This is a genomic window from Burkholderia lata (genome assembly GCF_902499025.1).
Lineage (GTDB): Bacteria > Pseudomonadota > Gammaproteobacteria > Burkholderiales > Burkholderiaceae > Burkholderia > Burkholderia lata_C.
The window spans coordinates 1-55,057 of record NZ_CABVPW010000052.1 but is presented as its reverse complement, the minus strand read 5'-3'; the positions used below and the strand labels follow the sequence as shown (position 1 = coordinate 55,057).

Below are 55,057 nucleotides of genomic sequence, written 5' to 3'. Positions count from 1 at the left end.
ATCGCGAAGGCCGCGAGCGGCTGCGCGAGAAGATCAAGCTGCTCGGTGCGAAGCCCGAGTTCGCCGACTGCAAGATCGCCGACTACGGCACGCGCCGGCGCTTTTCGAAGATCTGGCACGAGGAAGTGGCGCTTACGCTGCGCGACGGCCTCGGGCCGCAGTTCGCGGGCACGAGCAACGTGCTTTATGCGATGAAGCACGGCATCACGCCGCTCGGCACGATGGCGCACGAGTACCTGCAGGCATGCCAGGCGCTCGGCCCGCGGCTGCGCGATTCGCAGATCTACGGCTTCGAGATGTGGGCGAAGGAATATCGCGGCGATCTCGGGATTGCGCTGTCGGACGTCTACGGGATGGATGCGTTCCTGAACGACTTCGACATGTACTTCTGCAAGCTGTTCGACGGCGCGCGCCACGATTCGGGCGATCCGTTCGAATGGGGCGAGCGGATGCTGCGCCATTACGAGTCGAACCGTTGCGACCCGCGAACCAAGGTGCTCGTGTTCTCGGATGCGCTCGACATCCCGAAGGTCATGCAGTTGTACGAACGGTTCCGCGGCCGCTGCAAGCTCGCGTTCGGCGTCGGCACGAACCTCACCAACGATCTCGGCTACGTGCCGCTGCAGATCGTGATCAAGATGGTCCGCTGCAACGGCCAGCCGGTCGCGAAGCTGTCGGATTCGCCGGGCAAGAGCATGTGCGACGACAAGGCGTACCTCGCGTACCTGCGCCAGGTGTTCGGCATCGCGCAGCCGGTCGAGGAAGACGCGTCGAAGTAAGCGTCGGCCGAACGGCCAAAACTGCGTTGCGGCGGGGGCGGCCGGTATAATCCGACGGTATCGCCCGCCAACGTTACGAGGACCGTTCATGGACACTTCCGCTGCCCGTCGCCAGATCCTCGCGCGCATTCGCGCGGCGCAGGGGCGTGCGGCCGAACCCGATGCGGCCGAGCGCGACGGTGTTGCCGACTACCTCGCCCGTCATCCGGAGGGCCCGCGCCCGCCGGTGCCGGCCGATCTCGTCGCTGCATTCGTCGATGAAGCGGCACGCCTGTCGACGACGGTCGACGAAGTCGCGACACTTGCCGAGGTGCCGGCTGCCGCAGCCCGCTACCTTTCCGCTCACGGCCTGCCGACGCAGGCCGTCGCGTGGCGCACGCTGGCCGATTTCGACTGGGCGGGCGCAGGCCTGTCGGTCGAATGCCGCAAGCCGCACGACGGCGATCTGGTCGGCCTCACCGGCTGTTTTTGCGCAACCGCCGAAACAGGCTCGCTGGTGCTGCTGTCCGGACCCGACACCTATGCGTCGGCCGGCCTGCTGCCGGAAACACACATCGCAATCGTTCCCGCGTCGCGGATCGTCGCCGGTCATGAAGACGCATTTGCGCTGATCCGCTCGGAGCGCGGCGAATTGCCGCGTGCGGTCAATTTCGTGTCGGGCCCGTCACGCACGGGCGACATCGAGCAGACCATCGTACTGGGCGCGCACGGCCCGTACCGCGTTCATGTGATCGTCGTACGGGGCGCATGACGCGCCCGCAGCATCCACTACCATTCGAACAAGGAAGTTCTGCATGAAACGACATGCCGCCTGGGCGGGCATGGCGTCGGGGATCGCGCTTGGCGCCGTTCCCGCGCTTGCATCGGCCGCAACGCTCGACGGTGCCACGCTGTCTGCTCTCTGGGGCATCCCGTTCGCCGGGATCCTGCTGTCCATCGCACTGTTCCCGCTCGTCGCCCCGGTGTTCTGGCATCACCACTTCGGCAAGATAGCGGCCGGGTGGGCGATCGTATTCCTGATCCCGTTCGCGTTCGCGTTCGGCGCAGGCACCGCGTTCGGCACGCTCGTGCACGCACTGCTCGAGGAATACATTCCGTTCATCGTGCTGCTCACCGCGCTCTATACGGTCGCGGGCGGCATCTGCGTGAACGGCAACCTGCACGGCACGCCGAAGCTGAACACCGCGATCCTCGCGCTCGGCACGCTGCTCGCGAGCGTGATGGGCACGACGGGCGCCGCGATGCTGCTGATCCGGCCGCTGCTGCGCGCCAACGACAACCGCAAGCATGTCGTGCACGTCGTGATCTTCTTCATCTTCCTCGTCGCGAACGCAGGCGGCTCGCTGTCGCCGCTCGGCGATCCGCCTCTGTTCCTCGGTTTCCTGAATGGCGTGAGCTTCTTCTGGACGACCACGCATCTCGCGCTGCCGATGCTGTTCATCTGCGTGGTGCTGCTGACACTGTTCTTCGCGCTCGATACGTACTTCTACCGGAAGGGCGGCGAGGAGCGGCCGGTCGTGCTCGACCCGACGCCCGACAGCGACCGGTTGTCGATCGACGGCAAGATCAATTTCGTGCTGCTCGCGGCCGTGATCGGCCTGGTGCTGATGAGCGGCATCTGGAAGCCGGGCATCACGTTCGACGTGTGGGGCACGCACGTCGCGCTGCAGAACCTCGTGCGCGACGTCGCGCTCGTGGGCGTGACGCTCGCATCGCTCGCGCTGACGCCGCGCTCCGCGCGCGAGGGCAACGCGTTCAACTGGGCGCCGATCGAAGAAGTCGCGAAGCTGTTCGCGGGGATCTTCGTGACGATCGCGCCGGTGATCGTGATCCTGCGCGCCGGTGCCGACGGTGCATTCGCGCAGATCGTCCATCTCGTCACGGGGCCGGACGGCAAGCCGATCGACGCGATGTACTTCTGGGCGACGGGCATCCTGTCGTCGTTCCTCGACAACGCACCGACCTATCTCGTGTTCTTCAACCTCGCGGGCGGCGATGCCCAGTCGTTGATGACGACCGGCGCGTCGACGCTCGCCGCGATTTCCGCAGGCGCGGTGTTCATGGGCGCGAACAGCTATATCGGCAACGCGCCCAACTTCATGGTGAAGGCGATCGCCGAATCGCGCGGCGTGAAGATGCCGAGCTTCTTCGCGTATCTCGGCTGGGCGCTGGTCGTGCTGATACCGGTATTCCTGCTCACGTCGTGGCTCTTCTTCACGGCGTAAGCTGACGATTTTCAACCTAGAGCGGGCGGTCCCGGCGGCGCACGGCGCGTTGCGATCCGCCCGCGGCATGCGGAGATGGCGATGCAGAAGATCCTGGTCGCGCGTCCGATCTTTCCGGACGTGATCGAGCGGCTCAAGCAGTATTTCGACGTCGACTGGAACAACGGCGACGCACTCGCTCCCGACGCGCTCGCTGCGCGTCTGGCCGACAAGGACGGCGCGCTGACGGCCGGCGATCCAATCGGCGCGGCGGAGCTCGCGGCGGCGCCGCGCCTGCGCGTCGTGGCGAACATGGCGGTCGGCTACAACAATTTCGACATGGCCGCGTTCAACGCGTCGAACGTGCTCGGCACCAACACGCCCGACGTGCTGAACGAATCGACCGCCGATTTCGGCTGGGCGCTGATGATGGCCGCGGCACGCCGGATCGCCGAATCCGAGCACTGGCTGCGCGCCGGCCACTGGCAGAAGTGGGCATACGACGGTTTCCTCGGCAGCGACATTTACGGCTCGACGCTCGGCGTCATCGGGATGGGGCGTATCGGCCAGGCGCTGGCGCGCCGCGCGCGCGGGTTCGGGATGCAGGTGATCTATCACAACCGGTCGCGGGTCGCACCCGAGATCGAGGCCGAGCTGAATGCCGAATACGTGTCGAAGGATGCGCTGCTCGCGCGTGCCGATCACGTCGTGCTTGTGCTGCCGTACACGAAGGAGAACCATCACACGATCGGCGCGGCCGAGCTCGCGAAGATGAAGCCCACCGCGACGCTGACCAACATCGCGCGAGGCGGGATCGTCGACGACGCGGCGCTGGCCGCCGCGCTGCGCGACGGGACGATCGCCGCAGCGGGCCTCGACGTATACGAAGGCGAGCCGACGGTAAATCCGGCGCTGCTCGAGGTGCCGAACGTCGTGCTGACGCCGCATATCGCAAGCGCGACCGAAAAGACGCGCCGCGCGATGGCGAACCTCGCCGCCGACAACCTGATCGCCGCGCTGGGCGAAGGGCCGCGCGCAGGGCAGCCGCCGAATCCGATCAACCCTGACGTGATCGGGAAGTCGCGCGCATGACAATGACGTTGTTGCTTGCGGCGATCGTCGTGCTGGCTGTCGCGCTGGCGGTGGCGATCGTCGCGCTCGTGCGTGGCGGTGGCCGCCACGACGATGCGGCGGTACTGGGCGACCAGATCGAGGACGCCGCGCATGCGCAGGCGCGCGCGGTGGAGCGGCTCGAACGCGAATTGCGCGGCGAGATCGTCGAGAACGCGCGTGGCTCGCGCACCGAGCTGGCCGGCAGCTTCGCGCAGCTTCAGCAGACGCTCGCCGCGCAACTGACGAGCGTGGCGACCGTGCAGAACAACCAGATCGAGGGTTTCGCACAGCAGCTCGGCAAGCTCGTTGCCGGCAATGCGCAGCAGTTCGACGCGATGCGCGAGAGCGTGCAGCGTCAGGCGCAGCAGGCGCGCGAGGAGCAGACGGGCGCACTCAGGCTGTTCGGCGACACGTTGAACCGGCAGCTCACGCAGCTGACCGAGGCGAACGACCGCCGGATCGGCGAGGTACGCGCGACGCTCGAACATCGGCTGAAGGAAATCGAGACCAACAACGCGGCAAAGCTCGAGGAGATGCGCCGTACCGTCGACGAGAAGCTGCATGCGACGCTCGAGCAGCGGCTCGGCGAATCGTTCAAGCTCGTGTCGGACCGGCTCGAGCAGGTGCATCGCGGGCTTGGCGAGATGCAGACGCTCGCGGCGGGCGTCGGCGACCTGAAGAAGGTGCTGACCAACGTGAAGACACGCGGCACCTGGGGCGAAGTGCAGCTCGAGGCGCTCCTCGAGCAGATGCTGACGCCCGAGCAGTACGCGAAGAACGTCGCGACGGTGCCGAAGAGCAGCGAGCGCGTCGAGTTCGCGATCCGGCTGCCGGGGCGCGAGGCCGGCACACGCGACGCGCCGCCCGTGTGGCTGCCGATCGATGCGAAATTCCCGCGCGAAGACTACGAGCGGCTGATCGATGCGCAGGAGCGCGCCGATGCGGTGGCGGTGGAGGAGGCGGCCCGCGCGCTCGAGGCGCGCGTGCGGCTGGAGGCGCGCACGATCGCCGAGAAGTACGTCGCGCCGCCGCACACGACCGATTTCGCGCTGCTGTTCCTGCCGACCGAAGGGCTCTATGCGGAGATCCTGCGTCGCCCGGGGCTGACCGACCTGTTGCAGCGCGACTATCGCGTGACGGTTGCCGGCCCGACGACGCTTACCGCACTGTTGAACAGCCTGCAGATGGGCTTCCGCACGCTCGCGATCGAGCAACGGTCGAGCGAGGTGTGGCAGGTGCTCGGCGCGGTGAAGACGGAGTTCGGCAAGTTCGGCGATGTGCTAGCGCGCACGAAGTCGCAGCTCGAAACGGTCACCCGCTCGATCGAGGCCGCAGAGCAGCGCACGCGCGTGATGAACCGCAAGCTGAAGCAGGTCGAGGCATTGCCGGGCGACACGGCGGCCGGGCTGCTCGGTGCGGAAGGATCCGATGGTGCCGATGGTGCCGATGCGGACGACGCATGACGTACACGGTCGACATCGGCCGGAAAGTAAAAACGGGCGCCGCGGCGCCCGTTTTCTTTTGAAGCGATGGCCGGCGTGGCCGGCCCGCGATCAATGCCCGGCGAGCGTATCCAGTGCGTCGCCCGTGACGCGGACGATGCGCCAGTCGGGCAGCACGGTTGCGCCCATCTTTTCGTAGAAATCGATCGCTGGCTGGTTCCAGTCGAGAACCGACCATTCGAAGCGAGCGCAACGGCGCTCGACGGCCAATGCCGCGAGGTGACGCAGCATCGCGGTGCCGAGGCCCGTACCGCGCTGCGACGGCTGCACGTACAGATCCTCGAGATAGAGGCCGCGACGGCCGAGGAACGTCGAGTAATTGTGGAAGAACAGTGCATACGCGACGATCGCGCCGCCGTGTTCGGCCACTCGCGCCTCGGCGGCAGGCTGCGCGCCGAACAGCGCGTCGGCGAGATCGGCCTCGGTCGCGACGAACAGGTGCGCGAGCTTCTCGAACTCGGCCAGCTCGCGCATCAGCGCGAGGATCGCGCCGACGTCGCGCGCCTGGGCCGCGCGGATCAGCGGTGTGCCGCTCACGCTTCCTCCGGCGGATCGGACAGCACGATCTCGATGCCGCCGAAGCGCGATGCGACCCAGTTGTACGCGTGGCACGCGATCCACAGCAGCACGAAGCCGAGGATGGCGTTCAGCAGCAGCGCGCTCAGGATCGTGCTCAGTTCGACCATCCCGTAGCGGATGTATGCGACGAGAATGCCGAGCAGCACGATCGGCACGCTGAACGTCAGGTAGACGAGGATCAGCGCCTTTGCGGTTTGCCCCGCGGCGATCGACGAAATTTGTTTCTTCATGTGCGGATTGCCCCCGTAGAGATATACCGATAGTGGAATTCAGATCAGGCCGTCGAACGGCAGGATGTCGACCGGGGTGCCCGCGTCGACTGCCGCGGTATCGTGGCCCAGGACGATGAAACAGTTGGCGGCCGAGAGGCCGCTCAGCGACGCGGAACTCTGCGAGCCGGCCGGTGCGACGTGCCAATGACCGTCGGCGGCGCGTGTTGCGATGCCGCGCAGGTAGTCGGTGCGGCCCGGACGCGTTTTCAGCACCTGCGTGCTGAGTGCCGTATGCATTGCCGGCGGCTGGGCCTGCGCGCCGGCCAGCGTCAGCAGCGCGGGGCGCACGATCGCGTAGAACGTCACGGCAGACGCGACCGGGTTACCGGGCAGCCCGAAGAACAGCGTGTGGCCGGCGCCTTCGGCTGCGCGTGCGAGCGTGCCGCACGCGAGCGGCCGGCCGGGACGCAGCGCGAGGCTCGCGAACGTCACGTCGCCAAGCCGGGCCATGACGTCGCGCGTGAAGTCGGCTTCGCCGACCGATACGCCGCCCGACGTGATCACCGCGTCGGCCTGCGCGGCGATGGCGTCGCGCAGTGCGGCTTCGAGCGCGGCCGGGTCGTCGCGGACGATCCCGAGATCGACCGCGTCGACGCGCAGCCTTTCGAGCATCGCGATCAGCATCCCGCGATTGCTGTCGTACAGTGCGCCGGGCCCGAGCGGCTCGCCGGGCTCGCGCAGTTCGTCGCCGGTGGAGAACACGGCGACGCGCACGTGCCGGCGCACCGCAACTTCGGTGATGCCGAACGACGCAAGCAGGCCGAGATCGGACGGCCGCAGGATGCGGCCGGCGGCGAGCGCGCAAGCGCCGCGCGCGAGATCCTCGCCGGCCTTGCGGCAGTTCGCGCCACGCGCGATATCGTGCGCGGCGAAGTGGATCGTGTCGCCGTCGACGCGCACGCGTTCCTGCGGAATCACCGTGTCGCAGCCGGCCGGCATCGGCGCGCCCGTCATGATGCGCACGCACGATCCGGCCGCGACGGCGCCGTCGAACGGATGGCCTGCGAGCGCCGTGCCGGCGACCGTCAGCGCGACGTCGGCTTGCGGCGATGCGTGCGTGCCCGTGCTGCCGTCGAACGCATAGCCGTCCATCGCCGAGTTGTCGTACGCGGGAATGTCGAACGGCGCGTTCACGTCGGCCGCGAGCACGCGGTCGAGCGCATCGCGCAGCGTCACCGTGTCACACGCGTCGACGGGCACCGCGAAGCGGCACGCGAGCGCCTGCGCGTCGGCGAGCGACAGCGGGGCATCGGAATCGGGTGCGGTTCGAGGGGCGGGCGAGGATTGCGTGATCATCAGTCGGACTGCGCCGCAAGGCGTATCGGGTTCGTGGCCGGTGGCGCGAGGAGGGTGCCTGGGCGCGGGTTTCGCGTGTGGCGGGCGCCGGGCGGGAACCGTACGGGCGCCGTCAGCGGCGGGCCAGCGCGGCGAGTTCCTGCCAGGAGTTGGCATTGTAAAACGCACGCTCGTCGCGAAACTCGACTTCGACCGTCTTGTGGCGTGCGTACCACGCACGCACCTTGCGGTCGCCGGCCGCGAGCCGCGCGGCGAGATCGTCGGCCAGCGACGTGCGCAGCAGCGCGAACGTCGGCTGTGGCGAGCGCACTTGCTGTGCGTCGACGGTCACTGCCATGGCGATGTCGGCCTGCTGCGCGTCGAGCGCCGCCTGCAGCCGTGCAACGAGGTCGGCGGGCAGATAGGGCGTGTCACACGGCGAGCACGCGACGAGCGGTGCGCATGCCGCCCGCATGCCGGCGAGCAGGCCCGCGAGCGGGCCGGGAAAGTCAGGAGTTTCGTCCGCGACGATGCGCGCGTCGAACGGCGCACCGAGTTCGGCATAGCGATCGGCATGGCGATTCGCGCTGATCAGCGTCTCGTCGACCTGCGGCGAGAGCCGGCGCAGCACGTGCAGCGCGAGCGGCGTGCCGTCGAGCAACTGCAGGCCCTTGTCGACGCCGTCCATGCGCGTGGCGCGCCCGCCTGCTAGCAGCAGGCCGGCGATCGAGGGAGAGGCGGAAGCGGGCATCGTGAGAAGGTGGGAAGGGCAGCGTGCGTCAGCCGCCGATATACGACATCTCGACCCGCTTGCCGGCGCCGTCGGGCCGGGCCTCGGCGGACGCGCTGCCGCGCAGTTGCGAATAGCGGTCGGTGCGGGCCTGCCAGATGCGGGCGATCGCGGTCGCGATCTCGGCGTCGCTCGCGCCGCCGCGCACGAGCGCGCGCAGGTCGTGGCCCGTCGATGCGAACAGGCACAGGTACAGCTTGCCTTCGGTCGACAGCCGCGCACGCGTACAGTCGCCGCAGAAGGCCTGCGTGACGCTCGAAATCACGCCGATCTCGCCGCTGCCGTCCGCATAGCCCCAGCGTTGCGCGGTTTCCGCCGCCGTGTGCGGCTCGAGCGGTACGAGCGGGAAGTGTTCGGCGAGCCGTGCGATGACGTCCGCCGACGGCAGCACCTCGGTCATGTTCCAGCCGTTCGACGTGCCGACGTCCATGTATTCGATGAAGCGCAGGATCACGCCGGTGCCGCGGAAACGCTCGGCCATCGGCAGGATCTCGCTGTCGTTGGTGCCGCGTTTCACGACCATGTTGACCTTGACCGGCGCGAGGCCCACGGCCTGGGCGGCGAAGATGCCGTCGAGCACGTCGGCGCTCGCGAACTCGGCATCGTTCATGCGCTTGAACAACGTATCGTCGAGTGCGTCGAGGCTGACCGTCACGCGCGTGAGCCCGGCGTCCTTCAGCGCACGCGCCTTGCGCGCAAGCAGCGAACCGTTGGTCGTGAGCGTCAGGTCGAGCGGGCGGCCGTCATGCGTCGTCAGGCGGGCGAGGCGCTCGATCAGGAATTCGAGATTCTTGCGCAGCAGCGGTTCGCCACCGGTGATGCGGATCTTTTCGACGCCGTGTGCGACAAAGAGTCGCGCCACGCGTTCGATTTCCTCGTGCGTGAGCAGCGCGCTATGCGGCAGGAACGGGTAGTCCTTGTCGAAGACGGCGCGCGGCATGCAGTACACGCAGCGGAAGTTGCAGCGATCCGTCACCGAAATGCGCAGGTCGCGCAGCGGCCTGGCGAACGTGTCGGCCAGCGTGCCGTCCGGGGCATGCGCGACGCCGGAGACGTCCGGCATCCCGCTGACGTCGGCTAGAGGAATGATGCGTCGGGACATGTTGAAAGAAGTGCGAACCAGACCTCTATTTTAGCCGCAAGCGGCGGGTCGGTCCGGTGGGCGGAAACCCGCAGCGCGGACGTGAAAAAGCCCGCCGGAGGCGGGCTTTTCCTGGTCGGACGATGCGTCGATCAGTGATGCGTCGTTTCGACCTGCTGCATCGGGGCCGTATCGGCCGGCGGCAGCGCCTTGCGTTCGCGCGGCACGCGAGCCGGGCGCGGGAGGTGCGACGCGGCTTCCTGTGCAGCGGCGAACTTGCCGGCGTCCGTGTTCACCCAGACGAGACCGGCCTGCTCCAGCACGACATCCAGGCTCGCCGAAGCGGGCGCGGCTGCCGGTTGGGCGGGAGCCGGAGCCGGTGCCGGCGCGGCGACGGCCTCGACCGGCGCTGCTTCGACATGGGCCGGCTCGGCAGCCACCGTAGCGGCTTCCGTCGTCACGGCCGGTGCGGCTTGCTCGACGGGTGCCGGCTGCGGTGCCTCGACAGCGACAGGCGCGGCCGGCACTTCGAACGCGTCCGTCGGCGAAACGGCGACCGGAGCCGGACCGGCTTCGGTATCGACGGCCGGTGCGACCGGTGCCGGTTCTGCTGCCTGGGCGACAACGGCTGCTTCGACCGGCGCTGCTTCGACGTGTACCGGTGCCGGCTGCGGCTCGACAGCGGCCGGTGCTACCGGTTCGGCATGATGCTCGACCACGGCTTCGGCGACGACGGCGCTTGCCGCGGCGGCTGCCACGACGACTGCCGGTGCGGCCGTGTGGGCCGGTTCGGCAGCAGCCGGTGCTTCCGGCGTCACCGCTTGCACGGTGGCTTCGCCCTCTGCGCCTTGCTCGGCGTGGTCGACGACTGCGCCGTCTTCCTCGCGCTCGCGACGACCGCCACGGCGGCCGCGACGGCGACGGCGGCGTTCCTCGCCATCACGCGCGACGGCTTCCGCGTCGGCTGCCAGCTCGGCGCCGGGCAGTGCTTCTGCGAGGGCCTCGTCGGTTTCCGGTTCCGGATGCGTTTCGCCACGGGTGACGGTTTCGAGCGTAGCCGCATGCTGGGTCGGCTTGCGGCGCTCGCCGCGCTCGCGACGTTCGCCGCGTTCCTGGCGCTCGCCACGACCGGCTGCGTCGACGCCTTCCGGCTGCTCGGCACGCTCGCGCGGTTCGCGGTTTTCACGCGGTTCACGCGGCTCACGGCTTTCACGCGGCTCGCGACCTTCGCGCGGGGCACGGCCCTCGCGACCCTCACGGCCTTCGCGGTTCTCGCGACCTTCACGCGGTTCACGAGCCTCGCGCGGTTCGCGGCCTTCACGCGGCTCACGTGCTTCACGCGGTTCGCGTGCTTCCTTGCCTTCGCGTTCCTGGCGTTGCGGCTGGCCACGGCCTGCTGCAGCCTGGTCGCGGCCGCCTTGCGCCTGCTGGGCGCCGCCGCGACGGTTGCGGTTGCGATCGCCGCCGCGTTCGCCGCGTTGCTCGGACTTCTCGGTGCGTTCGCCGCGAGCCGGACGGGCTGCCTGCTCCTTCGCCGGTGCCGGAGCAACCGGTGCGGGCGCCGGAGCCGGCGACACGCCGAACAGGCCCTTCAGCCAGCCGATGAAGCCGCCGCTTGCCGCGGCGACAGGCGCGGGTGCCGGAACGGGCTCGACCGGACGCTGCGGCGCCGGGGTCGGGGCCGGACGCTCGGGCGTGATGCCCTTGACCGCGGCTTCCTGCTTCGGCTTCACTTCTGCCGTGCGCTTGCTGTAGCCGGTTTCCGACTCGAGTTCGCGTGCTGCTTCCTCGGCCATCTTCCAGGACGCGCGCGGATCGTCGAGACGTGCGTCGTCGTGACGCAGGCGCTCGAGCTTGTAGTGCGGCGTATCGAGGTGCTTGTTCGGGATCAGCACGATGCCGACCTTGAAGCGCGACTCGATCTTGTTGATTTCCTGACGCTTTTCGTTGAGCAGGAAGGCGGTCACCTCGACCGGCACCTGGCAGTGGATCGCCGCGGTGTTTTCCTTCATCGCTTCTTCCTGAATGATCCGCAGGACCTGCAGTGCGGACGATTCGGTGTCGCGGATGTGGCCGGTGCCGTTACAGCGCGGGCAGGTCACGTGGCTGCCTTCCGACAGGGCCGGACGCAGGCGCTGGCGCGACAGTTCCATCAGGCCGAAGCGGGAGATCTTGCCCATCTGGACGCGCGCACGGTCGTGCTTGAGCGCGTCTTTCAGGCGCTGCTCGACTTCGCGCTGGCTCTTCGCCGATTCCATGTCGATGAAATCGATCACGATCAGGCCGCCGAGGTCGCGCAGGCGCAGCTGGCGGGCGACTTCGTCGGCCGCTTCGAGGTTCGTGCGGGTTGCCGTTTCCTCGATGTCCGCGCCCTTGGTGGCACGCGCCGAGTTCACGTCGATCGCGACGAGCGCTTCGGTGTGGTCGATCACGATCGCGCCGCCCGACGGCAGCGGAACCGTGCGCGAGTACGCGGTCTCGATCTGGTGCTCGATCTGGAAGCGGGAGAACAGCGGCACGTCGTCGTGGTAGCGCTTCACCTTCGCGACGTTGTCCGGCATCACGATGTCCATGAATGCGCGGGCCTGATCGTGGATCTCGTTCGTATCGATCAGGATTTCGCCGATGTCGGGCTGGAAATAGTCCCGGATCGCGCGGATCACGAGGCTCGATTCCAGGTAGATCAGCATCGGCTGGCCGGCGTTGCCGCTTTGCGACGCCGCTTCGATCGCGCGCCACAGTTGCAGCAGGTAGTTCAGGTCCCACTGCAGTTCCTCGGCGCTGCGGCCGATGCCCGCGGTACGGGCGATCATGCTCATGCCGTCCGGGATCTGCAGTTGTGCCATCGTCTCGCGCAGTTCCTGACGCTCGTCGCCTTCGATCCGGCGCGACACGCCGCCGCCGCGCGGGTTGTTCGGCATCAGCACCAGATAACGGCCGGCGAGCGAGATGAACGTGGTGAGGGCAGCGCCCTTGTTGCCGCGCTCTTCCTTCTCGACCTGGACGATGAGCTCCTGGCCTTCACGCAGGGCATCCTGAATGCGCGCGGAGCGCATGTCGATGCCTTCCTTGAAGTACTGGCGGGCGACTTCCTTGAACGGCAGGAAGCCGTGGCGGTCTTCGCCGTAATTGACGAAGCACGCTTCGAGCGACGGCTCGATACGGGTGATGACACCTTTGTAGATATTGCCTTTGCGCTGTTCGCGCCCGGCTGTCTCGATGTCGATGTCGATGAGCTTTTGCCCGTCGACGATGGCGACGCGCAGCTCCTCCTGCTGCGTCGCATTGAACAGCATGCGTTTCATGAACGGCTCCAGGCGGCTCTGCTGGCGGCGCCTCGCGGTTGTCAGTCGCGAAGGCGGGAACGACGGCAGGCCGCGCCTTGTTGTGTTGTCACAAGCACGCTGGAGCGGGAACGATGGCGGGGAGAATTGCCTGAAGAGGCGCTTGGGCCCGAAAGACGGGGCCGGCGGCCGTAGGGCACCTGCGAATACGGTTTCAAAGCACGGCGTTCACACACCGCACGCTGCAGAAGCGCGCTAAGCCTGAGTCCGGGCATTGCCACGGGCGCGCGCAATGCGTCGCGCGCGCCGACGGGCGGCAGATGCTGCGGCTTGGGCCGCAGCGGGGAGTATCGAATCCAGCCCGACTTTCCCGCTTGGGGTGTACTTCCCTGGTTTGACGTCGCCAAGCCCCGCACGCTTCGCGGGACCAAATCGGGCGCAACGCCGTAATTTTCGCAACCGGCAGCTTGCGGACGCACTTCGCGCCGTCGGGCTGCCGATCAAATTCTTTTCAACCAACTTTCCGTTACCGCGGCGCCTTGCCGACCGAATCCGCCTGTGGGCGCGATCCTTGCCGACGGGCGGCGCCGTGCGTGCAACTTGCTGCTTCTCTTTGATTAGGGGTGAGCAGCAGACCCCCGGCGCAAGTAAAATAACGGTTTGCGCTTGCGCCTTGCCCGGTTAGTCCGGGCCGGCCGGTGAGGCCGCCCGCAACGTCAGGCTGGGCAAAATTATATTCAGTATGAACGAGTTAGGCAAAATATCCCAGAATTCGGTCGCAAGCGGCCAGGTATCGATGCTCGAGATCGACGAAAGCTCGGTCGGTCAGCGTATCGACAACTTCCTGTTGCGCGTCTGTAAAGGCGTGCCGAAAAGCCATATTTACCGGATCCTGCGCAGCGGCGAGGTGCGCGTGAATAAGGGTCGGGTCGATGCGCAGTACCGGCTCGCGTTCGGCGACATCGTCCGCGTGCCGCCCGTGCGCGTGGCCGCAGCCGACCTCGCGCGTGCCGAAGCCACGATCGTGCCGCCCGCGCACTTCGACGTGCTGTTCGAGGACGACGCGATGCTCGTCATCAACAAGCCGGCCGGGGTCGCGGTCCACGGCGGCAGCGGCGTCGCGTTCGGCGTGATCGAGCAGATGCGCCAGGCGCGCCCGCGCGCGAAATTCCTCGAGCTCGTGCACCGGCTCGACCGCGAGACGTCCGGGATCCTGATGCTCGCGAAGAAGCGCACGGCGCTGGTGGGCCTGCACGAACAGATTCGCGAGAACAAGATGGACAAGCGCTACTTCGCGTGCGTCCACGGCGAATGGCAGCCCGACTGGGGCCGCCGCCGCACGGTGAAGGCACCGCTGTTCAAGTATTCGACCCCGGAAGGGGAGCGCCGCGTGCGCGTGCAGGACGACGGGCTGCCGTCGCACACGGTGTTCAACCTCGTCGACCTTTGGCCCGAGTACGCGCTTCTCGAAGCGGAACTCAAAACGGGTCGGACCCATCAGATCCGTGTGCACCTCGCGCATCTTGGCCTGCCGATCGCCGGCGACGCCAAGTATGGCGATTTCGCACTGAACAAGGCGCTGGCGCGCGCGAATGCGCAGCCGTCGTTGAAACGGATGTTCCTGCATGCGTACCGGCTGCGGCTCGCCCACCCGCTGACCGGCGAGGCGCTGCAGTTCGATGCGCCGCTGCCGGACGAATGCCGGCGCTTTCTCGACCAACTCAGCGCACTGCGCGATACCGCCTGAACCGCATGGCTCGACAGCAATTTGACCTGATCGTCTTCGACTGGGACGGCACGCTGATGGATTCGACTGCGCACATCGCGCACAGCATCCAGGCCGCATGCCGCGATCTCGGCCTGCCCACGCCGTCCGACGAGGCGTCGCGCTACGTGATCGGCCTCGGCCTGCGCGATGCGCTGCAGATTACAGCTCCGACCCTCGATCCGTCCGACTATTCGCGGCTCGCCGAACGCTACCGCTATCACTATCTGCTCGACGACCAGCGCATCGAGCTGTTCGCCGGCGTGCGCGAACTGCTTGCCGAGCTGCGCGATACGGGCTATCTGCTCGCCGTCGCAACCGGCAAGGGTCGGGTCGGGTTGAACCGCGTGCTCGACCAGTCGAAGCTGACGAGCCTGTTCGATGCGACGCGCTGCGCGGACGAGACCTTCTCGAAACCGCATCCGGCGATGCTGCAGGAACTGTCCCGGGAACTGGGGCAGGATTTGTCGCGTACGGTGATGATCGGCGACACGACGCACGACCTGCAGATGGCCGCGAGTGCCGGAGCGGCCGGCGTCGGCGTCGCGTACGGCGCGCACACGGCCGATGCGCTGGCTGCGCTCGCGCCGTGCTTCGTCGCGCCGGACGTCGGCGCGCTGGCCGCGTGGCTGCGGGAGCACGCATGAGCACGGTGTCGGACGCCGTGCGCGTGTGCGCATCGGATGCGCTGGCCGACGGCGGCGCCGGCGTGCGCGTCGATGCGACGCTGCGCGGCGAGCAGGCCGTCGTGTTTTTCGTGCGCTACGAGGGCCAGGCCTATGGTTACCTGAATCGCTGCGCGCATGTGCCGATGGAGCTCGATTGGGCCGAAGGGCAGTTCTTCGAATCGTCCGGCCTTTATTTGATGTGCGCGACGCATGGCGCGATCTACGAGCCGAACACCGGCAAGTGCGTCGGCGGCCCGTGCCGCGGCGGCCGCCTGCGGCCGGTCGAGGTCGACGAGCGCGACACGTCCGACGGGCGTGCGGTATTCTGGGTGCCCGACGCCGACCTGCGTCCTGCCGTTCCCGCCACGACCGACTAACGACAACACTGCATGGCCGACCAACCGAATTCTCCGGATTCCTCCTCCCGTCCCGACAGCCGCGAACCGAACTGGGAGCGTGCCGCGCTCGAGCGGATCGCGCTCGCGGCCGTCAAGGAGCAGCGCGCGGCGCGACGCTGGAAGATCTTCTTCCGCTTCGCGTTTCTCGCCGTGTTCGTGCTGTTCGCGTTCGCGCTGATCGATTTTTCGAGCGATTCGAAGTTCTCGTCGAGCGGGCGGCATACGGCGCTCGTGACGATCGACGGTGAGATCGCGGCCGGCGTGAATGCAAACGCCGACGACATCAATACGGCGCTCGACGCCGCGTTCGACGATGACGGCACGGTCGGCGTCGTGCTGCGGATCAACAGCCCGGGCGGCAGCCCGGTGCAGGCGGGGATGGTCTACGACGAGATCCGTCGGCTGCGCGCGAAGTATCCGGACAAGCCGCTCTACGTCGTCGTGACCGACATGTGCGCATCGGGCGGCTATTACATCGCGTCTGCGGCCGACAAGATCTTCGTCGACAAGGCGAGCATCGTCGGGTCGATCGGCGTGCTGATGGACGGGTTCGGCTTTACCGGCCTGATGGGCAAGCTCGGCGTCGAGCGGCGCCTGCATACGTCAGGCGAAAACAAGGGCTTCTACGATCCGTTCTCGCCGGAAACGCCGAAGATGGACGCGCATGCGCAGGCGCTGCTCGACCAGGTGCACGCGCAGTTCATCAAGGCCGTGAAGGATAGCCGCGGCAAGCGGCTGCACGAGACGCCCGACATGTTCTCGGGCCTGTTCTGGACCGGCGAGAAGAGCGTCGAGCTCGGGCTCGCCGACGGCTACGGCACGACCGACACGGTCGCGCGTGACGTGCTGAAGGCGCCGGATCTCGTCGACTATACGGTGAAGGAAAGCCTGACGAACCGTGTCGCGCGCAAGTTCGGCGCGGCCGTCGGCGGCGCCGCGATGAAGGCGCTGACGGCCGGCGGCGCGTCGGTCAGCTTGCGCTGACCGGATACGAGCGGGCCGCAATGGCCCGCCGTTCAGTGGGCGGATAGCCTGCTGCGGCTTCAGTTCGCCAGCAGCAGGAAGATCGCCGGGCGCTTGTGCAGATTCGGCGCAGGCGCCTTTTTCCAGTCCGCTACGGTACGGCTCGCGATCGTCTCGGTCGCGAGGGTCAGGTCGGCCGCGACGCAGATCTGCGTCGACGGCGCGCAGGTCGCGACCAGCGTGTCGAGCATCGCGTGATTCCGGTACGGCGTTTCGATGAAGATCTGCGTCTGGCGCGCTTTGCGCGACAGTTGCTCGAGTTCGCGCAGGCGTTTCGCGCGTGCGGCCGCGTCGACCGGCAGGTAGCCGTTGAACGCAAAGCTCTGGCCGTTCAGCCCCGATGCCATCAGCGCGAGCAGGATCGAACTCGGCCCGACGAGCGGCACGACCTTCACGCCGCGCTCGTGCGCACGACGCACCAGCAATGCACCGGGGTCGGCGACGGCCGGGCAGCCTGCTTCGGACACGAGGCCGGCGTCCGCGCCGGCCAGTATGGGTGCGAGCAGCCGGTCGATAGCGCCGGCCGGCGTATTGACGTTCAGTTCGCTTATCTCGATTTCCTGGATCGGGCGCGTCGTGCCGATCTTCTTCAGAAACGCGCGCGTGGTCTTCGCGTTCTCGCCGATGTAATAGCCGAGCGTGCCGGCGCGGGCCTGAACGGCCGCGGGCAGCACGGCCGCGAGCATCGATTCGTCGCCTTCGCCGAGCGTGTTCGGGACGAGATAAAGCGTGCCGGCGGTCATGCGCGGTCTCCACGGGCTGTTGCAAACAACGGATATTCGACGGCGCGCAGCATGCGCGTGAGCGCGATCAGCGGCAGGCCGACGAGCGCGGTCGGGTCGTTCGAGTCGATCGCGTCGAGCAGCGCGATGCCGAGCCCTTCGGATTTCGCGCTGCCGGCGACGTCGTACGGCGTTTCCGCGCGCAGGTACGCGTCGAGTTCGGCCTCGGGCAGCGAGCGGAAGCGCACGTGCGTGACGATGTCCTCGACCTGCGCTTCGCCCGTCCGGCTGTCGTACAGGCAGAGCGCACTGTGGAATTCGACTTCGCGGCCCTGCATCGACAAGAGTTGCGCGAGCGCGCGCTCATGCGTGCCGGGCTTGCCGATCTGGAGCCCGTCGAAGGTCGCGACCTGGTCCGACCCGATTACGAGCACGCCGTCCGGCGCGTCGATCGTCGCGGCGACGGCGCGCGCTTTCGCACCGGCGAGGCGCAGGGCCGTCGCGGCCGGCGTTTCGCCGTCGTGCGGGGTTTCGTCGAGGTCGGGCGACACGACGTCGAAGGGGATGCCGAGGCGCTCGAGGAGCGCGCGGCGGTAGCGTGAACTGGAGGCAAGAATCAGCCGCGGCGGGCGGCAAACGGTATCCGGCATGGTCGGTTGGGTCGGTGAGTCGTCGGGTGTTGTGCGGTGTTGCGCGGACGCAAGCTTAAGTGATTGACCGCAAAAGGTAAAACAGGTATGCTTTCCCGCTTTTCGTCGGCAGGCTTCCGTTGTGGTGGCGCCTGCCGGGTCTTCGGAAGTAAAGTACGTCATCCGCGGATGAGCCGTACGCGAGCGGTACCAAGCCGGATTCGCAAGTCAGCCTGTAGGCAGGAGCGCACATGAACACTTCTTCTGGCAAACCTGCTGCGGCGCTTGATCCGCATGCGATCGACCTGTTCGAATTCGCCCGCAGCGGGCGGCAGGCAGCAGGTGCGGTACGCCTCTCGCAACTGCCGCGCATGTTAAACGAAGTGCCCGCGGACGCGCCAGATCGCGACACGGTCTTCACATGGCAGGCGGAAGGGTTCACCCAGAAGGAGTTGCAGGACGACGGCGCCGATGGGCAGCAGCCGTATCTGCGCTTAGCGGTGCACGGCCATGCGTGGCTCACGTGCCAGCGCTGCATGACCCCGTACGACCAGACGTTCGGCGTCGACATGACGTACCGGGTCGTCGCGACCGAAGAAGAAGCTGAAGAATTTCCGCTCGACGACGATGAAGCCGATGTGATCGTGGGCTCACGCCAGTTCGATCTCGTCGACTTGATCGAAGAGGAATTGCTGCTTTCGTTGCCGCTCGTGCCCAAGCACGAGGTTTGCCCGGCAGTTCACGAAAGCCTCGTGTCGGGTGCGAGCGGTCCCGCGGAAGAGACGGACGAGGAGTCCGACGAAGCCGGGGACGAAGGCAAACGGCCGAATCCGTTCGCAGCGCTGGAAGCGTTGAAGAAGGACGGTGACGGCACCAAGAAACACTAAGCAGTTGTGGCGCGGGAAGGCGTAAAGGCTTTGGGCCAGGGTAGTTAAGCGTCGGATCGGGCTGTGTTAGAATCCGGAAAATTATTTAGGAGTTAGTCATGGCAGTCCAGCAAAACAAGAAGTCGCCGTCGAAGCGCGGCATGCATCGTTCGCACGATTTCCTGACGGCAGCGCCGCTGGCAGTCGAGCCGAGCACGGGTGAAGTGCACCTGCGTCACCACGTCAGCCCGAACGGCTACTATCGCGGCAAGAAAGTCGTCAAGACGAAGAACGACTAAGCGTCAAGTCACGCGTTGCGCGCTACGCTTGCCGTTCGCGTGACAACTGGTTCGCTTGACACTTTCCTGGCTCAGCAAAAAGGCGGCATTCAACTGCCGCTTTTTTGTGCCTGAAATTCGTCGCATTCCATGACCGTAAAGCTCACAATCGATTGCATGGGAGGCGACCACGGCCCGTCCGTGACCGTTCCCGCGGCAGTCAAGTTCGTCCGCGCGCATCCCGATGCGCACCTGATGCTCGTCGGCATCGAAAGCGCGATCCGCGCTCAGCTGAAGAAGCTGAAAGCCCTCGACGATCCCGCGCTGACCATCGTTCCCGCCACCGAAGTCGTGGCGATGGACGACCCTGTCGAAGTGGCGCTGCGCAAGAAGAAGGATTCTTCGATGCGCGTCGCGCTCAACCGCGTCAAGGAAGGCGAGGCGCAGGCCTGTATCTCCGCCGGCAATACCGGCGCGCTGATGGCCGTTTCCCGTTACGTACTCAAGACGCTGCCCGGCATCGAGCGGCCCGCGATCGCGTTCGCGCTGCCGAACCCGACCGGCTATACGATGATGCTGGACCTCGGCGCGAACGTCGACTGCGAACCGCAGCACCTGCTGCAGTTCGCGGAGATGGGGCACGCGCTCGTGGCCGCGCTCGAAGGCAAGGAACGCCCGACGATCGGCCTGCTGAACATCGGCGAAGAGGTGATCAAGGGCAACGAGACGATCAAGCGCGCAGGTGAACTGCTGCGCGCCAGTACGCTCAATTTCCGCGGCAACGTGGAAGGCAACGACATCTACAAGGGCACGGTCGACGTGATCGTGTGCGACGGCTTCGTCGGCAACGTCGCGCTGAAGACGTCCGAAGGGCTCGCGCAGATGCTGGCAGACATCATCCGCGAGGAGTTCGGCCGATCGCTGATGTCGAAGCTGATGGCGCTGCTCGCGGCGCCCGTCCTGATACGCTTCAAGAGGCGCGTCGACCACCGCCAGTACAACGGCGCGGCGCTGCTGGGGCTGAAAAGCCTCGTGATCAAAAGCCACGGTTCGGCCGATGCCTACGCGTTTGAGTGGGCGATCAAACGGGGGTATGATGCCGTCAAAAACGGCGTGCTGGAGCGCCTCGCGCGCGCGATGGCGGATAATTCAGTATCGCTCGGCGAAGGCGAACACGACGCGGGCGGCGCGGGCCATGCAAGCCCCGCCGCAGGCCATCACGCCGAACCTTCCGCTGCGCAATCCTCTAAAGCATAAATGGCCCAATCGACTCTCTATTCCCGCGTGCTCGGCACGGGCAGCTACCTGCCGCCTGACCGCGTCACGAACCAGCAGTTGACCGATCGTCTTGCGAAGGAAGGCATCGAGACGAGCGATGAATGGATCGTTGCGCGCACGGGTATCCATGCGCGCCATTTCGCCGCACCGGACGTCACGACCAGCGACCTCGCGCTCGAGGCATCGCGTCGCGCGATCGAAGCCGCCGGCATCGATCCGCAGTCGATCGACCTGATCATCGTCGCGACTTCGACCCCCGATTTCGTGTTCCCGAGCACCGCGTGCCTGCTGCAGAACAAGCTCGGCATCAAGAACGGCGGCGCGGCATTCGACGTGCAGGCCGTGTGTTCGGGCTTCGCGTACGCGATGGCGACCGCCGACAGCTTCATCCGCAGCGGCCAGCACCGCACCGCGCTCGTCGTCGGTGCGGAGACGTTCTCGCGCATTCTCGACTTCAAGGACCGCACGACCTGCGTGCTGTTCGGCGACGGCGCGGGCGCGGTGATCCTGTCCGCGTCGGAAGAGCCGGGCGTGCTCGGCAGCGCGCTGCACGCGGACGGCAGCTATTCGCACATCCTCTGCACGCCGGGCAACGTCAATCGCGGCGTGATCGAAGGCAGCGCGTTCCTGTACATGGACGGGCAGGCCGTGTTCAAGCTCGCGGTCAACGTGCTCGAGAAGGTTGCGATCGAGGCGCTCGCGAAGGCGAATCTGGCGCCCGAGCAGATCGACTGGCTGATTCCGCACCAGGCCAACATCCGCATCATGACCAGCACCTGCCGCAAGCTCGGCCTGCCGCAGGAGCGCATGGTCGTGACGGTCGACCAGCACGGCAACACGTCGGCCGCGTCGATCCCGCTGGCGTTCGACACCGCGGTGCGCGACGGTCGCATCCAGCGTGGTCAGCACGTGCTGATCGAAGGCGTCGGCGGCGGCTTCACCTGGGGCGCGTCGGTCTTCCGCTTCTGATCCGCTGCGCGCGATTGCTGCGCGCGGATCCCATCGGCGCGCCATTCGTGCGCGCCGTCTGAATCGATTCAATTGGGGACGATATGAAATTTGCATTCGTATTTCCGGGGCAGGGCTCGCAGGCGGTCGGCATGCTCAACGCATTCGCCGATCTGGCCGTCGTGCGCGAGACGCTCCAGGAAGCGTCCGATGCACTCAATCAGGATCTCGGCAAGCTGATCGCCGAAGGCCCGGCCGAAGAGCTGAATCTCACCACCAACACGCAGCCCGTGATGCTGACTGCTGCCTATGCGTGCTATCGCGCATGGCAGCAGGCAGGCGGCCCGACGCCGTCGATCGTCGCCGGTCACAGCCTCGGCGAATACACGGCACTCGTCGCTGCCGGCGCGCTCGCGTTCAAGGACGCAGTGCCGCTCGTGCGTTTCCGCGCGCAGGCGATGCAGACGGCCGTGCCGGTTGGCCAGGGCGGCATGGCCGCGATCCTGGGTCTCGATGACGATACGGTGCGTGCGGTCTGCGCCGAAGCCGCGGAAGCGGGCGTCGTCGAAGCCGTGAACTTCAATGCGCCCGCACAGGTCGTTATCGCAGGCAACAAGGCCGCGGTCGAAAAGGCCTGCGAGATCGCGAAGGCGAAGGGTGCGAAGCGCGCGCTGCCGCTGCCGGTGTCGGCGCCGTTCCATTCGTCGCTGCTCAAGCCGGCGTCGGATCAGCTGCGTGACTATCTCGCGAACGTCGACGTCAAGGCGCCGCAGATTCCGGTCGTCAACAACATCGACGTTGCCGTGGTCAGCGATCCGGCTGCGATCAAGGATGCGCTGGTGCGCCAGGCCGCGGGCCCGGTGCGCTGGGTCGAGTGTGTGCAGCACATTGCCGGCACGGGCGTCACGCACGTGATCGAATGCGGTCCGGGCAAGGTGCTCGCCGGCCTGACGAAGCGCATCGACGGCAACCTGACGGGTGCGTCGGTGTTCGATCCGGCTTCGCTCGACGAAGCGCTCAAGCTGGTGACCGCCTGACGCGGCGCCTTTTCTCACGAGACGGATATTCGATTCATGGACAAGACTCTCGATAAACAGGTTGCGATCGTTACCGGCGCGTCGCGCGGCATCGGCCGTTCGATCGCGCTCGAACTCGCGCGCCTGGGTGCGACGGTGATCGGCACGGCGACGAGCGAATCGGGCGCCGCTGCGATCACCGCGGCGTTCGCGGAAGCGGGCGTCACGGGCCGCGGTGCGGTGCTGAACGTCAACGACGCGGCAGCCGCCGAGGCGCTGATCGACGCGACCGTGAAGGAATTCGGCGCGCTGAACGTGCTCGTCAACAACGCGGGCATCACGCAGGACCAGCTCGCGATGCGCATGAAGGACGAAGACTGGGACGCGGTGATCGACACCAACCTGAAGTCGGTGTTCCGCCTGTCGCGCGCCGTGTTGCGCCCGATGATGAAGGCGCGTGGCGGCCGCATCATCAACATCACGTCGGTGGTCGGCTCGGCCGGCAACCCGGGCCAGGTCAACTACGCGGCTGCAAAGGCCGGCGTAGCGGGCATGACGCGTGCGCTCGCGCGCGAAATCGGCAGCCGCGGCATCACCGTGAACTGCGTGGCGCCGGGCTTCATCGATACCGACATGACGAAGACGCTGCCGGAAGAACAGCAGGCCGCGCTCAAGACCCAGATTCCGCTCGGCCGCCTCGGCAGCCCGGAAGACATCGCCCATGCCGTCGCGTTCCTCGCATCGCCGCAGGCCGGTTACATCACCGGTACGACGCTGCACGTGAACGGCGGCATGTACATGTCGTAACGATTTTCGTTTACCATCCGCGCCGTATCCCGTTTTTCAGGCGGATAGGCGCTTGATAGACCGTCAAGCCAACGCGCGTTTGGCGTCAGCAAACCTGATAAAATGCGCGCACTTGTAAATCTGAACTTTCCCTCGGAGGGGTAATGGACAACATCGAACAACGTGTCAAGAAGATCGTCGCAGAACAACTGGGCGTCGCGGAAGCCGAGATCAAGAACGAAGCTTCGTTCGTGAACGACCTGGGTGCCGACTCGCTCGACACGGTCGAACTGGTGATGGCTCTGGAAGACGAGTTCGGCATGGAAATCCCGGACGAAGAAGCAGAGAAGATCACGACCGTTCAGCAAGCGATCGACTACGCTCGCGCAAACGTCAAGGCGTAACAGGCGCCTTTCGCGCTTGTCCGCCACGTCGCCGCGATCTTCGCGATTGACGCGCCATCCTGCCGGCTTCGCGCCGGATGGACTAACAGCCACAGGGCTTGCAGGGCTGGTTCCTGTGGCCACTGTGGCTTTTGTTTTTGTCATCCAATAATGGAAAAGAGGTTACCGTGAGCCGCCGTCGTGTTGTTGTTACAGGCCTTGGGCTGATTTCGCCTGTTGGCAATAATGTTGCCGACGGCTGGGCCAATCTCGTCGCCGGCAAGTCCGGTATTGCCACCGTCACGAAGTTCGATCCGTCGAACCTCGCCGTCCACTTCGCGGGCGAAGTGAAGGGTTTCAGCGCCGAGGAGTACATCCCGGCGAAGGAAGCCCGGAGCATGGATACGTTCATCCATTACGGCATCGCCGCCGGCATCCAGGCCGTCAAGGACAGCGGGCTGGAAGTGAACGAAGCCAATGCGGAACGCATTGGCGTGATGGTCGGTTCCGGCATCGGCGGCCTGCCGATGATCGAAGATACGCACCAGACCTACGTCGATCGTGGCCCACGCCGGATTTCGCCGTTCTTCGTGCCGGGTTCGATCATCAACATGATCTCGGGTCACCTGAGCATCATGTTCGGCCTGAAGGGCCCAAATCTCGCGGCCGTCACGGCCTGCACGACCGGCCTGCACAGCATCGGCCTCGCAGCGCGCCTCATCCAGGCCGGCGATGCCGACGTGATGGTTGCAGGCGGCGCCGAATCGACGGTGTCGCCGCTCGGCATCGGCGGCTTCGCGGCAGCGCGTGCGCTGTCGACCCGCAACGATGATCCGGCCAGCGCGTCCCGTCCGTGGGACAAGGACCGCGACGGCTTCGTGCTGGGCGAGGGTGCCGGCGTGATGGTGCTCGAGGAGTACGAAGCGGCGAAGGCCCGCGGTGCGAAGATCTACGCGGAAGTCTCGGGCTTCGGCATGACGGGCGATGCGTACCACATGACCGCGCCGAACATGGACGGCCCGCGCCGCTGCATGGTCGCGGCGCTGCGCGACGCCGGCTTGAACGCCGACGAGGTCCAGTACCTGAACGCGCACGGCACGTCGACGCCGCTGGGCGACAAGAACGAGTCCGACGCGGTGAAGGCGGCCTTCGGCGAGCATGCGTACAAGATCGTCGTGAACTCGACGAAGTCGATGACGGGCCACCTGCTGGGCGGCGCGGGCGGCCTCGAATCGGTGTTCACGGTGCTGGCGCTGCACAACAACGTGTCGCCGCCGACCATCAACATCTTCAACCAGGACCCGGAGTGCGATCTCGATTACTGCGCGAACACCGCGCGTGACATGAAGATCGACGTCGCCGTGAAGAACAACTTCGGCTTCGGCGGTACCAACGGCACGCTGGTGTTCAAGCGCGTCTGACGCAGCAATCGCTTGACGAGTCCATTCGATGCTCCGGCCGGGCGTCCGCAGCGCTTTGCGCTGCGGGCCTCGGCCGTGTCGTATCTCGTGCTGGCCGTGTTCGTCGCGTCGGCTACCGCGTCGGCCTACCTGTTCTGGGCGCCGCGCGCGGGCGCTGCCGTCGGCGCGTGCGTGTCGGCCGTGACCGCCGCGCTGCTGGCCGTGTGTGCTGCGCGGGCCTGTGCCCGCCGGCTGCCGGCCGAGCTGCAGATCGACGCATTCGGGGAAGTCGCGGCGTTTGGCCGCACCGGGCGCCTGCTGGCCCGCGGCCGCGTGACGGGGCATGCGCACTGGAGCAGCCTGCTGCTGGTGCTGTCGGTCGGGCAGGGTGCCCGGCGGGCCCGGCCGCTGCTGATTCCGGCCGATGCGCTCGACGCCGCATCGTTCAGCGCGCTTTCCGTGCTGGCGAGAACGGCGGGCGCGGCGGGGCGGGCATGACGGCGGCGCAGTTACCGACCGTAACCAGCGGCCGGCGTGGGAAGGCTACAATAACGCTCCGCGTTGCATCCCTAGTTAACGGATTTGTCAGGTGAGTGAAAAAGAAATCGATCAGGCTCTGGTCGAGCGCGTACAGAAGGGCGACAAGGCAGCGTTCGAACTCCTGGTCTCCAAATACCACCGCAAGATCATTCGGCTGATCTCGCGCCTCGTGCGGGATCCCGCCGAGGTCGAGGATGTGGCCCAGGACGCGTTCATCAAGGCGTATCGTGCGCTGCCGCAATTCCGCGGCGAATCGGCGTTCTATACGTGGTTGTACCGAATTGCCGTCAACACGGCGAAGAACTACCTTGCGACGCAAGGCCGCCGGGCGCCGACCTCGACCGAGGCCGATGCGGAGGAAGCGGAAACTTTCTCCGACGCAGACCAACTAAGGGATATCAACACGCCTGAGTCGATGTTGATGAGCAAGCAGATTGCCGAGACGGTCAACGCTGCAATGGCTCTGCTGCCCGAAGAACTGCGCCAGGCAATTACGCTGCGCGAGATCGAGGGCCTGAGCTACGAAGAGATCGCGGAAATGATGGGCTGTCCGATCGGGACGGTCCGGTCGCGAATCTTCCGCGCACGCGAGGCAATCGCTGCCAAATTGCGTCCGCTGCTCGATACGCCCGAAGGCAAGCGCTGGTAAGCGCGACAGGCGGAGCGACGCGGGTCGGGGTCTAGTTACGGATAGAGTCGTGAAGTCACGACGGGGTGTGCAAGATGGGGAGCATCATGGGGTCGGTCAATACGCAGTCGCAGGCGTGCTCGCGCGGCGAGCGCCTTTCCGCGCTGGTCGACGGCGAAATGTTCGATGGCCCGGACAACGGGCAGTTTCTGGCTGAGCTCAACCGCGCGGATCGCGCTGCGTGGGCCCATTACCACCTGATCGGCGATGCGCTGCGCTCGGATGAGCTCGCGTTGTCGCCCGCGCTGAGCGTCGCGTTCACCGCGCGCATGTCGGCTGCGCTGGAAAGCGAGCCGCACCTGCTCGCGCCTGCGGCCGCGCCGGTCGCGCGCAAGCTGCTGGCGCTGCGCCGGCGTGTCGTGCCCGCGTTCGCGGTCGCCGCCGCGGCGGCCACGCTGACGTGGATCGTCGTCCCGCAAATGCAGACGGCCGGTGCCCCGGGCGCCGTCCAGGTCGCATCGGCCGGTGCGCCGCAAGGCGGCAACCTGCAGCGCGTGACGGTTGCGCAGGCATCGGCCCAGCCGGGGCTGCAGGACGTCAACATCATCCGCGACGCCAGCCTCGACCAATACCTTGAAGCGCACCAGCAATTCGCGCAGCAACCCGTCGTCACGGGTTCGATGCCGCTGATCCGCGCTGCCGTGACCACCACGCCAGGCCAATAAACCCGATGCGGACATTGCAGTTGAATCACGCCATCTCTGGATGGAAGCGGCTGCCGGCCCTCCTGCTTTGCGCAGCCGCCCTGTTGTCCGTTCAATCCCTTCCTGCCAGCGCCCAGCAACCGGACGATCCCGTCGCGACCCGCAAGGGTGCCGCCGACTGGCTCGACCGCGTCCAGCAAGCGGCGCAGCAGCAGAGCTACGAAGGCACGTTCGTCTACCAGCGCGGCGGGTATGTGCAGTCGTCGCGCATCGCGCACGTCGCGTCCCGTGACGGCGAGTTCGAGCGCATCGAGACGCTCGACGGCAAGCCGCGCAAGCTGCTGCGCCATAACGACGAGCTGTACACGTTCGTGCCCGAGCGCAAGCTGTGCGTGGTCGAGCGCCGTCAGACGCGCGACTCGTTCCCCGCGCTGCTCGGTGCGACCGGCGAGCACGTGATGTCCGTCTACGACGCGAAATCGCTTGGCAAGGACCGCGTCGCCGGGATCGACGCGCAGGTCGTCGAGCTCGTGCCGAAGGATGCATACCGCTTCACGTACAAGCTGTGGGCCGACGCGCGCACCGGGCTGCTGCTGCGTTCGCAGACGCTCGATGCGAACGATCACGTACTCGAGCAGATTGCGTTCTCGCAATTGCAGGCGGGCGGCGCAAGCGGCGACAAGGCCGCGATCGCGGCCGGCATGCGCAACCTGAGCGGCTGGACGGTCGTGCGTCCGCCGGTGGCGACGGTCGACATGGAAGCGCAGGGCTGGCAGCTCGCACCGAGCGTGGCCGGTTTCCAGAAGATTCGTGAAGTGCGCCGGCCGATGGCTGCGCGCGACGCGGGCGAGCCGCCGATTCCGGTCGATCAGGCCGTTTTCACCGACGGTCTCGCGACGATCTCGGTTTTCATCGAGCCGGCCGAAAAGAATACGCGCAAGGAAGGCGCGGGCAGCACCGGTGCAACGAACGTTCTCGTGAAGCGCCGCGGCGACTACTGGATCACCGTGCTCGGCGAAGTACCGCCGGCTACGTTGCAGCAGTTCGCGTCTGCCATAGAATACAAGGCTTCCAAGTAACGCTACGGCTTCCGACATGATGAAACTCACGCTGCGCAAATGGCTCGCGGTGGCGGCGCTGTCTGCCAGCCTGCCGCTCATGCCGCATACCGCGTTCGCGGTGACGGCTCCCGCTGCCAGCCTGCCCGACTTCGCCGACCTGGTCGAAAAGGTCGGGCCGGCCGTCGTGAACATCCGGACCACCGCCAACGTGCCGACGAGCGGCCCGCGCGGGATGCTCCCGCCGGGCTTCGACAACGGCGACATGTCGGAATTCTTCCGGCGCTTCTTCGGCATTCCGTTGCCGCAGGCGCCCGGCAACGGTAGCGGCAATGGCAATGGCGGCGGCAACCCGAAGAACGCGCCCGCGCCGGACAATCCGCCCGACACCGAACAGAATCGCGGCGTCGGCTCGGGCTTCATCGTATCGGCCGACGGTTACGTGATGACCAATGCGCACGTCGTCGACGATGCGGACACCATCTACGTGACGCTGACCGACAAGCGTGAATTCAAGGCGAAGCTGATCGGCGTCGACGATCGCACGGACGTCGCGGTCGTCAAGATCCAGGCGTCGAACCTGCCGGTCGTCGCGATCGGCGATTCGAACAAGGTGCGCGTCGGCGAGTGGGTCGTCGCGATCGGTTCGCCGTTCGGGCTCGACAACACAGTGACCGCCGGCATCGTCAGCTCGAAGAGCCGCAACACGGGCGACTACCTGCCGTTCATCCAGACCGACGTCGCCGTGAACCCCGGTAACTCGGGCGGCCCGCTGATCAACATGCAGGGCGAGGTGATCGGCATCAACTCGCAGATCTACAGCCGTACCGGCGGCTTCATGGGTATCTCGTTCGCGATTCCGATCGACGAGGCGATGCGCGTGGCCGACCAGCTGAAGGCGACGGGCAAGGTCACGCGCGGCCGGATCGCGGTGGCGATCGGCGAGGTGACGAAGGATGTGGCCGACTCGATCGGGCTGCCGAAGGCCGAAGGCGCGCTCGTCAGCAGCGTCGAGCCGGGCGGTCCGGCCGACAAGGCGGGCATCCAGCCGGGCGACATCATCCTGAAGTTCAATGGCCGTTCGGTCGATACCGCGTCGGACCTGCCGCGCATGGTCGGCGACACCAAGCCCGGCACGAAGGCGACGGTCAGCGTGTGGCGCAAGGGTCAGGCACGTGATTTGCCGATCACGATCGCGGAGACACCGGCCGAATCGACGGCGAAGGCCGAGCAGCGCAAGAACGCGCCGCAGAAGCCGCGCCAGGCCAATTCGCTCGGTCTGACGGTCAGCGACCTGACGGCGGAGCAGATGAAGACGCTGAAGCTGAAGAACGGCGTGCAGATCGACGGCGTCGACGGCCCGGCCGCCCGTGCAGGCCTGCAGCGCGGCGACATCGTGCTGCGCGTCGGCGACACCGACATCACGAACGCGAAGCAGTTCGCCGACGTGACCGCGCAGCTCGATCCGCAGAAGGCGGTCGCGGTGCTCGTGCGGCGCGGCGACAACACGCAGTTCGTGCCCGTGCGGCCGCGCCAGAAGTAACGCGCCGATGTTCACGCTCTACGGCCGCGGCTGGTGCCACCTGTGCGACGACATGCGCGACGCACTGGCGCCGGTGGCGGCCGAATTCGGTGTCGCGGTCGATTATGTCGACATCGATACCGATGCGGCACTCGTCGCCCGCTACGACGAGGACGTGCCGGTGCTGCTGCTGGACGGTACGGAAGTGTGCCGTCACCGGTTCGACGAGGCGCGGGTGCGCGACGTGCTCGCGGCCCGGCCGTGAGCAGTTTGGCATGTCGCCAGCCGGCGTTGCTTCGCGCGGGACTTTCCCGTAAGGGCACCCGCGGCCGGGCACTGCGGAGCACGGCTCCCCGAAATACCGCCCGGCAAAGGCCTTTTCGGCTAAAATAAGCTGTTTTTTCACCGACTTACACAAGGCGTGCTCTGCAGTCGTCGAGCGCGCCTTTTTCGCTTGATCGGCACTGAATGGATCATATTCGCAATTTCTCGATCATCGCGCACATCGACCATGGCAAGTCGACGCTCGCGGATCGCATCATCCAGGTATGCGGCGGCCTCGCCGACCGTGAAATGGAGGCGCAAGTACTCGACTCGATGGATATCGAGCGCGAGCGCGGCATCACGATCAAGGCGCAGACGGCCGCGCTGTCCTATCGCGCACGCGACGGCAAGGTCTACAACCTGAACCTGATCGACACGCCGGGGCACGTCGACTTCTCGTACGAAGTCAGTCGCTCGTTGTCCGCGTGCGAAGGCGCGCTGCTGGTCGTCGATGCGAGCCAGGGCGTCGAGGCGCAGACGGTCGCGAACTGCTACACGGCGATCGAGCTCGGCGTCGAGGTCGTTCCCGTGCTGAACAAGATCGACCTGCCCGCCGCGAACCCCGAAAACGCGATCGAGGAGATCGAGGACGTGATCGGCATCGATGCGGCCGACGCGACGCGTTGCAGCGCGAAGACGGGTCTGGGCGTCGAGGACGTGCTCGAATCGCTGATCGCGAAGGTGCCGCCGCCGAAGGGCGATCCGGCCGCGCCGCTGCAGGCGCTCATCATCGATTCGTGGTTCGACAACTACGTCGGCGTCGTGATGCTCGTACGCATCGTTAACGGCACGCTGCGCCCGAAGGACAAGATCAAGCTGATGGCGACCGGCGCGCAGTATCCGGTCGAGCACATCGGCGTGTTCACGCCGAAGTCGCGCAATCTCGAAACGCTGTCGGCCGGGCAGGTGGGTTTCATCATCGCCGGCATCAAGGAACTGACGGCAGCGAAGGTCGGCGACACCGTCACGCACGTGACCAAGGCGGCCGTCGAGCCGCTGCCGGGCTTCAAGGAAGTGAAGCCGCAGGTGTTCGCGGGGCTGTATCCGGTCGAAGCTAACCAGTACGACGCACTGCGCGAATCGCTCGAAAAGCTGAAGCTGAACGACGCGTCGCTGCAGTACGAGCCGGAAGTGTCGCAGGCGCTCGGCTTCGGTTTCCGCTGCGGCTTCCTTGGCCTGCTGCACATGGAAATCGTGCAGGAGCGGCTCGAGCGCGAGTTCGACATGGACCTCATCACGACCGCGCCGACGGTTGTCTACGAGGTCATGATGAGCGACGGCGCGATCGTCAAGGTCGAGAATCCGGCGAAGATGCCGGAGCCGCCGAGGATCGAGGAGATTCGCGAGCCGATCGTCACGGTGAACCTGTACATGCCGCAGGACTACGTCGGCTCCGTGATCACGCTGTGCGAGCAGAAGCGCGGATCGCAGATCAACATGCAATATCACGGCCGTCAGGTGCAACTGACCTACGAGATCCCGATGGCCGAGATCGTGCTCGATTTCTTCGATCGCCTGAAGTCGGTGTCGCGCGGCTACGCGTCGATGGACTACGAGTTCAAGGAATACCGCGCGGCCGACGTCGTGAAGGTCGACATGCTGATCAACGGTGACAAGGTCGATGCGTTGTCGGTTATCGTCCACCGTTCGCAGTCGCAGTACCGCGGCCGCGAAGTGGCCGCGAAGATGCGCGAGATCATTCCACGCCAGATGTACGACGTGGCGATCCAGGCTACGATCGGCGCGCACATCATTGCCCGCGAGAACATCAAGGCGCTGCGCAAGAACGTGCTCGCGAAGTGCTATGGCGGCGACATCTCGCGAAAGAAGAAACTGCTCGAAAAGCAGAAAGCGGGTAAGAAACGAATGAAGCAGGTGGGTTCGGTCGAGATCCCGCAGGAAGCGTTCCTTGCGATCTTGCGCGTCGAAGACAAATAACAGGACTGATCCTTTTATGAATTTTGCGCTGATTCTTTTTGTGCTCGTCGTCTTGACGGGCGTAGCGTGGGTGCTGGACAAACTGGTGTTCCTGCCGCAGCGACGCAAGGCGGCCGACTCGGCGATCGAGGAATTCGATCGCCAGCAGTCGCGCATCGACAAGCGTTTCGCGGACGAAAACGCGGTGCAGACGCGTTCGAAGCTGCGTGACGAGAAGCTGCGCCAGCCGTGGTGGCTCGAGTACACGGCGAGCTTCTTCCCGGTGATCCTGGCGGTGTTCGTCGTGCGTTCGTTCGTCGTCGAGCCGTTCAAGATTCCGTCGGGCTCGATGGTGCCGACGCTGCTCGTCGGCGATTTCATCCTCGTCAACAAGTTCGAATACGGGCTGCGCCTGCCGGTCACGAACACGAAGATCACGCAGGGCAGCCCGCTGTCGCGCGGCGACGTCGTCGTGTTCCGCTATCCGAAGGACGAGTCGGTCGACTACATCAAGCGCGTGATCGGCCTGCCGGGCGATACCGTTGCGTACCAGGACAAGCAGCTCACGATCAACGGCCAGCCGGTGCCTGAAACGCCGCTGCCCGATTTCTTCGACGACGAGCGCCAGAACTACGCGAAGCAGTTCGAGGAAACGATCGGCAACAAGAAGAACGCGATCCTCAACAACCCGGCCGTGCCGCCGTTCGTGATGGGCGCATACGACTATCCGTATCGCGACAACTGCACGTACAACAGCCGCGGCGTGATCTGCAAGGTGCCGCCCGGTCACTACTTCATGATGGGCGACAACCGCGACAACAGTGCGGACAGCCGCTACTGGGGTTTCGTGCCGGACCAGAACATCGTCGGCCGCGCGTTCTTCATCTGGATGAACTTCAGCGACCTGAAGCGCATCGGTTCCTTCAACTGATCGCATTCGATTCACTCGCAATACGCGATGCACGGGCCGCGTCGCGTATTGCCGAACTACTTTAAGAACCGGCGGTAACACCGCCTCGTCACGCCTTTTCGCGTCCGGCCGTGCCGTTTCGGCCCGACCGGCGCCCGCGTTATACTCCTGCACATGCCCCTATCCCAGTTGGAAAGCCGGCTGCGCTACGAATTTCGCAATGCGGAATTGCTGCGCCAGGCTTTGACCCATCGTAGTCACAGTGCCACGCACAACGAACGGCTCGAGTTTCTCGGCGATTCCGTTCTGAATTGCGCGGTGGCTGCCCTTTTGTTCCAGCGTTTCAGCAAGCTGGACGAAGGCGATCTGTCGCGCGTACGCGCCAACCTCGTCAAGCAGCAGTCGCTGTACGAAATTGCTCAGGCCCTGAATATTTCGGACGGACTGCGGCTCGGCGAAGGCGAGTTGCGCAGCGGCGGGTTCCGCCGCCCGTCGATCCTCGCGGACGCGTTCGAAGCCATCATCGGGGCCGTGTTCCTCGATGGCGGCTTCGAAGCCGCCCAAGGGGTCATCAAGCGCCTCTATATCCCGATTCTCGACCACATCGATCCGCGCACGCTCGGCAAGGACGCGAAGACGCTGCTGCAGGAATACCTGCAGGGGCACAAGATCGCGCTGCCGACCTACACGGTGGTCGCGACGCATGGTGCGGCGCACAATCAGCAATTCGAAGTCGAATGCACGGTGCCGAAGCTCGACGTGAAGGTGTCGGGTTCCGGTGCGAGCCGGCGCGCGGCCGAGCAGGCCGCGGCGAAGAAGGCGCTCGATGAAGTGATGGCGGCCGCCCCGATGCTGGCCACGAAGCCGAAGCGCTCGAAAAACGCGCGCGGGTCGAAGCATGTCGAACCCGAAATCGTGCCGGGCGTGAAGGGCGTGCAGGAAGCGCTCGACCTGCGCTCGCCGGAGCGGAAGGAACGCGCGGCGGCGCGCGAGGCGAGGGCGGCCGGTGCGGCGCCCGCTGCGACCGGTACCGAGCCGGCCGCGGCGCCGATGGCCGCGATTCGCGCGGCGCATGTCGACGCGGCCGCGGAAAAGGGCGAACGTGCGGCGAAGCCGGTGGCCGACAAGGTTGCCGACAAGCCGGCCGAGCGAGCCGACAAGACCGCGGAGAAGCCCGTGGAAGCGGTGCCCGCTGCGCGTGCGGCCGACAAGCCGGCTGGCCAGGCCGCCGATCCGGCAGCGTCGTCCGCCGACAAGTCTTCCGCCGGTACCGACCCCGCTTCGCGTGCGGCTGCGCGCACACGTGACGCCGCGGCACCGGATTCCGAGACGCCGACGGGCGGCGCGAGCCTTGCTGCCGCGCAGGCGCGCGTGGCCGATGCCGACCACTGAATTGCCCATCGATCGTGCCGCGCGTCGCGCGGCCGTTTCCGAACCTGTCTCCCAAACGATATGAACACTCCCGCTCCTACCGGTTTCCGTTGCGGCATGATCGCGATCGTGGGCCGTCCGAACGTCGGCAAGTCGACGTTGATGAACGCACTTGTCGGCCAGAAGATCAGCATCACGTCGCGCAAGGCACAGACGACCCGCCACCGTATCACCGGCATCAATACGTTCGACGACGCGCAATTCGTGTTCGTCGACACGCCGGGCTTCCAGACCCGCCACAGCACCGCGCTGAACCGTTCGCTGAACCGCGCGGTCACGTCGACGCTCACGTCGGTCGACGTGATCCTGTTCGTGATCGAGGCCGGCCGCTTCGGGCCCGACGACCAGAAGGTGCTCGACCTGATTCCGCCCGGCATGCCGACGCTGCTGATCGCGAACAAGATCGACCGCGTGAACGACAAGGCGACGCTGTTCCCGTTCATGCAGCAGATGAGCGGGCTGCGCGAATTCACCGAGCTCGTGCCGTTGTCGGCGCAGCGCCCGGAAGACATCAAGCGCCTGCTGGACACGATCAAGCCGTACCTGCCGGAAGGCGAGCCGATCTACGGCGAGGACGAGCTGACCGACCGCAGCTCGCGCTTCCTCGCAGCTGAAATCCTGCGCGAGAAGGTGTTCCGCTGGACCGGCGACGAACTGCCGTACACGAGCACCGTGCTGATCGACAAGTTCGAGGAGGAAGGGCGCCTGAAGCGCATCTTCGCGACGATCCTCGTCGAGCGCGACTCGCACAAGGCGATGGTGATCGGCAAGAAGGGCGAGAAGCTCAAGCAGATCAGCACCGAGGCGCGGATGGACATGGAGAAGCTGTTCGATGGCCCCGTGTACCTCGAGACCTTCGTGAAGGTGAAGAGCGGCTGGGCCGACAACGAGGCGGGGCTGCGCGCCTATGGGTACGAATGACGCGCTGACGTCGACCGAAGACGCGGTGACGGCCGGCGCAAACGACGCGCCGCTGCCGGCACCGCCCGAACCGCCGCGCAAGGCGCGGCGCGCGACGTCTCGCACGTCCGATTTCCGCGTCGCCGAGCAACCGGCGTACGTGCTGCACAGTTACCCGTATCGGGAAACGAGCCTGATCATCGACGTGCTGACGCGTGATCACGGCCGGCTCGCGCTCGTCGCAAAGGGTGCGAAGCGCCCGCACTCCGCGCTGCGCGGTGTATTGCAGACCTTCCAGCCGCTGCTGCTGTCCTGGTCGGGCAAATCCGAAGTGCGCACGCTGACGGGCGCCGAGTGGGTCGGCGGGATGCTGCCGCTCGGCGGCGACGGGCTGCTGTGCGGCTTCTACGCGAACGAGCTGCTCGTGAAATTCTGTGCGCGCGAAGATCCGCAGCCGCCGCTCTTCAATCATTACGTGCTGACCCTCACGCGCCTCGCGCACGGCGAGCCCGCGGTGCAGGTGCTGCGCTCGTTCGAGCGCGTGCTGCTGCGCGAGACCGGCTACGCGATGGCATTGAACCGCACGGTCGCGCGCCGCGCGGTCGAGCCCGACCGCCGCTATGTGTTCGACCCCGAGCGCGGCGTGCGCAATGCAGACGACGAAGTCCCGTCGCACTGGCCGGTCATTTCCGGACAGACGTTGCTCGATATGGAGCAGGACGATTACCATCGAGCCCAGACGGTTGCGCAAAGCAAGACGCTGATGCGCTTCCTGCTGAACACCTATCTCGGCGGTACGCCGCTTGCCACGCGTCAGATCCTGATCGACCTGCAAAACCTATGAGCTTCTTCCTGACAACGCCCACCGCCATCGACCTCGGCGTGAACATCGACCACGTCGCGACGTTGCGCAATGCGCGCGGCACGACCTATCCCGATCCGATCCGCGCGGCGCTGGCCGCCGAAGAAGCCGGTGCGGATGCGATCACGCTGCACCTGCGCGAGGATCGCCGCCACATCGTCGATTCGGATGTGCGCAAGCTGCGCCCGCTGCTGAAGACGCGCATGAACCTCGAATGCGCGGTGACGGCCGAGATGCTCGATATCGCATGCGAAGTGCGCCCGCACGACGCGTGCCTCGTGCCCGAGAAGCGCGAGGAACTGACGACCGAAGGCGGTCTCGATGTCGCCGGCCACTTCGAGGCCGTGCGTGCGGCATGCAAGCAGCTTGCCGACGTGGGCGTGCGCGTGTCGCTGTTCATCGACCCGGACGAGACGCAGATCCGTGCCGCGCACGAAGCGGGCGCGCCGGTGATCGAGCTGCACACGGGCCGTTATGCCGAAGCGCACGACGAAGCCGAACAGCAACGCGAATACGAGCGCATCGTCGCGGGCGTTCAGGCCGGCGCGCAGCTCGGCCTGAAGGTCAATGCCGGTCACGGGCTGCATTACACGAACGTGCAGCAGATCGCCGCGATCGACGGCATCGTCGAGCTGAACATCGGCCACGCGATCGTCGCGCACGCGATCTTCGCGGGCTGGGACAACGCGGTGCGCGAAATGAAGGCGATCATGGTTGCCGCACGCGTTGCCGCGCTGCATGGCGGCGCGCGCTGAAGATGACGTTGCATCGCGCCGCGCGCATCCATCGCAACCCGGCCCGACCGGGTCGCGCCGGAGCGTACTGACATGGCGATCTACGGCATCGGTACCGACATCGTCCAGGTAAGCCGCATCGCGGCCGTGCTCGAACGCACGGGCGGCCGGTTTGCCGAGAAGGTGTTGGGCCCCGACGAGCTGCGCGTGTTCCATGCGCGCCGCGCCCGCTCCGAGGTGCGCGGCATCGCGTTTCTCGCGACGCGTTTTTCCGCGAAGGAAGCGTTCTCGAAGGCGATCGGGCTCGGCATGCACTGGCCGATGACGTGGCGTGCGCTGCAGACCCTCAACCACCCGAGCGGCGAGCCGTACGTGGTCGCGTCGGGCGAGCTGGCCGACTGGCTTGCCGCCCGTGGCATCACGGCGCGCGTGACGGTCAGCGACGAACGCGACTACGCGGTGTCGTTCGTGGTCGCAGAGACGGACGCCGCGCCTGCACCTGTTTTCCGAACCACTCCCTGACGGAATTCCCGATTCCATGAAAACGACTCCCGGCCCGGTCATGCTCGACGTCGTCGGCACGGCCCTGTCGCGCGACGATGCGCGGCGCCTCGCGCATCCGAATACCGGCGGCGTGATCCTGTTCGCGCGGCACTTCCAGAACCGTGCGCAACTGACCGCGCTGACCGACTCGATCCGCGCGGTGCGCGAAGACATCCTGATCGCCGTCGATCACGAAGGCGGGCGCGTGCAGCGTTTTCGCACCGACGGCTTCACGGTGCTGCCCGCGATGCGCCGCCTCGGCGAGCTGTGGGATCGCGACGTGCTGCTCGCGACGAAGGTCGCCACGGCCGTCGGCTACATCCTCGCCGCCGAGCTGCGCGCGTGCGGGATCGACATGAGCTTCACGCCCGTGCTCGACCTCGACTACGGGCACTCGAAAGTGATCGGCGATCGCGCGTTCCATCGCGATCCGCGCGTCGTCACGCTGCTCGCGAAGAGCCTGAACCACGGGCTGTCGCTCGCCGGGATGGCGAACTGCGGCAAGCATTTCCCGGGGCACGGCTTCGCGGAGGCCGACTCGCACGTCGCGCTGCCGACCGACGACCGCACGCTCGACGCGATCCTCAAGCAGGACGTCGCACCGTACGACTGGCTCGGCCTGTCGTTGTCCGCGGTGATTCCCGCGCACGTGATCTATACGCAGGTCGACAAGCGGCCGGCCGGTTTCTCGCGCGTGTGGCTGCAGGACATCCTGCGCGGGCGGCTCGGTTTCACGGGGGCGATCTTCAGCGACGACCTGTCGATGGAGGCCGCGCGCGAAGGCGGCACGCTCACGCAGGCGGCCGATGCTGCGCTCGCGGCCGGTTGCGACATGGTGCTCGTCTGCAACCAGCCGGATGCGGCCGAGGTCGTGCTGAACGGGTTGAAAGCGCGAGCAACGGACGAGTCGGTGCGACGCATCAAGCGGATGCGCGCGCGCGGCAAGGCGCTCAAGTGGGACAAGCTGATCGCGCAGCCCGAGTATCTGCAGGCGCAGGCGCTGTTGAGCAGCGCACTCGCCTGAGCGGGGAGGGGATGGCGCGGTGTGCGCCATTCCGGAACCGAAACAAAAAGCCGCGCAATTGCGCGGCTTTTTTTATGGATGACTGCCGGTGCGAACCGGGCAACCGCAGGCATCAAGCAGATCGACGAGGGCGATTGTACGCAACTAACGGTCAAGCCCTACCAGTGCCTGCGAGCATCGCTGCCCGCTCAGTTCACCTTCATCCGCTGCAACTTGTTGTACAGCGTCTTCGGGCTGATGCCGAGCAGCGTTGCCGCGCGGTGGCGCGTGCCGCCGACTGCGTCGAGCGTCGCGCGGATCAGCAGATCCTCGACGTCGGACAGCGGCGTGCCGACCTTGATCTGCACGCTGCTGCCGTTCAGCGCGGCGCCGGCCGAGAAGCTCGGCTCGCCCGCGCGCAGCGTCTCGATGAAATCACCCGATGCGTCGTACGCGAAGCGCACGCGCTCCTGCAGTTCGCGCACGTTGCCCGGCCATTCGTAGGACAGGCATTCGCGCACGAAGCCCGGCGCCGCGCGCTTGTCGGTCGTGCTGCGGCCGGTTGCGCGCGCTTCGCGGTTCAGCTCGTCGATCAGCGCGTCCGCGATCGCGAGTGCGTCGCCGTCGCGCTCGCGCAGCGGCGGCATCGTGATCGACGCCGCATCGAGGCGCAACCACAGATCCTCGCGCAGCGTGCCGTTCGCGACCGCTTCGCGCGCCGGCCGGCGCGTGGTCGCGATCAGCCGGAAATCGCTCGTGATCGAACTCGTGCCGCCGATCCGCATGAAGTTTTGCGAATCCAGCGCATGCAGCAGGGCTTCCTGCAGCACGAGCGGCAGCGCGGTGATTTCGTCGAGGAACAGCGTGCCGCCGCCGGCCTGCTCGAACAGGCCCGATTCGCGGCGCTCGGCGCCGTCGAACGCGCCGCGCTCATGGCCGAACAGCACGCTGTCGAGCGATGCGCCGTGCCGGCCGGCCTGCGCGATCGTCCGGCAGTCGAGCGATACGAACGGCCCCTTGCGGCGCCGGCTCAGGTCGTGGAGCGTGCGCGCGGCCAGCTTCTTGCCGGTACCGGCTTCGCCCGAGAACAGCACGGCCGTTTCGGTGCGGGCGTTGTGCTCGATCATGTCGTACACGTGTTGCATCGCGTCGCTGCGGCCGACCAGTGCGCCGAAGCGACCGAGATGGCGCAGCGAGGCACGCAACGACTGCACTTCGTCGATCAGCTCGTACGGGCGGGGGATCCGCGCGAGCAGGCTGCGCAGGCGCGGAATATTGATCGGCTTCAGCAGGTAGTCCCAGATGCCGTGACGCAGGCCTTCGATGGCGCTCTCGACCGTCGCATTGCCGGTCAGCACGATGACGGGCAGCGAGCCATTCGGCTGTTGCTGCGGCAGGTGCTGGAGCAGGTCGAACCCGCTGCCGTCCGGCAGGTTCAGGTCGACGAGAACGACGTCGGGAATCGAGCGGCCGAGCGCCGTGCGCGCTTCGGCGAGCGACGTGGCCGTGTCGACCGAGAAGCCGTCCGCGGCGAGCAGCGCGGTGAGGCCGGACAGACTGTTGGGATCGTCTTCGACAATCAGGGCGTGTGGCATGGTGGACGCGAGTCGAGTCAAGAGAGGCGGGCTGTCGGCCATCGGAGCCGCAGCCGCATGTCAGATTAAAAACTGATTTTATGCCCCGCTGAACGCGTAACGAGCATTATTTCTCCGGCGCTATAAAACAGTTACCGATGATACAAATTGAATATCTTTACCGGTGGATTTTGTGCTTTATATGAGCCTGACCCCGGCCCGGTTGTTGGCGCCGGACAAACAAAAAGCGCCCCGAAGGGCGCTTTGTTCGATGCGGGTATCGCTGGCGATTACGCGCGGCTGCGGTATTCGTTCGTACGCGTATCGATTTCGATCTTGTCGCCGGTGTTGCAGAACAGCGGCACTTGCAGTTCGAAGCCCGTTGCGAGCTTCGCGTTCTTCAGCACCTTGCCCGACGACGTGTCGCCCTTGACTGCCGGTTCCGTGTAGGTGATCTCGCGAACCAGGACCGTCGGCAGTTCGACCGAGATCGCCTTCTCGTTGTAGAACACGACTTCGCAAGCCATGCCGTCTTCGAGGTAGTTCAGCGCTTCGCCCATCATTTCCGCTTCGACTTCGAACTGGTTGTAGTCGGCGTCCATGAACACGTACATCGGATCGGCGAAGTACGAGTACGTCACTTCCTTGCGGTCGAGCACGACGACGTCGAACTTGTCGTCAGCCTTGTAAACCGATTCCTGGCCTGCGTTCGTCAGCAGGTTCTTCATCTTCATCTTGACGACGGCGGAGTTACGGCCCGACTTGTTGTATTCGGCCTTGGCGATGACCCATGCGTCGCTGCCGATCTGCACGACGTTGCCTACGCGGAGTTCCTGTGCGGTTTTCATAAAAAACTGTCCTGATCAAATCAAATAAATAGGTGCCTGAGCGTTGCGCAACGGCTGACGGCGCAAGCGTGCGTTCCGGTGGACGCCAAAAGCGAGCGCTTGCCTGGTCAGCCGTCGGATAACCGCTTATTTTAACTGAGATTTTGCGAATTCCGCCAGCTTTCCGGCGAGATCGCCGACGGCCGCGAGCGCATCGGCCCAGCGGGCGGCATTGGCGTCCAGTGCGGCGCGGTGTTGCCAGAAATCGGCCCAGTCGGGCGTGCCGACGCCGTTCCATGCGTGCCAGAACCGCTCGAGCGCGATGCGCGGCGCGGCGGCGAGGCCGGCCGACAGGTGCGCGAGTGCGGCGTCGAGCTTCGGCAGATGCACGTCGTCGGCCTGCGGGTAGATGTGCCACACGAACGGCTTGCGGGCCCACTGCGCGCGGACGAACGAATCCTCGCCGCGCACGAAATTGATGTCGGCCGCCCACAGCAATGGGTCGTAGTCGGCCTGGGGGACGAACGCGAGCCCATGCGCAGTCAGGTTGCCGCTGCTCGCATGCGTGCCCGCGCCGAACGACTCGACCCCGAAAAAACGTGCGACGGCCGGCGACACGCGGCCGGCCGGCACGAGTGCAACGACCGGCGTCGGGCCGTCGCGCCACTGCGCGAGCAGTGCGTCGACGGCCGGATTCTCGTACGCGAACAGGCTGACGACCGTCGTGCCGGGGGGCGGCGGCGCGCCGCCGGTCGCGCGCCGCCACCAGGCGTCGTGCGCCGCCGCGTCGGTTTCGAAGGCCGTGCGGCGCGCATCGAGGTCGTGTTCCTTCAGGACGCCGCCGGTGCCGGCCGACAGGCCTGGGAAGTAAAACGTCTTCAGCAGCGGGTAGCGCGGATGCGGCGACGGCCGCAGGTGGAAATCGGCAACCCAGTCCTCGGCGCTCAGGTATTCGAGGTTGATCCACACGGGGCGCCGTGCGCGGCGCGCCATCGCCGCGAGATATGCGCCGGGCAGCTCGCACGCGAACGCTTCGATCACGACATCGGCGATCTCCAGCGCGTCGCCGACTTCCGCGTGCCAGTGCTCGATCACGATCGCGTCGACCGTCTGCCGCCCCGCGTCGGGATCGACCCCGGGCACCAGGCGCGCGAACGTGCGCAGATCGTCGACGAACAGGCGAACCTGCCAGCCATGCTCGTGCGCGAGCTGGCGCGCGACGCGCCAGCAGACGCCGATGTCGCCGAAATTGTCGACCACCGTGCAGAAGAGGTCGCAGGCGATCGGTTCGCCCGGCGCGAGCGGCGCGGCGGGCAGGGGGGCAGCGGTGGTGCGGGGCATCGAAGCGGGCCGGTGAATGCTCTAAACTGGCGATTCTAATAGACCCGTTCCGCGTTACAAGGCGCCCGGATCACGCATGACATCCCCTGAAGCTTCCGATACCCCGTTCGAACCGAAGAAGGTCCTTGCGCAGTTGCCGCACATGCCGGGCGTCTATCGCTATTACGACACGGCAGGCGCCGTGCTTTATGTCGGCAAGGCGCGCGACCTGAAGAAGCGCGTATCGAGCTATTTCACGAAGACGCAGCTGTCGCCGCGCATCGCGATGATGGTCACGCGCATCGCGCGCATCGAGACGACCGTCACGCGTTCGGAGGCCGAGGCGCTGCTGCTCGAGAACAACCTGATCAAGGCGCTCGCGCCGCGCTACAACATCCTGTTTCGCGACGACAAGTCGTATCCGTACCTGAAGCTCACCGCGCACCGTTTTCCGCGGATGGCTTACTACCGCGGCTCGGTCGACAAGCAGAACCAGTATTTCGGGCCGTTCCCGAGCGCCTGGGCCGTGCGCGAGAGCATCCAGATCCTGCAGCGCGTGTTCCAGTTGCGCACCTGCGAGGATTCGGTCTTCAACAACCGCACGCGGCCGTGCCTGCTGCACCAGATCGGGCGCTGCACGGCGCCGTGCGTCGGCGCGATCTCCGACGAGGATTACGCGATCGACGTGTCGAACGCCGCGCGCTTCCTGCTCGGCCGGCAGTCGGAAGTGATGAAGGAACTCGAGCAGAAGATGCACGCGTTCGCGGCGGAGCTGAAATTCGAGCAGGCGGCAGCCGTGCGCAACCAGATGAGCTCGCTCGCGACCGTGCTGCACCAGCAGGCGATCGAGGTCGGCAGCGACAGCGATGTCGACATCCTGGCTGTCGTCGCGCAGGGCGGGCGCGTGTGCGTGAACCTCGCGATGGTGCGTGGCGGCCGGCATCTCGGCGACAAGGCGTATTTCCCGACGCACGTCGAAAGCGCGCTGACGCTCGCCGAGGGCGGTATCGGCGACGAGTCCGAGCTGGCGGAGGCGGCCGATGCGGCAGCTGACGTATTGCCCGACCTGCCCGCGGAAGAAGCCGGCCGCACGCGTGGCGACGCGGCGGCGTCGGTCGAGGCCGAGGTGCTCGACGCGTTCATCGCGCAGCACTATCTCGGCAATCGCGTGCCGCCGGTGCTCGTCGTGAGCCATGCGCCCGCGAGCCGCGACCTGCTCGAGCTGCTGTCCGAGCAGGCCGGCCACAAGGTGTCGCTGGTGCGGCAGCCGCAAGGGCAGCGGCGCGCGTGGCTGTCGATGGCCGAACAGAATGCGCAGATCGCGCTTATGCGGCTGCTGTCCGAGCAGGGTTCGCAGCAGGCGCGCACGCGCGCGCTCGCGGAGACGCTCAGCTACGAATGCGACGATCTCGCGATGCTGCGGATCGAATGCTTCGACATCAGTCATACGATGGGCGAGGCGACGCAGGCGTCGTGCGTGGTCTACCACCATCACAAGATGCAGTCGGGCGAGTACCGCCGCTACAACATCACCGGGATCACGCCGGGCGACGACTACGCGGCGATGCGGCAGGTGCTCACGCGGCGCTACGAGAAGATGGTCGAGCAGGCTGCGCAGGCGGCTGCCGTGGACGATGCGGCCGGCATCGACGGCGAGTCGACGCGCAAGGCCGAGGCATCGAGCCTGCTGCCGAACATCGTGCTGATCGACGGCGGCAAGGGTCAGGTCGAAATCGCGCGCCAGGTATTCACCGAGCTCGGTCTCGACACGTCGATGCTGGTTGGCGTCGCGAAAGGCGAGGGGCGCAAGGTCGGCCTCGAGACGCTCGTGTTCGCGGACGGCCGCACGCCGCTCGAACTCGGCAAGGAAAGTGCCGCGCTGATGCTCGTCGCGCAGATCCGCGACGAGGCGCACCGCTTTGCAATCACCGGCATGCGCGCAAAACGCGCGAAGGCGCGCCAGACGTCGCGGCTCGAGGAGCTCGAGGGGGTCGGCGCGAAGCGCCGGCAGCGGCTGCTCGCGCGGTTCGGCGGGCTGCGCGGCGTCGTTGCCGCGAGCGTCGAGGAACTCGCGAGCGTCGAGGGCATCTCGCACGCGCTCGCCGAGCAGATCTACAAGCAGCTTCATTGACGCGGCCGTGCGGCCGGCTGCCTTGCCAGCGTTCTTGTGGCAGGCCGGTCGACACGGCACAATTGCGAATCCTTTACTGTCCCGCATGCCATGCCGTTCAATTTCCCGATTTTCCTGACGTGGGTACGGATCGTGCTGATTCCGCTCGTCGTCGGCGTGTTCTATCTGCCGGACACGGTGATGGGCGGCGCGCACCGCAATCTCGCGGCGGCGGCGATCTTCATACTCGCGGCGCTGACCGACTGGTTCGACGGCTATCTCGCACGCAAGTGGAACCAGACGTCGTCGTTCGGCGCATTTCTCGATCCGGTGGCGGACAAGCTGATGGTGACGGCCGCGCTGCTGATTCTCGTGCAGATTTCGCGGGTCGACGCGGCGATTGCGCTCGTGATCGTCGGCCGCGAAATCGCGATTTCGGCGCTGCGCGAGTGGATGGCACAGATCGGCGCGTCGAAGAGCGTCGCGGTGAACCAGCTCGGCAAGTTCAAGACCGCCTGCCAGATGGTCGCGATTCCGATGCTGCTGTTCTACGGGCCGCTGCCGCTCGGTGTCGTGACGATCGACACGCGCGTGTGGGGCGAATGGCTGATGTATCTCGCGGCGGTGCTGACGATCTGGTCGATGCTGTACTACATGAAGCTCGCATGGCCGCAGATTCGCGAGCGCGGCGGCGCGTGATACGTCCGGTCGAGCAGGTTTTTGGAAAAAGGGCTGGAAAAGCCCTTGACACACGAATGTGCCTTAGACATAATCTCGCTTCTCCGCTGCACGACGAAGTAAGTGTGTGACGGGGAAGCAGTAGCGCAGCAATACGCGGGAGTAGCTCAGTTGGTAGAGCGCAACCTTGCCAAGGTTGAGGTCGCGAGTTCGAGACTCGTCTCCCGCTCCAGATTTTTCTGGCAGCGTGTTGTACGGCAAAGCGCTGCAGATGCAGGACACATGCGGGAGTAGCTCAGTTGGTAGAGCGCAACCTTGCCAAGGTTGAGGTCGCGAGTTCGAGACTCGTCTCCCGCTCCAAGTAATGGGGAAGCCACGCTTCCCTTTTTATTTGATGGACTGTCGGTCCTCGAATAAAAAATCTGTCGCTTGCCTCACGGCATTCGCACAGTCCGCTTTTGGCGCGATAGCAAAGCGGTTATGCAGCGGCCTGCAAAGCCGTTTAGGCCGGTTCGACTCCGGCTCGCGCCTCCAAGTAGAAAGAGAAAAAGCCCCGCTTCGGCGGGGCTTTTCTTTTTTCTGCTTCGATTTCTCACTTTCGTTCCGCCAGGAAAGTCGCCCAAGCGGATCGCTTGCGCGCGACGCGAAAATCAGTGATGTCCGGATGAGCGCGTCGCGTGCAATCGACCGGACGGCGATGCGGAAAAAAATTTTGCGCGTGTGGTACATTCGGCGGCGGCGTATCACCACGCCTCCACTCTGCGGAAAGGGTTCACACCCAGGTCGAGCATTTCACCGCATGTTCATGCGACTCCCAGCCGATAAGCGGATACGGCTGCCTCTGGAGATCGTATGCATCAAGATCCTCGCGCCAAGGCGCAAAACGGTTACATCGACCTTGTCCGGCAGCGCAAGCGTGCCAAGCAACTTCTCAAGCAACTCCAGGCGGGAATTCCGGTTGGCGGGCAGAGCGAGAATCTGCGACGTGCAGCTTCCCCCGTGCTTGCTGACGCCCAATGGCTGATCGCACGCGAATTGGGATTCGCCAGCTGGCCGAAACTCAAGTCGCATGCGGATGCAGTCGAATTCGCCGCACGGCATCCGCAATTTGCCGCCAATGACACGTCCGATACCCAGCACTGGCGTTGTGGAAACGACATCGCGCATAGCCTGGGCGTAGCCGGCTTTCGCGGGGAATTCCACGTGTTCGCCGATCCGTACTGCATGGGCCCCGTTCCCAGGCTGTCGCTGGAGGTGTTCATCGACACGCGCTGCGCGTTCATCAGCCAGTGCTTCGGCATCCCGTTGCCGACGGTTCGACAGCGTGCGCTGACCGAGTATGGCGCGTTGTCGAAGCTGTCCCGGGCCAGGCATGCCGTACTGTGGTGTGAAGCGGATGCGTACGATCAGCTTTTCCTGATCGCGGTTCTTGCCAACATGACGGGGCGGCCGGAATCGTTGGAACTGGTCGAGATCGACAGCGTGCCGGGCGTCGATCGATTCGTCGGCATGGGGCAACTGGCGCCACAGGTGCTTGTATGGCTTTGGCCGCGCCGCCGTGAGCTGACCGACGACGCGTTCTCGCTTGCACGCGAGGCCTGGGACGCCTATCGCGATGCGACTCCGCTTGCCTGGGCGGCGCTTTGCAAGGAGGCGAGTCCCAGTCTTCCGCTGCTGGCCCCGGCACTGAAACGCCAGTTGCAGGAGTTGCCGTCGGTACGTGATGGCCTCGGCCTGACGGAAAGGCTCGCCCTGGAGATCATTCGTGACGGTGACGGGCTTGCTTTGTCGCAGGTGTTTGCCGAGTTGAACCTGCGTCGCGATCCGCTGCCGTTCCTGGGTGACGCGATGTTCCATGCGACGATGCGCCCGCTGATCGAAGGCAGTTTTCCGCTGATCGAGATGCATGATGAACTTCCCGGGCGCGAAAGGTGTATCGCTGGCCTGACCCCGCTTGGCGAGCAGGTGCTGCAAGCAAAGGCGAATTGGCAGGATCACTGCGACGTACCGCGCTGGGTAGGTGGTACGCAGATACTGCCGCGCAGCACCCACTGGGCCCTGGACGACAACTTCACACCAGTACAGCGCCGTCGTTTCGACTGATTGCCGTTCGCGATAACCATGTCCGACCGCCGGCAATCACCGCATCGCGGATGCGGAAGTTTTTGTCCGGGTGAGTGGGTGTGGCGTTGATCGGGTCGAGTCGGTTGCATGTGTTCGGCGCCACGAGCCATGGCGTGGCGTTCGGGGCAGGGCGACTCTGGCTCGTGCTTCCAGAAAAAAAGCCCCGCTTCGGCGGGGCTTTTCTTTTTTCGGCGGATGAGGCGGGACTCTCGAACACGCTCGGACCATGCGATGTCGCTCGTCCGTCGCGATATCCGCTCAACCATCCACCGGCTGCGCCGGTGTTTCGAGCGTCAACTGATAGAACGCCGCGTCGAGCCACCGGCCGAACTTGAATCCCGCCTGCGTGATCGTGCCCGAGTGCACGAATCCCAGTTTCGTATGCAGTGCGATGCTTCCCGCATTGGTCGCATCGATGCAGCCGACCACCACGTGCACCTGCGCTACCTGCGCGCGCCGGACCACTTCGCGCAGCAGCACCTCGCCAAGCCCGCGGCCGCGCTGGTCGCGATGCACGTACACGCTGTGTTCGACCGTGTACTTGTAGGCGGGAAACGCACGGAACGTGCCCCAGCTTGCGAAGCCCAGCAGTGTGCCCGACGCGTCGACCGCGCCGATGACCGGGAAGCCGCCCGCGCGCTTCGCCGCGAACCACGCGACCATCGCTTCCGGCGGACGCGGCTTGTAGTCGTACAGCGCGGTCGAGTTCGCGATCGCATCGTTGAGGATTTCGAGGATGGCCGTTGCATGCTCGGCCTCGCTGCAATCGATCAGGCGCACGTCGTCGCGCTGTTTCGGGGAATTCATACCGGCTCCTGTGGGCAGTAAGTGGGGCGCGCGCACGGCTGCTGCGACGACGCGTTCATCAGAGGTTCCGCACGCCGGCGGCGGACGCATCGCAGATCGCGACGACATAGCGCGCGGCATGCTGCGACGGATTGCTGAAAATCAGCGGCTGGTCGAGCCGCATGGCCAGGCAGTCGCCTTCGTGAAGTTCGTGAAGCGCGTCGCCGAACGTGACGTCGACGCGGCCGCTGATGACCCACACCTGCTGATGCAGCGCGCTTTCGCGCCCGCCGCTGTCGTACGCGACGCGTGCACCGGGCGGGAAATCCACCTCGACGAGCTGGATCGGCGACGGCCAGCCAGCCGGGGAGAGGTTGCGGCGCACATAGCCGGACGCCGGGTCTCGCCACTCGGCCTGCTGCGCGCGGCGTGCCAGCGGCTGCGTGGGTGTGTCGTCCTGATCGCCGCCGAACAGCCCGGCCAGCGATACGCCGAGCCCCGCCGCGAGCTTGTCGAGCACGACGGCCGTCGGGCTGGCCGATGCGCGTTCGATGAGCGAGATCATCGAGCGGCTGACGCCGGAGCGCGCGGCCAGCGCATCGAGCGTGTAGCCTCGCACGGTGCGCAGGTCGCGCACGCGTCGGGCAATGCGTTCGTTGATGCCGGTGTCGTCGGCAATGGCGGCGGTTGATTCTTTCATGATGGATTTATTTTCCAGCAAACTGGAATTCGATGTCAACGAAATTGGCGGCCGACGGCTCGACGGAATCCGAATGGCTTGCCCGGCAGTCGTGCGCAGCGTAATATACGAATCGACTACGTTTCGCTTAATTGGGGATATATGGGCATCATCAAGATTTCCGAGCACATGCACGAGCGGCTGCGCTCGACCAGCACGGCGCTGAGCCGCTCGATCAACGCGCAGGCCGAACACTGGCTGCGCGTCGGGATGCTGGCGGAACTCAATCCGGCGCTGTCGTACGGCGACATCTGCAGGATGCTGATCGAGGCCGAAGCACGGGGCGGTGAAGCGGGGCCGGCGGAACCGGTCGAGCACGGCATCGAGCAGGTGGCGTAATGGCGAAGCGAGAAATCCCGATCCGCGGTGCCGCGGAAATCGCCAAGTCGCGCGAAGCCGCGAAGCTCGCGTCGCAGGTGCTGACGATGATTACCGAACACGTGAAGCCGGGCGTCACCACCGACGAGCTGGACGTGCTCTGCCGCAACTACATCGTCGACGTGCTCGGCGCGATCCCGGCCAATATCGGCTATCACGGCTACCCGAAAACCGTGTGCGCGTCGGTCAATCACGTCGTGTGCCACGGCATTCCGACGTCGCGGCCGCTGCGCGACGGCGACATCGTGAACCTCGACATCGCGGTGATCAAGGACGGCTGGTTCGGCGATACGAGCCGCATGTATTTCGTCGGCGAACCGAACGAGCTCGCGCGTCGGCTTGTCGCGACGACCTATGAGGCGATGCACGCAGGCATCCGCGCGGTGCGCCCGGGCGCAACGCTCGGCGACGTCGGCTACGCGATCCAGCAGGTCGCGCATCGCGAGGGATTCAGCGTGGTTCGCGAGTACTGCGGGCACGGCATCGGCGATGTCTATCACGACGAGCCGCAGGTGCTTCACTATGGCCGCCCAGGCACCGGCGTGCCGCTCCGGCCGGGGATGATCTTCACGATCGAGCCGATGCTCAACGCGGGCAAGCGCGATACGCGCATGCTGGCGGACGGCTGGACCGTCGTCACGAAGGACCATTCGCTGTCGGCGCAATGGGAGCACATGGTTGTGGTGACGGAGACGGGCTTCGAGGTGCTGACCGAGGATGCGAAGCCGCAGGCGTTCCCGGTGCTGTCCGGCACGCACGCCGCGTGACACCTGTAATGCGCCGCGAAGGGCGGTTGCGGCGGCACAGTGAAACGGGCCCCTTTGCGGGGCCCGTTTTGTTTTCGTTCGAGGTCGCGCGACGCGATTTACGCGCGAACGCGGCGGCCGGCTGCTCGGTGGCGGAACGCGGCCTGTCCGCCGCTCAACCGCGCGCCTTCTGCCATGCGGATTCGACGAACACGCGGCACAGCGCTTCCATCCCCTTGCGGTCTTCGTCGTCGAAGCGTGCGGCGACCGGGCTGTCGACGTCCCACACGCCGATCAGCGTGCCGTCGGCGGCCACCAGCGGCACGACGATTTCCGATTCCGACGCCGCGTCGCACGCGATATGGCCGGGGAAATCATGCACGTCGCGCACGACCTGCGTTTCGCGCGTCTGCGCGGCCGTGCCGCACACGCCCTTGCCGAGCGCGATCCGCACGCAGGCGGGCTTGCCCTGGAACGGCCCGACCACGAGTTCCGTCCCGTCGAAGAAGTAGAAGCCGGCCCAGTTGAGATGGTCGAGCGAGTGGTAGACCAGTGCGGCGAAGTTGGCCGCGTTCGCGGTCAGGTCGCGTTCGGACTCGACGAGCGCGCGCGCCTGCTCGACGAGCGTCGCGTATTGATCGGCCTTGGAGGCGTTGGGGTCGTTGGACAGCGTGAACATGGCGGGAAAGCGATCAGGGTTGGGGAATGCGCGATGCGCGTACCGCAGTCTACGGCACGCGCGCATGGTTTGCAGTGCCCGGTTGCGGGTGACGCGGCGCGCTCAATCGGGTTCGAGTTCGGCAAACCGCTCCGCCAGGAAATCGAGCAGCGCGCGCACCGCGGGCAGTAATCCCCGGCGCGACGCGAACACCGCATGCACGATCTCGCGGCGCGGCGCCCAGTCGGGCAGCACGGTCACCAGCTCGCCGCGTGCGACCTCGTCGCGCACCATCATCGTCGGCAACTGCACGATACCGACACCTGCGACGGCCGCCGCGCGCAGCGCGAGCATGCCGCCCGTCACGAAGCGCGGCTGGTGGTGGATTTCCGCGTGAGCGCCGTCGGGCCCGCGCAGCCGCCACACGTGCGCGGACTGCGGGGCGCCGTGATCGAGGCTTGGCAGGCGCGCGAGATCGGCGGGAACGGTCGGTGCGCCATGCTCGCGCAGCAGCGCGGGGCTCGCGACGAGACATTGGCCGCGCTCGGCCAGCACGCGCAGCGCGAGATCGCTGTCTTCGAGCGGCGGCGGGCGCACGCGGATCGCGACGTCGATCCCTTCGCCGACCACATCGACGCGCCGGTTGGTCGCTTCCAGATGAATCTCGACGCGCGGGCACGCGACCATGAACGCGGCGGTCATCGTGCCGACCAGCGAATCGAGCAGCACGATCGGGCAACTGACGCGCACGATGCCGCGCGGCTCCTCGTGCAGCAGCGCGATCGCTTCGTCGGCCGCATCGGCCTCGACGAGCATCGCGCGACAATGCGCGTAATAGGTCTGGCCGACGTCGGTGACCGTGAAGCGGCGCGTCGAGCGCTGGATCAGCCGCATCCCGAGCCGCGCCTCGAGCAGCGCGATGCGGCGGCTCAGCTTCGATTTCGGCATGTCCAGCGCCCGCCCGGCCGGTGCGAAGCCGCCGTGTTCGACGACCTGCACGAAGTAATAGAGATCGTTCAGATCTCGCGCTTTATCGTTCATGAAATGGAACGCTGAGTGCGATTTTGGCAGTCTACCGGATCGATCGTTCCACCACTATATTTCTACCCAGGATGCGAAACACGTGTTTCGCCGCAATTCGGAGAAGGCAATGAAGAAGATCCAGGGTGTGTACAGTGCGCCGCGCGGCCATTGGGTCGGCGACGGTTTCCCGGTGCGTTCGATGTTCAGCTACCAGTCTCACGGCGCGCACCTGAGCCCGTTCCTGCTGCTCGATTACGCCGGCCCGACCACGTTCGAGCCGGGCTCGGCCTCGGCACCGCGCGGGGTCGGCCAGCACCCGCACCGCGGGTTCGAGACGGTGACGATCGTCTATGACGGCGAGGTCGCGCACCGCGACTCGACCGGCGCAGGCGGCGTGATCGGCCCGGGCGACGTGCAGTGGATGACGGCCGCGAGCGGGATCCTGCATGAGGAATTCCACTCGGAAGGGTTCACGCAGCGTGGCGGCCCGCTCGAAATGGTGCAGCTGTGGGTGAACCTGCCCGCCGCGGACAAGATGGGTGCGCCCGGCTACCAGACGCTGCTGAACGCCGACATCCCCGTGGTCGAGCTGCCGGACGGCGCGGGCCGTGCGCGGATCATCGCGGGTGAGCTCGACGGGCGGCGCGGCCCGGCCCGCACGCATACGCCGATCGACGTGTGGGATGTGCGGCTCGTGGCCGGCGGCCATGCGCGGTTCCCGGTCACCGAAGGGCGCACGCTCGCGGTGGTCGTGCTGAGCGGTACCGTGCAGGTGAATGGCGAGACGGTCGCCCGCGAAGCGCAGTTCGTGCAGCTCGGCCGCGACGGCAGCGACGTCGAGATCGAAGCGAACGGCGACGCGAAGCTGCTGATCCTGAGCGGCGAACCGATCGACGAACCTGTCGTCGGTTACGGGCCGTTCGTGATGAACTCGCAAGCGGAGATCCGTACCGCGATCGAGGACTTCAACAGCGGTCGCTTCGGTCAGATGCCGGCATGATGGACAGGCCCCGCGCAATGCGGGGCTTTTTTTGCGTGCGGGCAGCCGATCGCGCGGCGAGTGCGCTTCGAGGCATAATCGACGGTTGTCCCGCGCGCCGGCCGGCGCGCCTGAATCATCAGGACCGACCATGAACGCATCCGCCGCATCCCCGAGCGCCGCCGATCTCGACTGGCGCTGGAAATCCTTCGACGCACTGACGGCGCGCGAAGTCTATTCGATCCTCGAAGCACGCAGCGCGGTGTTCGTCGTCGAGCAGAACTGCGTGTATCGCGACATCGACGACGCGGACCAGACCGCCTGGCACCTGGCGGCATTCGATCCGGCCGGTCGCGTGGCCGGCTATCTGCGCGTGCTGCTGCCCGATGCGCAGAACACCGACGTGCGCATCGGCCGTGTACTGACGACCGCCGCGTTTCGCGGCGCGGGCCTCGGCAACGGGCTGCTGTCGCGCGCGCTCGAGCATATCCGCGCGCAGTGGCCGGATACGCCGGTGAGCCTGCATGCGCAGGCCCACTTGCAGCGCTTTTACGGGGCATTCGGCTTCACGCCGAGTTCGGACGTGCACGACGAGGACGGCATCCCGCACGTGTGGATGAGCAGCGCACGCGCGTAATGCGCGATGCGCCGTGCAGCAGTCAGTGCGCGGCGTGTGCTACCGGCGGCCGGGCTGCGCGCTGCGCCGCGGCCCGTTCATCGATCAGGCGGCCACGGGCGGACAGCCGCAGCCAGTGCCGCAGTGCGATCAGCGCGCCGATCACGCTCATCATCGAGCCGGGAATCCACAGCAGCAGGCCGCCGATCTGCTGGTCGCGCAGCGGGCTCAGCCACGTGAACGCACGGCCGCAGATCGAGTAGATCGGATACAGCTCGTGCGGTGTGAAGAAGATCAGCGCGCCGAGCGCGATCTGCGGCGGGATCGCCGCGACGACGATCAGGATCCGGCGGCCCGGCGACAACCGCGCGGGCGGCGCGGGACGCGGATCGACGACGAGCCACCAGAACAGCAGCCCGTCGATCACCATGCTCCAGTTCATCACGCGATAGAGACGCCAGTCGAGCATCGCGATGAAGTGGATCGGCGACAGTAGCCAGAAATAGATCAGCCCGACGAACAGCACGACCGCGACGACGGGATGGAACACCACGTCGAGCGTCGCGCGCACGGGCGCCCACGCGAGCGCGGGGCGCACGAAACGTTGCCGCCAGCGGAACGGGATGCCCGCGCGAATCGCCGCGCCCGGATAGGACAGTGCGATGAAGAACGGCCCGAGGTGGTGCAGCACGAGGTGCTGTGCGCGATGCAGGAAGAACTCGTGCTCGAAGAAATAGTCGAGCCGCGTATGCAGCGCGATGTAGAGCGCCGTCAGCCCGAACCAGAACGAGAACTGCCGCAGCGGCGACACCTTCGCCTTCTTCACGCCGCGCGCGAACAGCACGGCAGCGGTCAGCACCGCGATCACCACGGTGGGCGACGGTTCCCACGGATCGAGCCAGTACAGGACGTTCATCGCGCGCGCATCACTTTGTCTGGGCCGGCGACTTCACGGCGAACGGCGCATCGACCGTTTCACCGTCGGAGAATTTCAGGCGCAGGTGCACGGTGTCGCCCGGCTTGATCGCGTGCTTCGGTTCCTCGAGCATGAAGTGGTAGCCGCCCGGCGCGATGTCGACCTTGCCGCGCGCGGGGATCGTCAGCTTGTCGACCATTTCCATCTTTTGCGTCGAGCCGTTCGAGACGGTCTGGTGCAGCATCGCCATCCCGTAGTCGGGGCTGTCGACGTCGACGAGATCGACCGGCTTGTCGCTCGTGTTCACGAGCGTCACGTAGCCGCCGGCCGGCAGCTTGTTCGGCAGCCAGCGCACCCACGCGTTCTGCGCGGTGATCGCGCCGGCGGCATACGCGTGAGCGCCTGCGCACAGCGCGGCGAGGAGGGCGAGCGTCTTGAGGGTCGTCTTCGTTTTCATGTCGGGATGAATTCAGGTCGTGGAGGCGGTGTCGATGATCCGGCGCACATCGGCGGCGATGGCGTCGGGCGAGTCGCGATCGGTCGCAAGCAGGCGCGCGCGGCCGCTCGCATCGAAGATGTAGACAGCCGAGCTGTGCGTGACTTCGTAGCCGCCCGACGGATCGCGCTGTTCCATCTGGTATGCGACGCGATAGCGCTTCGCGAGCGATTCGATCTGGCGGTCGGTGCCGGTCAGGCCGCGCGCATGCGCGGCGTCGAACGCGGCGACATACGATTGCATCGCCTGCGGCGTGTCGCGCGCAGGGTCGACCGAGACGAACAGGATGCGCACGTTGTTTGCCTGCGGGCCGAGCTTCGCCAGCACTTCCATCAGCCGCGCCATCGTTTCGGGGCAGACATCGGGGCAGTGCGTGTAGCCGAAGTAGACGAGCGCGACCTGGCCGTGGAACGCATCGGCGTCGACGGGATGGCCGTCGCCGCCCGTCAGCGTGAACGACAGGTCGGGCAGGTGGCCGGTAACGTTGGTCAGGTTCCAGCGCGGCTCGTCGTGCGTGCACGCGGCGAGCGCCACGGCGGCGGCGAGGGCCGCGGCCGTGCGGATGAGGCGGGAGAAGCGCCAGTGCGGCGCGGGACGGGCAGACGACATCTTAGGGACTGTTTCCATATGGAACGCGCATGCGTTGCCACGAGAACGGCCGCTCGCGAGGCGCGCGACGCTGCGAATACTGACGTATTCGCAAGGAGCGCAACGCGGCGAGCGGCCGTTCTCGTGGCAACCCCAAATTAAAAAAAATCATGTCACGGGAATGCCCGAAATCGCCCGTATGACGGCGTCGCTCGTCGCTTGTTTGGCTCGGCCAAACGGCGCTCCTTACTCCTTGCCCTACGAGCGATTTCGGGCATTCGCATGTGCGTTCCATATGGAAACAGTCCCTAACAGGCTGTTGAATTTGGGAACGGTGTAAACGGGCTTTGCGAGCGGTGCGTTAGAGATATCGTGTTCATGACC

At 66.2% G+C, this 55,057-nt stretch carries 56 protein-coding genes and 3 tRNA genes (1 of these 59 cut by a window edge); 41 read left to right on the top strand and 18 right to left on the bottom strand.

The genetic code is table 11. The features are described from left to right. The 5 genes from pncB to rmuC all read left to right on the top strand — a co-directional run. Window positions 1–779: the 3' portion of a nicotinate phosphoribosyltransferase gene (gene pncB, locus BDI24065_RS36190; protein ID WP_175035204.1), read on the top strand. Its footprint begins 421 nt before the window's first position; 779 of the gene's 1,200 nt are visible here — the last part of the coding sequence; its start codon lies off the left edge, out of view; its stop codon occupies window positions 777–779. An 88-nt stretch (window positions 780–867) separates the two neighbouring features. Continuing rightward, the gene (locus tag BDI24065_RS36185; protein ID WP_175035203.1) at window positions 868–1,530 is read left to right on the top strand and encodes a LutC/YkgG family protein; all 663 of its coding nucleotides are present in this window, start codon (window positions 868–870) and stop codon (window positions 1,528–1,530) included. 43 nt (window positions 1,531–1,573) lie between these two features. Further along, window positions 1,574–3,004: a sodium:proton antiporter gene (locus BDI24065_RS36180; RefSeq protein WP_175035202.1), complete on the top strand. Its 1,431-nt coding sequence runs from the start codon at window positions 1,574–1,576 to the stop codon at window positions 3,002–3,004. 81 nt (window positions 3,005–3,085) lie between these two features. Then, window positions 3,086–4,075 carry a 2-hydroxyacid dehydrogenase gene (locus BDI24065_RS36175; protein ID WP_175035201.1) on the top strand — a complete coding sequence of 330 codons (990 nt, stop codon included), beginning with the start codon at window positions 3,086–3,088 and terminating at the stop codon, window positions 4,073–4,075. Further along, entirely contained in the window at window positions 4,072–5,559 is a 1,488-nt protein-coding gene (gene rmuC, locus BDI24065_RS36170; protein ID WP_175035200.1) for a DNA recombination protein RmuC, read from the top strand. Before BDI24065_RS36175 ends, rmuC begins: the two co-directional genes overlap by 4 nt. A 90-nt stretch (window positions 5,560–5,649) precedes the next feature. Here the strand turns inward: rmuC and BDI24065_RS36165 are convergent, their stop codons facing one another. From BDI24065_RS36165 to BDI24065_RS36140, 6 genes are all read right to left on the bottom strand, one after another. Then, on the bottom strand, window positions 5,650–6,135 hold the full coding sequence (locus BDI24065_RS36165; protein ID WP_175035199.1) for a GNAT family N-acetyltransferase: 486 nt from the start codon (window positions 6,133–6,135) through the stop codon (window positions 5,650–5,652). Beyond that, window positions 6,132–6,407, bottom strand: a complete 276-nt coding sequence (locus BDI24065_RS36160; RefSeq protein ID WP_006476519.1) for a hypothetical protein — start codon at window positions 6,405–6,407, stop codon at window positions 6,132–6,134. Before BDI24065_RS36160 ends, BDI24065_RS36165 begins: the two co-directional genes overlap by 4 nt. 39 nt (window positions 6,408–6,446) lie before the next feature. Next, a complete protein-coding gene (gene moeA, locus BDI24065_RS36155; protein WP_175035198.1) occupies window positions 6,447–7,745 on the bottom strand; it encodes a molybdopterin molybdotransferase MoeA in 1,299 nt (432 codons plus the stop codon). 112 nt (window positions 7,746–7,857) lie between these two features. Further along, window positions 7,858–8,475: a molybdenum cofactor guanylyltransferase MobA gene (gene mobA / locus BDI24065_RS36150; RefSeq protein ID WP_175035197.1), complete on the bottom strand. Its 618-nt coding sequence runs from the start codon at window positions 8,473–8,475 to the stop codon at window positions 7,858–7,860. 28 nt (window positions 8,476–8,503) lie between these two features. After that, window positions 8,504–9,616, bottom strand: coding sequence for a GTP 3',8-cyclase MoaA (gene moaA / locus BDI24065_RS36145; protein ID WP_175035196.1), 1,113 nt, complete (start codon window positions 9,614–9,616; stop codon window positions 8,504–8,506). A gap of 131 nt (window positions 9,617–9,747) precedes the next feature. Then, a complete protein-coding gene (locus BDI24065_RS36140) occupies window positions 9,748–12,900 on the bottom strand; it encodes an Rne/Rng family ribonuclease (protein ID WP_175035195.1) in 3,153 nt (1,050 codons plus the stop codon). Between the two features lie 721 nt (window positions 12,901–13,621). On the opposite strand from BDI24065_RS36140, the gene BDI24065_RS36135 reads away from it, so the two are divergent. Genes BDI24065_RS36135 through BDI24065_RS36120 form a run of 4 tightly spaced genes read left to right on the top strand, consistent with a single transcriptional unit; the run spans window position 13,622 to window position 16,694 of the window. Continuing rightward, window positions 13,622–14,626 (top strand): RluA family pseudouridine synthase, encoded by a 1,005-nt coding sequence (locus BDI24065_RS36135; protein WP_175035194.1) that lies wholly within the window; start codon window positions 13,622–13,624, stop codon window positions 14,624–14,626. Window positions 14,627–14,631: 5 nt separating this feature from the next. After that, complete coding sequence (locus BDI24065_RS36130; protein WP_175035193.1) at window positions 14,632–15,291, top strand: HAD-IA family hydrolase; 660 nt, start codon at window positions 14,632–14,634, stop codon at window positions 15,289–15,291. Next, entirely contained in the window at window positions 15,288–15,689 is a 402-nt protein-coding gene (locus BDI24065_RS36125; protein WP_175035192.1) for a Rieske (2Fe-2S) protein, read from the top strand. Before BDI24065_RS36130 ends, BDI24065_RS36125 begins: the two co-directional genes overlap by 4 nt. A gap of 12 nt (window positions 15,690–15,701) precedes the next feature. Next, window positions 15,702–16,694, top strand: coding sequence for a S49 family peptidase (locus BDI24065_RS36120; RefSeq protein WP_175035191.1), 993 nt, complete (start codon window positions 15,702–15,704; stop codon window positions 16,692–16,694). A gap of 59 nt (window positions 16,695–16,753) precedes the next feature. Here the strand turns inward: BDI24065_RS36120 and BDI24065_RS36115 are convergent, their stop codons facing one another. After that, the gene (locus tag BDI24065_RS36115) at window positions 16,754–17,476 is read right to left on the bottom strand and encodes an SAM-dependent methyltransferase (protein ID WP_043181959.1); all 723 of its coding nucleotides are present in this window, start codon (window positions 17,474–17,476) and stop codon (window positions 16,754–16,756) included. Beyond that, entirely contained in the window at window positions 17,473–18,105 is a 633-nt protein-coding gene (locus BDI24065_RS36110; protein ID WP_175035190.1) for a Maf-like protein, read from the bottom strand. The genes BDI24065_RS36115 and BDI24065_RS36110 overlap by 4 nt, the downstream gene beginning before the upstream one ends. Before the next feature lie 230 nt (window positions 18,106–18,335). Here BDI24065_RS36110 and BDI24065_RS36105 point away from each other — a divergent pair, with 230 nt between their 5' ends. From BDI24065_RS36105 to nagZ, 22 genes are all read left to right on the top strand, one after another. Beyond that, window positions 18,336–18,971 carry a DUF177 domain-containing protein gene (locus tag BDI24065_RS36105; protein WP_043181963.1) on the top strand — a complete coding sequence of 212 codons (636 nt, stop codon included), beginning with the start codon at window positions 18,336–18,338 and terminating at the stop codon, window positions 18,969–18,971. 98 nt (window positions 18,972–19,069) lie between these two features. After that, window positions 19,070–19,249, top strand: a complete 180-nt coding sequence (rpmF, locus tag BDI24065_RS36100; protein ID WP_006051932.1) for a 50S ribosomal protein L32 — start codon at window positions 19,070–19,072, stop codon at window positions 19,247–19,249. A 129-nt stretch (window positions 19,250–19,378) separates the two neighbouring features. Further along, window positions 19,379–20,485 (top strand): phosphate acyltransferase PlsX, encoded by a 1,107-nt coding sequence (gene plsX / locus BDI24065_RS36095; protein ID WP_175013843.1) that lies wholly within the window; start codon window positions 19,379–19,381, stop codon window positions 20,483–20,485. Further along, window positions 20,486–21,475 (top strand): beta-ketoacyl-ACP synthase III, encoded by a 990-nt coding sequence (locus tag BDI24065_RS36090; protein ID WP_175013844.1) that lies wholly within the window; start codon window positions 20,486–20,488, stop codon window positions 21,473–21,475. A gap of 83 nt (window positions 21,476–21,558) precedes the next feature. Beyond that, window positions 21,559–22,491 (top strand): ACP S-malonyltransferase, encoded by a 933-nt coding sequence (fabD, locus tag BDI24065_RS36085; protein WP_175035189.1) that lies wholly within the window; start codon window positions 21,559–21,561, stop codon window positions 22,489–22,491. A gap of 36 nt (window positions 22,492–22,527) precedes the next feature. Then, entirely contained in the window at window positions 22,528–23,277 is a 750-nt protein-coding gene (gene fabG / locus BDI24065_RS36080; RefSeq protein ID WP_006476504.1) for a 3-oxoacyl-ACP reductase FabG, read from the top strand. A 143-nt stretch (window positions 23,278–23,420) separates the two neighbouring features. Next, window positions 23,421–23,660: an acyl carrier protein gene (gene acpP / locus BDI24065_RS36075; RefSeq protein WP_004197638.1), complete on the top strand. Its 240-nt coding sequence runs from the start codon at window positions 23,421–23,423 to the stop codon at window positions 23,658–23,660. A gap of 167 nt (window positions 23,661–23,827) precedes the next feature. Next, the gene (gene fabF / locus BDI24065_RS36070) at window positions 23,828–25,060 is read left to right on the top strand and encodes a beta-ketoacyl-ACP synthase II (RefSeq protein ID WP_174983014.1); all 1,233 of its coding nucleotides are present in this window, start codon (window positions 23,828–23,830) and stop codon (window positions 25,058–25,060) included. A gap of 12 nt (window positions 25,061–25,072) precedes the next feature. Beyond that, a complete protein-coding gene (locus tag BDI24065_RS36065; RefSeq protein ID WP_175035188.1) occupies window positions 25,073–25,537 on the top strand; it encodes a hypothetical protein in 465 nt (154 codons plus the stop codon). A 91-nt stretch (window positions 25,538–25,628) separates the two neighbouring features. Continuing rightward, window positions 25,629–26,228, top strand: coding sequence for an RNA polymerase sigma factor RpoE (gene rpoE / locus BDI24065_RS36060; protein WP_006490873.1), 600 nt, complete (start codon window positions 25,629–25,631; stop codon window positions 26,226–26,228). Between the two features lie 86 nt (window positions 26,229–26,314). Beyond that, window positions 26,315–26,932, top strand: coding sequence for a sigma-E factor negative regulatory protein (locus BDI24065_RS36055; protein WP_174934596.1), 618 nt, complete (start codon window positions 26,315–26,317; stop codon window positions 26,930–26,932). 5 nt (window positions 26,933–26,937) lie between these two features. Further along, window positions 26,938–27,990 (top strand): MucB/RseB C-terminal domain-containing protein, encoded by a 1,053-nt coding sequence (locus BDI24065_RS36050; protein ID WP_175035187.1) that lies wholly within the window; start codon window positions 26,938–26,940, stop codon window positions 27,988–27,990. Window positions 27,991–28,006: 16 nt separating this feature from the next. Next, complete coding sequence (locus tag BDI24065_RS36045; protein ID WP_175035186.1) at window positions 28,007–29,512, top strand: DegQ family serine endoprotease; 1,506 nt, start codon at window positions 28,007–28,009, stop codon at window positions 29,510–29,512. A 7-nt stretch (window positions 29,513–29,519) separates the two neighbouring features. After that, window positions 29,520–29,756: a glutaredoxin family protein gene (locus BDI24065_RS36040; protein WP_175035185.1), complete on the top strand. Its 237-nt coding sequence runs from the start codon at window positions 29,520–29,522 to the stop codon at window positions 29,754–29,756. A 203-nt stretch (window positions 29,757–29,959) separates the two neighbouring features. Further along, window positions 29,960–31,753, top strand: a complete 1,794-nt coding sequence (lepA, locus tag BDI24065_RS36035) for a translation elongation factor 4 (protein ID WP_174915652.1) — start codon at window positions 29,960–29,962, stop codon at window positions 31,751–31,753. A gap of 16 nt (window positions 31,754–31,769) precedes the next feature. Beyond that, complete coding sequence (gene lepB / locus BDI24065_RS36030; protein WP_174983024.1) at window positions 31,770–32,663, top strand: signal peptidase I; 894 nt, start codon at window positions 31,770–31,772, stop codon at window positions 32,661–32,663. Between the two features lie 153 nt (window positions 32,664–32,816). Further along, entirely contained in the window at window positions 32,817–34,034 is a 1,218-nt protein-coding gene (gene rnc / locus BDI24065_RS36025; RefSeq protein WP_175035184.1) for a ribonuclease III, read from the top strand. Between the two features lie 60 nt (window positions 34,035–34,094). Beyond that, on the top strand, window positions 34,095–34,994 hold the full coding sequence (gene era / locus BDI24065_RS36020; RefSeq protein ID WP_122944846.1) for a GTPase Era: 900 nt from the start codon (window positions 34,095–34,097) through the stop codon (window positions 34,992–34,994). Further along, on the top strand, window positions 34,981–35,817 hold the full coding sequence (gene recO, locus BDI24065_RS36015; RefSeq protein WP_011351416.1) for a DNA repair protein RecO: 837 nt from the start codon (window positions 34,981–34,983) through the stop codon (window positions 35,815–35,817). The genes era and recO overlap by 14 nt, the downstream gene beginning before the upstream one ends. After that, a complete protein-coding gene (gene pdxJ / locus BDI24065_RS36010; protein WP_175035183.1) occupies window positions 35,814–36,590 on the top strand; it encodes a pyridoxine 5'-phosphate synthase in 777 nt (258 codons plus the stop codon). The genes recO and pdxJ overlap by 4 nt, the downstream gene beginning before the upstream one ends. A gap of 72 nt (window positions 36,591–36,662) precedes the next feature. Then, complete coding sequence (acpS, locus tag BDI24065_RS36005; RefSeq protein WP_175035182.1) at window positions 36,663–37,091, top strand: holo-ACP synthase; 429 nt, start codon at window positions 36,663–36,665, stop codon at window positions 37,089–37,091. Between the two features lie 16 nt (window positions 37,092–37,107). After that, window positions 37,108–38,136, top strand: a complete 1,029-nt coding sequence (nagZ, locus tag BDI24065_RS36000; RefSeq protein ID WP_085039819.1) for a beta-N-acetylhexosaminidase — start codon at window positions 37,108–37,110, stop codon at window positions 38,134–38,136. 188 nt (window positions 38,137–38,324) lie between these two features. Here nagZ and BDI24065_RS35995 read toward each other — a convergent pair whose 3' ends face one another. The 3 genes from BDI24065_RS35995 to earP all read right to left on the bottom strand — a co-directional run bounded on the left by BDI24065_RS35995 (window position 38,325) and on the right by earP (window position 41,857). Further along, window positions 38,325–39,710: a sigma-54-dependent transcriptional regulator gene (locus BDI24065_RS35995; protein WP_175035181.1), complete on the bottom strand. Its 1,386-nt coding sequence runs from the start codon at window positions 39,708–39,710 to the stop codon at window positions 38,325–38,327. A gap of 269 nt (window positions 39,711–39,979) precedes the next feature. Next, the gene (gene efp / locus BDI24065_RS35990; protein WP_057928039.1) at window positions 39,980–40,537 is read right to left on the bottom strand and encodes an elongation factor P; all 558 of its coding nucleotides are present in this window, start codon (window positions 40,535–40,537) and stop codon (window positions 39,980–39,982) included. A gap of 126 nt (window positions 40,538–40,663) precedes the next feature. Further along, window positions 40,664–41,857 carry an elongation factor P maturation arginine rhamnosyltransferase EarP gene (earP, locus tag BDI24065_RS35985; protein WP_175035180.1) on the bottom strand — a complete coding sequence of 398 codons (1,194 nt, stop codon included), beginning with the start codon at window positions 41,855–41,857 and terminating at the stop codon, window positions 40,664–40,666. A 76-nt stretch (window positions 41,858–41,933) separates the two neighbouring features. On the opposite strand from earP, the gene uvrC reads away from it, so the two are divergent. The 6 genes from uvrC (at window position 41,934) to BDI24065_RS35955 (ending at window position 46,727) form a co-directional block, all read left to right on the top strand. After that, on the top strand, window positions 41,934–43,967 hold the full coding sequence (gene uvrC / locus BDI24065_RS35980; RefSeq protein ID WP_175035179.1) for an excinuclease ABC subunit UvrC: 2,034 nt from the start codon (window positions 41,934–41,936) through the stop codon (window positions 43,965–43,967). Between the two features lie 90 nt (window positions 43,968–44,057). Then, window positions 44,058–44,645, top strand: a complete 588-nt coding sequence (gene pgsA, locus BDI24065_RS35975) for a CDP-diacylglycerol--glycerol-3-phosphate 3-phosphatidyltransferase (protein WP_034186518.1) — start codon at window positions 44,058–44,060, stop codon at window positions 44,643–44,645. A 135-nt stretch (window positions 44,646–44,780) separates the two neighbouring features. Then, window positions 44,781–44,856: transfer RNA gene (locus tag BDI24065_RS35970), tRNA-Gly, on the top strand. A 52-nt stretch (window positions 44,857–44,908) separates the two neighbouring features. Further along, window positions 44,909–44,984: transfer RNA gene (locus BDI24065_RS35965), tRNA-Gly, on the top strand. 100 nt (window positions 44,985–45,084) lie between these two features. After that, window positions 45,085–45,158, top strand: a tRNA-Cys gene (locus BDI24065_RS35960). A 318-nt stretch (window positions 45,159–45,476) separates the two neighbouring features. Further along, entirely contained in the window at window positions 45,477–46,727 is a 1,251-nt protein-coding gene (locus tag BDI24065_RS35955) for a DUF1835 domain-containing protein (RefSeq protein WP_175035178.1), read from the top strand. A 279-nt stretch (window positions 46,728–47,006) separates the two neighbouring features. Here the strand turns inward: BDI24065_RS35955 and BDI24065_RS35950 are convergent, their stop codons facing one another. Both BDI24065_RS35950 and BDI24065_RS35945 read right to left on the bottom strand, forming a co-directional pair. Further along, the gene (locus BDI24065_RS35950; protein ID WP_175035177.1) at window positions 47,007–47,555 is read right to left on the bottom strand and encodes a GNAT family N-acetyltransferase; all 549 of its coding nucleotides are present in this window, start codon (window positions 47,553–47,555) and stop codon (window positions 47,007–47,009) included. 58 nt (window positions 47,556–47,613) lie between these two features. Continuing rightward, window positions 47,614–48,234: a helix-turn-helix domain-containing protein gene (locus BDI24065_RS35945; RefSeq protein ID WP_175035176.1), complete on the bottom strand. Its 621-nt coding sequence runs from the start codon at window positions 48,232–48,234 to the stop codon at window positions 47,614–47,616. 141 nt (window positions 48,235–48,375) lie between these two features. On the opposite strand from BDI24065_RS35945, the gene BDI24065_RS35940 reads away from it, so the two are divergent. Beyond that, entirely contained in the window at window positions 48,376–48,612 is a 237-nt protein-coding gene (locus BDI24065_RS35940) for a ParD-like family protein (protein WP_046545260.1), read from the top strand. Continuing rightward, complete coding sequence (gene map, locus BDI24065_RS35935; protein ID WP_089455851.1) at window positions 48,612–49,418, top strand: type I methionyl aminopeptidase; 807 nt, start codon at window positions 48,612–48,614, stop codon at window positions 49,416–49,418. Before BDI24065_RS35940 ends, map begins: the two co-directional genes overlap by 1 nt. Window positions 49,419–49,572: 154 nt before the next feature. Here map and BDI24065_RS35930 read toward each other — a convergent pair whose 3' ends face one another. Together BDI24065_RS35930 and BDI24065_RS35925 are read right to left on the bottom strand one after the other, a co-directional pair. After that, the gene (locus BDI24065_RS35930; protein WP_175035175.1) at window positions 49,573–50,076 is read right to left on the bottom strand and encodes a GAF domain-containing protein; all 504 of its coding nucleotides are present in this window, start codon (window positions 50,074–50,076) and stop codon (window positions 49,573–49,575) included. A gap of 102 nt (window positions 50,077–50,178) precedes the next feature. Next, a complete protein-coding gene (locus BDI24065_RS35925; protein ID WP_175035174.1) occupies window positions 50,179–51,096 on the bottom strand; it encodes a LysR family transcriptional regulator in 918 nt (305 codons plus the stop codon). Between the two features lie 109 nt (window positions 51,097–51,205). On the opposite strand from BDI24065_RS35925, the gene BDI24065_RS35920 reads away from it, so the two are divergent. Both BDI24065_RS35920 and BDI24065_RS35915 read left to right on the top strand, forming a co-directional pair. After that, window positions 51,206–52,078 (top strand): pirin family protein, encoded by an 873-nt coding sequence (locus tag BDI24065_RS35920; protein ID WP_175035173.1) that lies wholly within the window; start codon window positions 51,206–51,208, stop codon window positions 52,076–52,078. Window positions 52,079–52,208: 130 nt separating this feature from the next. Next, the gene (locus tag BDI24065_RS35915; RefSeq protein ID WP_011351433.1) at window positions 52,209–52,694 is read left to right on the top strand and encodes a GNAT family N-acetyltransferase; all 486 of its coding nucleotides are present in this window, start codon (window positions 52,209–52,211) and stop codon (window positions 52,692–52,694) included. A gap of 22 nt (window positions 52,695–52,716) precedes the next feature. Here the strand turns inward: BDI24065_RS35915 and BDI24065_RS35910 are convergent, their stop codons facing one another. From BDI24065_RS35910 to BDI24065_RS35900, 3 genes are read right to left on the bottom strand one after another with little or no spacing between them, the layout of a single operon-like run. Next, entirely contained in the window at window positions 52,717–53,589 is an 873-nt protein-coding gene (locus BDI24065_RS35910) for a cytochrome c oxidase assembly protein (protein WP_175035172.1), read from the bottom strand. Window positions 53,590–53,599: 10 nt separating this feature from the next. Continuing rightward, window positions 53,600–54,046 carry a copper chaperone PCu(A)C gene (locus tag BDI24065_RS35905; protein ID WP_175035171.1) on the bottom strand — a complete coding sequence of 149 codons (447 nt, stop codon included), beginning with the start codon at window positions 54,044–54,046 and terminating at the stop codon, window positions 53,600–53,602. Window positions 54,047–54,058: 12 nt separating this feature from the next. Continuing rightward, the gene (locus BDI24065_RS35900) at window positions 54,059–54,694 is read right to left on the bottom strand and encodes an SCO family protein (protein ID WP_175035170.1); all 636 of its coding nucleotides are present in this window, start codon (window positions 54,692–54,694) and stop codon (window positions 54,059–54,061) included. Window positions 54,695–55,057 lie beyond the last annotated feature (363 nt).

What these genes read in the sequence shown, in the direction of transcription:
- BDI24065_RS36185 (WP_175035203.1), top strand. Translation starts at nt 868, where the DNA reads ATGGACACTTCCGCTGCCCGTCGCCAGATCCTCGCGCGCATTCGCGCG.
- BDI24065_RS36180 (WP_175035202.1), top strand. Translation starts at nt 1,574, where the DNA reads ATGAAACGACATGCCGCCTGGGCGGGCATGGCGTCGGGGATCGCGCTT.
- BDI24065_RS36175 (WP_175035201.1), top strand. Translation starts at nt 3,086, where the DNA reads ATGCAGAAGATCCTGGTCGCGCGTCCGATCTTTCCGGACGTGATCGAG.
- rmuC (WP_175035200.1), top strand. Translation starts at nt 4,072, where the DNA reads ATGACAATGACGTTGTTGCTTGCGGCGATCGTCGTGCTGGCTGTCGCG.
- BDI24065_RS36160 (WP_006476519.1), bottom strand. Translation starts at nt 6,407, where the DNA reads ATGAAGAAACAAATTTCGTCGATCGCCGCGGGGCAAACCGCAAAGGCG.
- moeA (WP_175035198.1), bottom strand. Translation starts at nt 7,745, where the DNA reads ATGATCACGCAATCCTCGCCCGCCCCTCGAACCGCACCCGATTCCGAT.
- mobA (WP_175035197.1), bottom strand. Translation starts at nt 8,475, where the DNA reads ATGCCCGCTTCCGCCTCTCCCTCGATCGCCGGCCTGCTGCTAGCAGGC.
- moaA (WP_175035196.1), bottom strand. Translation starts at nt 9,616, where the DNA reads ATGTCCCGACGCATCATTCCTCTAGCCGACGTCAGCGGGATGCCGGAC.
- BDI24065_RS36140 (WP_175035195.1), bottom strand. Translation starts at nt 12,900, where the DNA reads ATGAAACGCATGCTGTTCAATGCGACGCAGCAGGAGGAGCTGCGCGTC.
- BDI24065_RS36135 (WP_175035194.1), top strand. Translation starts at nt 13,622, where the DNA reads ATGAACGAGTTAGGCAAAATATCCCAGAATTCGGTCGCAAGCGGCCAG.
- BDI24065_RS36130 (WP_175035193.1), top strand. Translation starts at nt 14,632, where the DNA reads ATGGCTCGACAGCAATTTGACCTGATCGTCTTCGACTGGGACGGCACG.
- BDI24065_RS36125 (WP_175035192.1), top strand. Translation starts at nt 15,288, where the DNA reads ATGAGCACGGTGTCGGACGCCGTGCGCGTGTGCGCATCGGATGCGCTG.
- BDI24065_RS36120 (WP_175035191.1), top strand. Translation starts at nt 15,702, where the DNA reads ATGGCCGACCAACCGAATTCTCCGGATTCCTCCTCCCGTCCCGACAGC.
- BDI24065_RS36115 (WP_043181959.1), bottom strand. Translation starts at nt 17,476, where the DNA reads ATGACCGCCGGCACGCTTTATCTCGTCCCGAACACGCTCGGCGAAGGC.
- BDI24065_RS36110 (WP_175035190.1), bottom strand. Translation starts at nt 18,105, where the DNA reads ATGCCGGATACCGTTTGCCGCCCGCCGCGGCTGATTCTTGCCTCCAGT.
- BDI24065_RS36105 (WP_043181963.1), top strand. Translation starts at nt 18,336, where the DNA reads ATGAACACTTCTTCTGGCAAACCTGCTGCGGCGCTTGATCCGCATGCG.
- rpmF (WP_006051932.1), top strand. Translation starts at nt 19,070, where the DNA reads ATGGCAGTCCAGCAAAACAAGAAGTCGCCGTCGAAGCGCGGCATGCAT.
- plsX (WP_175013843.1), top strand. Translation starts at nt 19,379, where the DNA reads ATGACCGTAAAGCTCACAATCGATTGCATGGGAGGCGACCACGGCCCG.
- BDI24065_RS36090 (WP_175013844.1), top strand. Translation starts at nt 20,486, where the DNA reads ATGGCCCAATCGACTCTCTATTCCCGCGTGCTCGGCACGGGCAGCTAC.
- fabD (WP_175035189.1), top strand. Translation starts at nt 21,559, where the DNA reads ATGAAATTTGCATTCGTATTTCCGGGGCAGGGCTCGCAGGCGGTCGGC.
- fabG (WP_006476504.1), top strand. Translation starts at nt 22,528, where the DNA reads ATGGACAAGACTCTCGATAAACAGGTTGCGATCGTTACCGGCGCGTCG.
- acpP (WP_004197638.1), top strand. Translation starts at nt 23,421, where the DNA reads ATGGACAACATCGAACAACGTGTCAAGAAGATCGTCGCAGAACAACTG.
- BDI24065_RS36055 (WP_174934596.1), top strand. Translation starts at nt 26,315, where the DNA reads ATGGGGTCGGTCAATACGCAGTCGCAGGCGTGCTCGCGCGGCGAGCGC.
- BDI24065_RS36050 (WP_175035187.1), top strand. Translation starts at nt 26,938, where the DNA reads ATGCGGACATTGCAGTTGAATCACGCCATCTCTGGATGGAAGCGGCTG.
- BDI24065_RS36045 (WP_175035186.1), top strand. Translation starts at nt 28,007, where the DNA reads ATGATGAAACTCACGCTGCGCAAATGGCTCGCGGTGGCGGCGCTGTCT.
- BDI24065_RS36040 (WP_175035185.1), top strand. Translation starts at nt 29,520, where the DNA reads ATGTTCACGCTCTACGGCCGCGGCTGGTGCCACCTGTGCGACGACATG.
- lepA (WP_174915652.1), top strand. Translation starts at nt 29,960, where the DNA reads ATGGATCATATTCGCAATTTCTCGATCATCGCGCACATCGACCATGGC.
- lepB (WP_174983024.1), top strand. Translation starts at nt 31,770, where the DNA reads ATGAATTTTGCGCTGATTCTTTTTGTGCTCGTCGTCTTGACGGGCGTA.
- rnc (WP_175035184.1), top strand. Translation starts at nt 32,817, where the DNA reads ATGCCCCTATCCCAGTTGGAAAGCCGGCTGCGCTACGAATTTCGCAAT.
- era (WP_122944846.1), top strand. Translation starts at nt 34,095, where the DNA reads ATGAACACTCCCGCTCCTACCGGTTTCCGTTGCGGCATGATCGCGATC.
- recO (WP_011351416.1), top strand. Translation starts at nt 34,981, where the DNA reads ATGGGTACGAATGACGCGCTGACGTCGACCGAAGACGCGGTGACGGCC.
- pdxJ (WP_175035183.1), top strand. Translation starts at nt 35,814, where the DNA reads ATGAGCTTCTTCCTGACAACGCCCACCGCCATCGACCTCGGCGTGAAC.
- acpS (WP_175035182.1), top strand. Translation starts at nt 36,663, where the DNA reads ATGGCGATCTACGGCATCGGTACCGACATCGTCCAGGTAAGCCGCATC.
- nagZ (WP_085039819.1), top strand. Translation starts at nt 37,108, where the DNA reads ATGAAAACGACTCCCGGCCCGGTCATGCTCGACGTCGTCGGCACGGCC.
- BDI24065_RS35995 (WP_175035181.1), bottom strand. Translation starts at nt 39,710, where the DNA reads ATGCCACACGCCCTGATTGTCGAAGACGATCCCAACAGTCTGTCCGGC.
- efp (WP_057928039.1), bottom strand. Translation starts at nt 40,537, where the DNA reads ATGAAAACCGCACAGGAACTCCGCGTAGGCAACGTCGTGCAGATCGGC.
- earP (WP_175035180.1), bottom strand. Translation starts at nt 41,857, where the DNA reads ATGCCCCGCACCACCGCTGCCCCCCTGCCCGCCGCGCCGCTCGCGCCG.
- uvrC (WP_175035179.1), top strand. Translation starts at nt 41,934, where the DNA reads ATGACATCCCCTGAAGCTTCCGATACCCCGTTCGAACCGAAGAAGGTC.
- pgsA (WP_034186518.1), top strand. Translation starts at nt 44,058, where the DNA reads ATGCCGTTCAATTTCCCGATTTTCCTGACGTGGGTACGGATCGTGCTG.
- BDI24065_RS35955 (WP_175035178.1), top strand. Translation starts at nt 45,477, where the DNA reads ATGCATCAAGATCCTCGCGCCAAGGCGCAAAACGGTTACATCGACCTT.
- BDI24065_RS35950 (WP_175035177.1), bottom strand. Translation starts at nt 47,555, where the DNA reads ATGAATTCCCCGAAACAGCGCGACGACGTGCGCCTGATCGATTGCAGC.
- BDI24065_RS35945 (WP_175035176.1), bottom strand. Translation starts at nt 48,234, where the DNA reads ATGAAAGAATCAACCGCCGCCATTGCCGACGACACCGGCATCAACGAA.
- BDI24065_RS35940 (WP_046545260.1), top strand. Translation starts at nt 48,376, where the DNA reads ATGGGCATCATCAAGATTTCCGAGCACATGCACGAGCGGCTGCGCTCG.
- map (WP_089455851.1), top strand. Translation starts at nt 48,612, where the DNA reads ATGGCGAAGCGAGAAATCCCGATCCGCGGTGCCGCGGAAATCGCCAAG.
- BDI24065_RS35930 (WP_175035175.1), bottom strand. Translation starts at nt 50,076, where the DNA reads ATGTTCACGCTGTCCAACGACCCCAACGCCTCCAAGGCCGATCAATAC.
- BDI24065_RS35925 (WP_175035174.1), bottom strand. Translation starts at nt 51,096, where the DNA reads ATGAACGATAAAGCGCGAGATCTGAACGATCTCTATTACTTCGTGCAG.
- BDI24065_RS35920 (WP_175035173.1), top strand. Translation starts at nt 51,206, where the DNA reads ATGAAGAAGATCCAGGGTGTGTACAGTGCGCCGCGCGGCCATTGGGTC.
- BDI24065_RS35915 (WP_011351433.1), top strand. Translation starts at nt 52,209, where the DNA reads ATGAACGCATCCGCCGCATCCCCGAGCGCCGCCGATCTCGACTGGCGC.
- BDI24065_RS35910 (WP_175035172.1), bottom strand. Translation starts at nt 53,589, where the DNA reads ATGAACGTCCTGTACTGGCTCGATCCGTGGGAACCGTCGCCCACCGTG.
- BDI24065_RS35905 (WP_175035171.1), bottom strand. Translation starts at nt 54,046, where the DNA reads ATGAAAACGAAGACGACCCTCAAGACGCTCGCCCTCCTCGCCGCGCTG.
- BDI24065_RS35900 (WP_175035170.1), bottom strand. Translation starts at nt 54,694, where the DNA reads ATGTCGTCTGCCCGTCCCGCGCCGCACTGGCGCTTCTCCCGCCTCATC.